Source organism: Johannesbaptistia floridana (assembly GCF_057440575.1).
This window is the reverse complement of record NZ_JALKVM010000418.1, coordinates 1-40472: the sequence shown is the minus strand read 5'-3', so window position 1 is coordinate 40472 and position 40472 is coordinate 1. Positions and strand designations below refer to the sequence as shown.

At 37.5% G+C, this 40472-nt stretch carries 35 protein-coding genes and 2 tRNA genes; 17 read left to right on the top strand and 20 right to left on the bottom strand.

The features are described from left to right. The first annotated feature begins 88 nt into the window (after positions 1-88). A complete protein-coding gene (locus MW688_RS23985; RefSeq protein WP_486738533.1) occupies positions 89-853 on the top strand; it encodes a hypothetical protein in 765 nt (254 codons plus the stop codon). 77 nt (positions 854-930) lie between these two features. Then, positions 931-1095 (top strand): hypothetical protein, encoded by a 165-nt coding sequence (locus MW688_RS23980; RefSeq protein WP_486738532.1) that lies wholly within the window; start codon positions 931-933, stop codon positions 1093-1095. A gap of 86 nt (positions 1096-1181) precedes the next feature. On the opposite strand, the gene MW688_RS23975 is transcribed toward MW688_RS23980, so the two are convergent. From MW688_RS23975 to MW688_RS23965, 3 genes are all read right to left on the bottom strand, one after another. Continuing rightward, a complete protein-coding gene (locus MW688_RS23975; RefSeq protein ID WP_486738531.1) occupies positions 1182-1913 on the bottom strand; it encodes a response regulator transcription factor in 732 nt (243 codons plus the stop codon). An 89-nt stretch (positions 1914-2002) separates the two neighbouring features. Then, a complete protein-coding gene (locus tag MW688_RS23970; RefSeq protein ID WP_486738530.1) occupies positions 2003-2887 on the bottom strand; it encodes a M56 family metallopeptidase in 885 nt (294 codons plus the stop codon). 4 nt (positions 2888-2891) lie between these two features. After that, positions 2892-3308, bottom strand: coding sequence for a BlaI/MecI/CopY family transcriptional regulator (locus MW688_RS23965; RefSeq protein ID WP_486738529.1), 417 nt, complete (start codon positions 3306-3308; stop codon positions 2892-2894). A gap of 355 nt (positions 3309-3663) precedes the next feature. On the opposite strand from MW688_RS23965, the gene MW688_RS23960 reads away from it, so the two are divergent. From MW688_RS23960 to MW688_RS23935, 6 genes are all read left to right on the top strand, one after another. Continuing rightward, positions 3664-4455 carry a hypothetical protein gene (locus MW688_RS23960; RefSeq protein WP_486738528.1) on the top strand — a complete coding sequence of 264 codons (792 nt, stop codon included), beginning with the start codon at positions 3664-3666 and terminating at the stop codon, positions 4453-4455. A 157-nt stretch (positions 4456-4612) separates the two neighbouring features. After that, the gene (locus tag MW688_RS23955; RefSeq protein ID WP_486738527.1) at positions 4613-4795 is read left to right on the top strand and encodes a hypothetical protein; all 183 of its coding nucleotides are present in this window, start codon (positions 4613-4615) and stop codon (positions 4793-4795) included. 88 nt (positions 4796-4883) lie between these two features. Then, a complete protein-coding gene (locus tag MW688_RS23950) occupies positions 4884-5174 on the top strand; it encodes a hypothetical protein (protein WP_486738526.1) in 291 nt (96 codons plus the stop codon). A gap of 330 nt (positions 5175-5504) precedes the next feature. Further along, positions 5505-6629 (top strand): WD40 repeat domain-containing protein, encoded by a 1125-nt coding sequence (locus tag MW688_RS23945; RefSeq protein WP_486738525.1) that lies wholly within the window; start codon positions 5505-5507, stop codon positions 6627-6629. Positions 6630-6637: 8 nt separating this feature from the next. Next, positions 6638-6919, top strand: a complete 282-nt coding sequence (locus tag MW688_RS23940) for a DUF3288 family protein (protein ID WP_486738524.1) — start codon at positions 6638-6640, stop codon at positions 6917-6919. Positions 6920-7096: 177 nt separating this feature from the next. Beyond that, positions 7097-8281 (top strand): HEAT repeat domain-containing protein, encoded by a 1185-nt coding sequence (locus MW688_RS23935; protein WP_486738523.1) that lies wholly within the window; start codon positions 7097-7099, stop codon positions 8279-8281. Here the strand turns inward: MW688_RS23935 and MW688_RS23930 are convergent. The 6 genes from MW688_RS23930 to MW688_RS23905 form a co-directional block, all read right to left on the bottom strand. Further along, positions 8261-9484: a molybdopterin molybdotransferase MoeA gene (locus tag MW688_RS23930; RefSeq protein ID WP_486738522.1), complete on the bottom strand. Its 1224-nt coding sequence runs from the start codon at positions 9482-9484 to the stop codon at positions 8261-8263. The two genes, MW688_RS23935 and MW688_RS23930, sit on opposite strands and share 21 nt — an antisense overlap. 93 nt (positions 9485-9577) lie before the next feature. Then, the gene (rplT, locus tag MW688_RS23925; RefSeq protein WP_486738521.1) at positions 9578-9928 is read right to left on the bottom strand and encodes a 50S ribosomal protein L20; all 351 of its coding nucleotides are present in this window, start codon (positions 9926-9928) and stop codon (positions 9578-9580) included. 61 nt (positions 9929-9989) lie between these two features. After that, a complete protein-coding gene (rpmI, locus tag MW688_RS23920; protein WP_486738536.1) occupies positions 9990-10187 on the bottom strand; it encodes a 50S ribosomal protein L35 in 198 nt (65 codons plus the stop codon). Between the two features lie 377 nt (positions 10188-10564). After that, positions 10565-12310 carry an SUMF1/EgtB/PvdO family nonheme iron enzyme gene (locus MW688_RS23915; RefSeq protein ID WP_486738520.1) on the bottom strand — a complete coding sequence of 582 codons (1746 nt, stop codon included), beginning with the start codon at positions 12308-12310 and terminating at the stop codon, positions 10565-10567. Positions 12311-12318: 8 nt separating this feature from the next. Beyond that, positions 12319-15792, bottom strand: a complete 3474-nt coding sequence (locus MW688_RS23910; protein ID WP_486738519.1) for an alpha-2-macroglobulin family protein — start codon at positions 15790-15792, stop codon at positions 12319-12321. Positions 15793-15853: 61 nt separating this feature from the next. Further along, a tRNA-Ala gene (locus tag MW688_RS23905) sits at positions 15854-15926 on the bottom strand. A gap of 90 nt (positions 15927-16016) precedes the next feature. Here MW688_RS23905 and trhO point away from each other — a divergent pair. The 5 genes from trhO (at position 16017) to fba (ending at position 21596) form a co-directional block, all read left to right on the top strand. Further along, complete coding sequence (gene trhO, locus MW688_RS23900) at positions 16017-16754, top strand: oxygen-dependent tRNA uridine(34) hydroxylase TrhO (protein WP_486738518.1); 738 nt, start codon at positions 16017-16019, stop codon at positions 16752-16754. 291 nt (positions 16755-17045) lie between these two features. Next, the gene (locus tag MW688_RS23895; protein ID WP_486738535.1) at positions 17046-17933 is read left to right on the top strand and encodes an undecaprenyl-diphosphate phosphatase; all 888 of its coding nucleotides are present in this window, start codon (positions 17046-17048) and stop codon (positions 17931-17933) included. Positions 17934-17952: 19 nt separating this feature from the next. Then, the gene (locus MW688_RS23890; RefSeq protein WP_486738517.1) at positions 17953-19326 is read left to right on the top strand and encodes a TIGR03279 family radical SAM protein; all 1374 of its coding nucleotides are present in this window, start codon (positions 17953-17955) and stop codon (positions 19324-19326) included. 438 nt (positions 19327-19764) lie between these two features. Further along, on the top strand, positions 19765-20403 hold the full coding sequence (locus tag MW688_RS23885; protein WP_486738516.1) for a histidine phosphatase family protein: 639 nt from the start codon (positions 19765-19767) through the stop codon (positions 20401-20403). 119 nt (positions 20404-20522) lie between these two features. Further along, positions 20523-21596, top strand: a complete 1074-nt coding sequence (gene fba / locus MW688_RS23880; protein ID WP_486738515.1) for a class II fructose-bisphosphate aldolase — start codon at positions 20523-20525, stop codon at positions 21594-21596. Positions 21597-22039: 443 nt separating this feature from the next. Here fba and MW688_RS23875 read toward each other — a convergent pair. Continuing rightward, positions 22040-22113, bottom strand: a tRNA-Leu gene (locus tag MW688_RS23875). Between the two features lie 166 nt (positions 22114-22279). After that, the gene (locus MW688_RS23870; RefSeq protein ID WP_486738514.1) at positions 22280-22576 is read right to left on the bottom strand and encodes a hypothetical protein; all 297 of its coding nucleotides are present in this window, start codon (positions 22574-22576) and stop codon (positions 22280-22282) included. Between the two features lie 196 nt (positions 22577-22772). Here MW688_RS23870 and MW688_RS23865 point away from each other — a divergent pair, with 196 nt between their 5' ends. Next, positions 22773-24839 carry a DNA phosphorothioation-associated putative methyltransferase gene (locus MW688_RS23865; RefSeq protein WP_486738513.1) on the top strand — a complete coding sequence of 689 codons (2067 nt, stop codon included), beginning with the start codon at positions 22773-22775 and terminating at the stop codon, positions 24837-24839. A gap of 143 nt (positions 24840-24982) precedes the next feature. Here MW688_RS23865 and MW688_RS23860 read toward each other — a convergent pair whose 3' ends face one another. The 8 genes from MW688_RS23860 to MW688_RS23825 all read right to left on the bottom strand — a co-directional run bounded on the left by MW688_RS23860 (position 24983) and on the right by MW688_RS23825 (position 31616). After that, on the bottom strand, positions 24983-26590 hold the full coding sequence (locus MW688_RS23860) for a mechanosensitive ion channel family protein (RefSeq protein WP_486738512.1): 1608 nt from the start codon (positions 26588-26590) through the stop codon (positions 24983-24985). Positions 26591-26862: 272 nt separating this feature from the next. Further along, the gene (gene nuoK, locus MW688_RS23855) at positions 26863-27168 is read right to left on the bottom strand and encodes an NADH-quinone oxidoreductase subunit NuoK (RefSeq protein ID WP_486738534.1); all 306 of its coding nucleotides are present in this window, start codon (positions 27166-27168) and stop codon (positions 26863-26865) included. A gap of 8 nt (positions 27169-27176) precedes the next feature. Beyond that, positions 27177-27791: an NADH-quinone oxidoreductase subunit J gene (locus tag MW688_RS23850; protein WP_486738511.1), complete on the bottom strand. Its 615-nt coding sequence runs from the start codon at positions 27789-27791 to the stop codon at positions 27177-27179. A 150-nt stretch (positions 27792-27941) separates the two neighbouring features. Then, the gene (ndhI, locus tag MW688_RS23845; protein ID WP_486738510.1) at positions 27942-28541 is read right to left on the bottom strand and encodes an NAD(P)H-quinone oxidoreductase subunit I; all 600 of its coding nucleotides are present in this window, start codon (positions 28539-28541) and stop codon (positions 27942-27944) included. 5 nt (positions 28542-28546) lie between these two features. Continuing rightward, positions 28547-29665, bottom strand: coding sequence for an NADH-quinone oxidoreductase subunit NuoH (nuoH, locus tag MW688_RS23840; RefSeq protein WP_486738509.1), 1119 nt, complete (start codon positions 29663-29665; stop codon positions 28547-28549). Between the two features lie 107 nt (positions 29666-29772). Beyond that, complete coding sequence (hemE, locus tag MW688_RS23835; protein WP_486738508.1) at positions 29773-30834, bottom strand: uroporphyrinogen decarboxylase; 1062 nt, start codon at positions 30832-30834, stop codon at positions 29773-29775. Positions 30835-30946: 112 nt separating this feature from the next. Then, positions 30947-31075 carry a Photosystem I reaction center subunit IX gene (locus MW688_RS23830; RefSeq protein WP_486738507.1) on the bottom strand — a complete coding sequence of 43 codons (129 nt, stop codon included), beginning with the start codon at positions 31073-31075 and terminating at the stop codon, positions 30947-30949. 43 nt (positions 31076-31118) lie between these two features. After that, positions 31119-31616, bottom strand: coding sequence for a Photosystem I reaction center subunit III (locus tag MW688_RS23825; RefSeq protein WP_486738506.1), 498 nt, complete (start codon positions 31614-31616; stop codon positions 31119-31121). Between the two features lie 171 nt (positions 31617-31787). On the opposite strand from MW688_RS23825, the gene tsaD reads away from it, so the two are divergent. The 3 genes from tsaD (at position 31788) to MW688_RS23810 (ending at position 35258) form a co-directional block, all read left to right on the top strand. After that, positions 31788-32831 carry a tRNA (adenosine(37)-N6)-threonylcarbamoyltransferase complex transferase subunit TsaD gene (gene tsaD, locus MW688_RS23820; RefSeq protein WP_486738505.1) on the top strand — a complete coding sequence of 348 codons (1044 nt, stop codon included), beginning with the start codon at positions 31788-31790 and terminating at the stop codon, positions 32829-32831. Positions 32832-32945: 114 nt separating this feature from the next. Beyond that, positions 32946-34901: a mechanosensitive ion channel family protein gene (locus MW688_RS23815; RefSeq protein WP_486738504.1), complete on the top strand. Its 1956-nt coding sequence runs from the start codon at positions 32946-32948 to the stop codon at positions 34899-34901. Positions 34902-35114: 213 nt separating this feature from the next. Further along, complete coding sequence (locus MW688_RS23810) at positions 35115-35258, top strand: hypothetical protein (protein WP_486738503.1); 144 nt, start codon at positions 35115-35117, stop codon at positions 35256-35258. A 28-nt stretch (positions 35259-35286) separates the two neighbouring features. On the opposite strand, the gene MW688_RS23805 is transcribed toward MW688_RS23810, so the two are convergent. Next, a complete protein-coding gene (locus MW688_RS23805) occupies positions 35287-39213 on the bottom strand; it encodes an nSTAND1 domain-containing NTPase (protein ID WP_486738502.1) in 3927 nt (1308 codons plus the stop codon). Between the last annotated feature and the right edge of the window lie 1259 nt (positions 39214-40472).

Genomic DNA, 40472 nt, shown 5'->3' with positions numbered 1-40472 from the left:
TTCTGTCTTATTTTGCTGTTTGAGTAAATTTGAGTAGATTTTTAGAAGCGGTGAAAAATGGTTAAGTATCTAAAGATGAGGCATGATTATGAAGATTTATGTACAAAGTAGAGGAGTAGATCCTGAAGATGACTACCGTTGGCTATTGATTGACCAGGAAAATCAAGTTCAAGAAACTCCCAGTTTTCTCAATCAGGCGATCGCCTCTGGTTACCCTAGTTTAGTCTCTCTAATTGATAGTCATAAGTTTTCTCTGGTTTTAGCTCGTATACAAAAGAATCTAGTTTTACTAGTTACTGGCTTAGCCGCTACTAATGCTCAACTAGATTTTATGGGGCGTAAAATTCGTAATTCTTTAGTTTGGATCGCTTCAGAAGAAGAAGAGGAGGATATGGTTAGAGCTATTACTGTAGCTGCTTTACAAGCTAGATTAGCTGAACTAGTGGAAGAGGTAATTGATAGAAATGAGAGTTGTGATTATGGTTTTACCATTGATAATCATAAGTTACTCAAAATACCTGATTCTATTTATCTTAGCCATCATCATAACTTGGATCCTAATTGTCAAATAGGTCATAATTGCGAAAATCTCCGCCAAGAAATTGCTTTAGAAATGCAAGCTAACCAGCTTCTGAAACAACATCAGTTACTAGTAGTAGTCACTACGATTAAGTCTGACGTTGATTTACAAAAAATGCACGTTTGGCGCGGTTTATCTAATCGTGTTCAATCAAGTCAATTAATTCCTACTAATTCAGGGTCTCTAGTGCAAGTTGAGCAAAAAAAAACCCTCGCGACGACAGCAGTTATCGCTACAGTAATCCTGGTTTTGACGGTATTCTTGATTCTATAGAAGATGGTATTTTAGAAGTAGCTGATAGTTTTCAATCTCTAACTCAAGAGTTAGAAAGTAGTGAAATAGTCAAGATTTTGGAACTAATCAGACAAAAATCTAAATTAGAAAGACTGGCTAAAAAAAATCAGCTTTCACAGCAAGATTTATTTTTTCTCAAGGAAGCAGAAGATATTCTTCAAAAGTATCTAACTTTTATTGAGCGTTTGAGAGAGTTGAATCGTCAAGATTTCCGACTATGATACTAAATTAGCACCGGGAGCAAGGGAGCTTTCCAATGCAGTCAAAAAAAAGAGGCGTGGAAACCGTATTTAGTATAATTCCGAATTCACTGGGCTGGAGATAATTGTTGTTCTAGTGTTATTTCTTGCAAGTTTATCGCTTCGGGGTTGAATCTATAGCCCACATTGCGTACTGTTTGAATTAAACTCGGTTGTCTGGGATCTATTTCTATTTTCTTTCTTAGAGACAGTACGTGAGTATCTATTGTCCGGGGATTATCTATGGCATCTGGCCAGGCTCTTTGTAGTAATTCTGAGCGAGTTAGGGGATTTCCCTGAGCTTGAGCTAAGACATATAGTAAGCTAAACTCCTGAGGTGTTAACTCTACTAATTCTCCTTGGAATTCTACACAACGATGAACTACATCTATTTTCAATAATCCATAATCGAGAGCCAGAGGAGCTGCATTGACTCTTTGACGTCTTATCAATGCTTCTACTCTAGCTTTTAATTCTTGCATTCCAAAGGGTTTTGTCAAGTAGTCGTCTGCCCCTGCCCTTAGCCCTCTTACTATATCTTTTTCAGTATTTCGAGCTGAGAGTATTAAAATCAACGATTGTCCTTGATTATAAAGCCATTCACAAAATTCGATTCCATCCCCATCTGGTAAATCAGAATCTATAATCACTAATGTGTACTGACGATTTTGATTTAATAGTAAACTTCTCGCTTGCTGAATGTTAGCACGGTTTTCTACTATATATGATGCCTCTTGCAAATGCCATCCTAAAAGCGATCGCAAGTGGGGATTCCCTTCTACTATTAATATTGACACCAAGTTTTACTCAGCCTTATTAATTATAATTTTTACTTGTCTTTACATTATCAAAGACAATGTCAAGATTATGTAACAATTGCTACTGATGATTAACTATGTAACAAAATTGTTAACAAGGGCAGTAAACTCAAACTCAACCAACGCCACTTATACTCTTGAGGATATTTGCACTCTGTTAACAAGGCTTCCACTCTTTGGGTTAAACGTTGGCTATTTCCATCGCTTAATTCTATGGCAAAATTCCAATCTGGTTGTTTGTTTAAATAACTATTCACTTGTGTGGCTAAGTTTAATAAAGCTTGGGCTAAAATTAACTTATCTACTCTTTGAGCGCTCCAATAGTCTGCTCTCAACTCCCGAATTGTTAACATGTGTTGCCAAAGTTTAGATGTATAGGGTAACCAACTGCTACAAGTTCGTAACCAGCCTAACCCAAAGAAGCACAAATTATCTAAATAGTAGGCGTGAGCTTCTTCGTGAGCGATAACAGCCCTTAACTCTTCTTCATTGAGACTTTTGAGTAAACCACGACTCATGATAATTTTAGATTGCCACAGGCCAATTTGAGCACAATAGGGAAAATCAGTTTCGATGAGGTAAACTGATTTATCTAAGACTATTTCTTGAGTGTAATTAGCCATATTTTTTGATTGTACATACACTTGATGTGTATGATTCAGTAGAATCAAAAAGCTACCAACTAGATAACTCCAAGCTAGTAAATAACTAATCCAACTTGCCTGTAATCCAAACATTTGACCTTCTGGTCCCATACATACTATAGCTATAGCTGTACTAAGCAATAGTAAAGGAGGTAACAGAAAATAACAAAATACACTGCTTTGATGAAAATTATCCGGTGTAACTGGTTCCCCGGATTTAAAATCCGCGGCTTGGGGGTTACCGCCTGAGGCGGTCAATAAACGAATAAATCCCGCTATTGCTAATATAAGTAAGATCATTACTAGGTGCATGGTTTTATTGCTCCTTTTTTTTGCGTACTTCTTCTAGGCGCTTGGCGATCGCTTCTAACTGTTTCACACTCGCTACATCTAAACTATCTGCAAAACTTGCTATTACATCAGGATTTCCCACATTGAGAAAGTTTTGTAATTTTTCGTAGGCCGTAATTGCCTTTGCCTCTTCTTTAGATACTAATGCTTCCCAGGAAAAAGACCGTTTTTCTTTTGAGCACTTTAGCCAGCCTTTTTTTGTTAATCTTTGCATTATCGTCGTAACAGAAGCATAAGCTAGTTCGCGATCAGGATCACTTAAAATTTTTTCATGAACATCTCTAACTGTTACCTTGCCCAAGTCCCAGATAATTTCTAAAATTTCTGTTTCCAAAGGACCGAGAGAGGTTTTTGCTGGACGATATTCTGGTAAAGGAGACATAGGCTAAAAAACATAGATGATTGTTTGCATTCTTAATTTTAATATGATAATATCCAATTTAGTAAAGGGGCATATTATAGTATTTAAAAAAATGAATTATGAATTTTTATAATTGTTTTGTAGAAAAAAAATAAAAAATTTATATAGTTAATAATTTAGTAAGTTAAGTATAATCTAAATAAGAATTTGTAAGATGAAAATTTCATCTAAATTTGACATAACATTAGTAAACAAAAGATAACCTAGGTTAAAATGCAAAATAAAGCTCTTTAAAAGCACATTATTGGATCAGAGCTTCTCTCTCATCCCAAGTTAAAATTCCTTGTCAAAATTAGGGTGTACAAAAATTAATAATATGACTACTTTTTCCATGTCTAATATAAAAAAAGCCGAATCTATCGCTGAGACAACTCCCAGTAATCCAGTAGAAGGGTTAACAGATGAGAAAAGAACTAATCTGTTAGATGATCATTCTGAGGAAGATAATCAGGAAGAGAAAAAGCCAGAAAACTCATCATTTTTTCAGGCAATCACTACTCTCTATGGAGAAGTCAAACAAGATAGTGAGCTTGGTTTCTATATCAAAATAGGTGGGAATAAATATCGCCTATTTGTTTTTCCTGCTAAGTATAGAGGTTGGCTCAAACAAGTAGAGAACCAACCGGATAAACCTTTATATCTTAGAGTATACCCAAAATACCAAATTATTGCTCGTAAACCACCACAGATTTATTTTCAGGTAGTTGCCTGGGCTGAAGAAAATCAATGGTCTGAACCAAATATCTATATTTTTCGAGGAATTTGGCAATTTGTTCCCCAAGTTAGAACCCCGGTTATTTCGGTTTATCGCAATCGTGGTAGCAATGATTATACAGATAAATACAAAGCCTCTCATTTACCCGTGTTAATGCGTCGAGAGGACGAAGCTAGTCCTTTTCGATTTAATCCCAAGATAGCTAAGGAGGATTTACCACCTAAATGGTTTATTCAAGCCAAATTCAAGTTTATTCCCTCAAAAAATTGCTGGGGTTGGATAGAGGACATAGAACCTCCTACTCAGGAAATTCCTGGTTATAAACGACCGAAAAAACAAGACCTTTCTAAAAAGAAAGAGGATGATTTAAACTCACCAATAGTCAAACAATGACACTAGGTGTCAGGTGTCAGGAGTCAAAGGAATTCGGAATTCTTTTGACTTCACTCAAAATTTTAGAAAAATTCTCTCTTAGCTCAAGCATTTTCCGTAACTTATCTGTTACTATATGAGTGATGACAAAATCTTACTTTTGAGAGTAAAAATATCTATGACAGAATCACAAACAGAACAGCAACCAACCAATCAACCTAAGTTAGAAGAACCAAAATTTGGTTTCAATGAATATGCAGAACGGTTGAATGGGAGAGCAGCAATGATTGGCTTCCTACTAACTATAATTATCGAGTATACGACAAAGCAAGGTTTATTAGCGTGGCTAGGTTTACAATAGTTAGTCTAAAGTTAGTCTAAAATAGAAGAAGAAACCTAGAAGCAACTAAATAAAGTTGAGATCTAAATCGATTAGCAATAAATAACTAATGATTAACAATATATTACCTCGCTTTTTAAAAACAACTTATCGCAAAGAACCTATCTCTAGCTTTATTGTGATTGTGGGAGCAGTAGATGCAGTGATAGGAGGTGTAGGTGAGCGCTGGACATTACTTTCTTTCGGAGTGGTAATGATTCTTTTAGCTGCCGCCATGAGATGGTTGCAAGGACAGAAAAATAACGCTGAAATAACTAGTCAAGTATCCCGACAAATGTTACCGCCTAGTTCAGTACCTACTCCATTACCTACTTTAAAACACCCAAGTAAGTATAAGTAGCAAGTATAAGTAGCAAGTATAAGTAGTAAGTATAAGTAGTAAGTATAAGTAGAGGAATGACTAAAATTTAATTACTAAAATTGTAGATTAATACCAGATAAAGAGTAAACTACCCACACTGACCTTCGGTACAGATGTGGGCTTTTAGATGAATAGTTTTCAAGATTTTGTAAACTATCTCCAGTCCATGGACAATCCTGATTACTGCACTCAAAAGATGTGTGGCTTCTTAGCCCAATATGTGATTTTGCTTAACAATTATTCATCTATTGTAAAAAAAAAGGATTTATCATATTCTATAGGGAAAAACCTGGGGAAAAATCTAAAAAAATGAAATTAAATAAATTAAAATTGGCTATATTAACTAGTTTAGCTATTATTACTATTCCTATTAATCCAGCTAAAGCACAACCTATTGTCGAAGAAAACGTATTAATACCGATAGAAAATGTTAGCCTCTGGAAAACACCAAGATTATTATATACTTTTAGAGGTCATAATGCAGTTATAGAGGCATTGGCCTTTAGCCCTGATGGCGAGACTTTAGTTAGTGGAGGAAGTTACAACGATCCAACTCTGAGATTTTGGTCTATAGAAACAGGAGAAAAAGTAGAGGAAATTCGTGCCCAACGCACAGGAGTATATGATATCGTCTTTAGTCCTAACGGAGAACGGATGATTACTACAGGAGAAGACGCAGGTATTAATATTTGGAATTGGCCAACAGGAGAATTTTTATCAACCTTTTTTGAACACCGAAACAATATTTTAGATATAGATGTATCTCCTGATAGTCGCGTCATGGTAACAGGAGGTTTAGATGGTATTCGGGTCTGGAATCTGACCCCACAACGCCCAGCATATATCTTAGATGGTGTAGGAGATCCAACCTATGCTGTTAGTATACATCCCAATGGCTATATTATCGCTACAGGACATAAAAATGGGAAAGTAAAAATATGGAATGTCAGACAAAGAAGAGAAATAGCAGAGATAGAACCCCACAGGGAAACTGTTAATGGCTTGATTTTTACCCCAGATGGAGAAAAATTAATTACATGTAGTCATGATGGCATTATCAAAGTATGGAATTTACAAAATAGACAGTTACTATACACCTTAACTGGTCACAGAGGTAGAATTAGAGCCATGACTCTCAATCCTGATGGTAAAACCTTAGCAAGTGCTGCTAATGATGGTGTACGTATATGGGATATAGAAAGGGGAGAATTTATTACCCGTATATCAGGACATACAGATTGGGTAGAGTCTTTAGCATTTAGTAATGATGGCAGAAAACTAGCTACAGGAAGTTATGATCGCCTGATTAGAGTGTGGGAAATACCAGAAGTGGTGGTAACTTCCCCAGAAGAATTAACAGAAGAAGGATTAGAAGAAGAATTAATAGAAGAAGAGTTAATAGAAGAAGAATTACAAGAAGAGTTAATAGAATAAAGATATTAATGAAAGAACCACAACATCCTCAGGAAAATAGAGATCGCCAAATCCTAACTAGAATTCTTCAAGAAGAAGCCACCTCAGAAAATCTGACAGAGGTAGCCAGATTACTAATTCGCTATCAAAACTTTCCTGGTGCCCGAGGTGTACATCAAGATTTACAGACAATTTTGCAAACCTGGGGATTAACACCAGAAACTCTCTACGAAAAAACTCGTCAAATCTACGCCAGTGGAAAATTAGGACATGAAAAACTTAATTTAGAAGAAATTCAAGATTGGAGTTAGTTGTAGGGGCGCTCATACTTGCGCCCTATTCCAAGGCTTGCGCCCTTACCCTACGGCTTGCGCCCTATTCCAAGGCTTGCGCCCTTACCCTACGGCTTGCCCCCTATTCCAAGGCTTGCCCCATAAGGGCGCTGATTCTTGTTAAAGTAATAAGTAGCAACTAATATAGTTATATATATGTCTAAACTTTTAAAAGAACTAGAATTAATAAGTCAACAACAAGACTGGTCTACAATGGCACACCATCTGCGTCAATTGCTTGACCACACAGAGGAGTTAACAGAAGATGACTTAGAGTATATAGCAGAATTAGCGCTAGTTATCCTAGCAGAAGGAGATTTTCAAGAACGTTGGGAGATTACTAAGGTATTAATCAAACTAGAAACAAGAGTAGTCAAGCCTTTGCAACTAATTTGGGAAGACAAGGAGCAAGAAATAGAGCACAGATGGTTCGCCGGGAAAATATTAGGTAATTTCAAACAACCAGAAGTAATTATCAGTTTAGTGAAAGTTTTTAGTGAAACTAAAATAGAAGACTTACAAGAGATTGCAGCAGAGTCTCTCAGTCAGATAGATAGAGAAGCCATTGAGCCTTTAGTAGAATTATTAAATCAACCAGAATTAAGAATATTAGCAGCAAAATCTTTAGCCCAAATTCGCCGCCCAGAAGTAATTGAACCTCTGCTACCCCTAGTAAAAGACAGAGATTCCACCGTGCGTAAAATAGCCGTGGAGACCTTAAGTAGTTTCCACGATTCACGTATCCCCCCTCTCTTAATTGAAGCTTTGGGAGATTTAAAAGCAGATGTACGCCGCGAAGCAGTAATTGGTCTAGGTTCTAGGTCAGATTTAGCAGGAGAATTAAATTTGTGTAACCATTTGGCACCTTTGCTTCAGGATTTATCTTTAGATGTGTGTCAGCAAACAGCAATAGCATTGAGTAAACTTAAACAGGAAGAATCAGCACAGATTTTATTTGAGACCTTGAAAGCTCCTCATACTCCTATTCCCTTACAAGTTACTCTGATTCAAGCTCTAGCTTGGCTAGAAACATCGATAAGTTTAGAATATCTCTTTCAATCTATATATATAGTTAGTGAAACTAGTGTTATAGAAATTATTCGTGTCTTTGGCAGAATTGAAAATCAAGAACTACAAAAACAGGCAGGTAGCTATCTTATAGACTTTTTCTTTTCTGGACACCCCTTGTTACAAGTACCCTTAGTTAAACAAAATTTGGTTTATACTTGGGGAAAATTGCGTACTATCTCAGCACAACCGATTTTAGAGAAGTTGGCTACAGATTCTAATCAAGCAGTAAAATTACACGCTCTCAATGCTTTAGCTAATCTTCATAACTAAGACATCGGCACCCGCTTGAATAACTGTTTCTCCCACAGGTAATACTGCTAAAGCATTAGTTTCTGCTAGGTTGATTAAATTACCAGAGCTACGACTACCAGATGCTAAAGTAAACTGAAAGACTCCTGAATTTAACTCCAGTTTACCCCAAAGATAAGTTTCTCTTTTTCCACCACTAGTTAGTCTGTCTTTAGTTTTTGCCTGCACCCATTCAGGAGACCAATTATTTTTGTATCCAGAAAGCTTGCGTAAAGCTGGCATCACAAAGCGCCAACAACTAACTAAGGCAGAAACAGGATTGCCGGGGATACCGAAATAAATAGCACCTGAATTAAATTTGGCTACCGTTAGGGGTTTACCGGGTTTAACGGCAACAGAGCGAATTTGAATATCTCCTCCTAACTCTTCGATAATTTCCTCAACATAGTCATAACTACCCACAGAAACCCCTCCGGTAGAGAGGACTATATCCCCTGTTTCTAGGGATTGAGCAATTTTTTCTCTCAGTTTTTGCCGATTATCTGAGACTATACCTAATGGGTGGGGAATTGCACCCTGACTTGATACAAAGGCGGTGAGGGCATATTGATTTGAATCAACGATTTTTCCCGGTTGTAAATTTTGCTCGGGAGTGATTAATTCATCTCCCGTAGAGAAAATAGCTACTCGTGGCAGACGATAAACGGGGATTTGGGTAGCTTGAATAGTGGCTAAAACAGCAATTTCTGGTGCTTTTATGGGTATTCCGGCACCTAGTAAAGGGGCACCGCCTTGATAGTATTCTCCCTGGCGTCTCACAAAAGCTCCCAATTCCTCTGGCGCCTGTAAAATGGTAACGCGATCGCCCTGTTGTTGACTATTTTCTTGTATTATTATGGTATCGGCCCCTGGTGGTAACATGGATCCCGTAAAGATGCGAGCTGCTTCACCTGGTTTAATTGTGGTGCTGGGAACTTTGCCCGCAGGAATTTCACTCACTACTTTTAATTCTACTGGTTGTTGAGGGTTGATGGAGGCTACATCTTGATAGTTAACTGCATAGCCATCCATAGCTGAGTTATCCCAGTAGGGAAAATCCAGATTACTGCTTACTGATGCTGCTAAAATGCGACCAAATGCTCTGTTTAAGTCTACAGTTTCTGTTTCCTTAAGAGGTTGCACTAAATCTAGGATTATTTTGGTCGCTTCTGCTGCTGGTAACATAGAAAAATCTCCTTTGAAAAGCCCTAGATAGTAAATTGAGAGCCGCTGTATAAGCTGCTCTCTAATTGCAAATTCAAGGGGCTATTTATCATCCTAAGCTTGATTAGCTAATTCTACCACTTTGGTGAAAGCTTCTGGGTTTAGTACTGCTAATTGAGCTAACATTTTACGATTAATTTCGATATTAGCCTTTTTTAGTTGTCCTGTTAGTTTACTGTAACTTGTGCCATGTTGTCTAGCGGCGGCGTTGATTCTAGTAATCCACAGACGACGAAAATCACGTTTACGCTTCCGGCGATCGCGGTAAGCGTTGCGTAAGGCTTTCATTACCTGTTGATTGGCGGTCCGAAATAGTTTTGAATGAGATCCTCTATAACCTTTTGCTAATTTAAGAATCTTTTTACGGCGTTTTCGGGCTACATTCCCTCTTTTTACTCTAGTCATAGTTGCTGTTATTTTTTCCTATAACAATACTGTTTTTGCTTTTTTTTTACTTGGGGGTTTTTTAAGAATATGGAAGCATTAGGCGTACATTTTTTTCATCACTTTCGTCTACAAGAGTTAGCTTCCATAAACGGCGTTTGCGTTCGGTACTTTTATGCTGTAGTAAGTGGTTACGATTTGCACTACGGCGAATTATTTTCCCGGTTGCTGTCATGCGAAAGCGTTTCGCCGCAGCTTTGCGAGTTTTTAATTTAGGCATTTTTCTTATTTCACTTTTACACAAACATTTATTATAATATTTTTTTATCTAATTAAGCAAGGGAATTTTAGTTTTCTCTAGAGATATAGCCATATTTTACTCCCATCTCTTCTCTGTTCCCTGTTCCCTTATCTTCACAGTTCAATTTATAGCAATTCGAGAAGCAAGTGAGGTAGATTTTCCGTATCATACTTTCCAATCTTACCAATAAAATCCAATCTTTTCTGCGCCTTTTGGACTAAAGTCCAACTACGAACCTTGTTTTTAACTGGGGTATATAAAATGAAGATATTTATCTTACAAAAACCTGGATGGGGGTGACCAAAGTAACAAAAAAGATTCTTCGCTTACTACATTTTGATAACCGGATGTGCGTATCATATCATACTAGAAGCCAGACGAAAACCAATAAAATTTCGAGAAGAACCTCTTCCCGTACTCAAACGACTAGCAGAACGACAACTTAGGGGATAGTCAAACCAAGAACCTCCCCGTAGCACAGCAAGGGAGTTAAATTGTAGATTACTCGTTATCCAGGGATTACTATTAGTAGGAGCATAGTAATAATTATCATGCCAATCATCGGCACACCATTCCCAGACATTTCCGTGCATATCGTATAATCCGAAGGGATTAGCTGGAAATTCGCCTACAGGGGTAGTCTGTCTAATTTCTTGTTCTTCTGATTCAGATGTTTTAGTTGTAGAAATATCATAGTTAGCTAATTCTGGGGTAATTATCTCTCCAAAGTAGTAGGGGGTAGTAGTTCCAGCGCGACAGGCATATTCCCATTCTGCCTCACTGGGTAATCTAAACTCTCTATTAGTTAATTGAGATAGACGCTGACAAAATTCTACAGCATCTAACCAGTTTACTTGTTCTACAGGTTTATGGGGATGTTTGAAATAGGCGGGATTGACTTTTAGTTTTTTATCTACTTGTAAATCATCCCGAGAAGCAATAAGATTCCATTGGACTTGGGTTACAGGATATTTTCCCAGGAGGAAACCAGAAACTCTAACTTGATGTGGAGGACGTTCATTATTACGTCCCTTAGCAGAAGATGAACCAATGAGAAAACTCCCGGATGGTATCTCAACTAAATCGATACTAACTTCTCTATCTAAATCCAGACGCTGATAGGGGACTGTTTGCTGACGGCTTTGAATTAACCCCATTTTGTCCACAGTAACTACTTCAAAGCTAAATTGAGCAGATAGTAGTGATGAGTTTTTGAGAAGAATTTGCTGAGAATTCAATTCTGCTAATACTTCCTTTGCCTGAGAGTAACGTTTTCTCGTCCCTGGTTGAATCAATTTATCAATAATTTGCCCTAAATTTTCACTAATTTTGTTTTCCCCTAGAAAGTCTCGCCAACACCAGGAAAAATCTACTGTATCGAATAAATCAAAGGGACTTTTTTTTGTTAATAAATGAATACAGGTTACTCCTAAACCGTATAAATCGCTACTAGGTTCCGGCCTACCTCTTGCTTGCTCTGGTGCTACATACTCCGCAGACCCAATAATTGTACCAGTGACGTTAACGGGATTGAGATGAATATATTTAGCGGCACCAAAGTCTACTAAGATGGGTTTTTGGTCACTACTTCTTTTGATGATATTTTCCGGTTTAACATCACGATGAATTACTCCTTTTTCATGGGCAAATTGTAAAACTGGTAACAAGTCTTGGAGTAAGGCACGAATACTATCTTCGGTAAATGCGCCTTGTTGGGCTAATTCTTCACTAAGATTTCTTCCTTCTATATATACTTGGACTAAATACTGTCTTTCTGCGTGGGTAAAATAGGCTAGAAGTTTTGGTATTTGTTCATGACTACCGAGTTGTTCTAATAGTACTGCTTCTTGAGCAAACATTTGCTCAGCTTTTTCTATTGTCTCAGTTCCTTGGTTATCGGGAAAAAACTGTTTAATGACACAATAGGGTTGAGAGGGTTTACCTTCGTCTATGGTGAGAAATGTTTTGGCAAACCCTCCTCTACCAATCAGTTTAAGGGGGCGGTATCTTTCTTGTAATAAAATTGTATCGCCACATTTTAGGCAAAATTTAGCCTCAGGAAGATTAGTGGCTAAACATTGGGGGTTGATACACTGACTCATATTTCCATCTATTTAGTCTGAAATTTTAATAACCCAGGGTTTCCAGCATCTTCTTCTTTAAACATATTGCGAACTAGGATGGCCCAATGTTCTCCCTCAGGTAAAGTAGACTGAGTTACCTGTAGAGGTATCTTTAACTGTTTTTCTCCAGCAAAGTCTACAGAAAAACGTTTTACTTCTCCTCCTCCCTGGAGATAGGATAAGCAAGAGGGTAAACATACATGGAGGAGTAAGCCTGGTTGATATTCTCGTAAAGTTACTGTTAGTTCAAAAGTATCTCCTGGTTGATAAGTTGGAGTTAGGGTAAAACTGCGGTGTGGGGGGAGAAATTCTGCTTTGACTGGAATATTATAGCTAAACTGATTCCAATCTTCCGTAATCTCATAGGTTACTTCGGCCACTGCGCACCCGGAGACCACTTCTATTGTTTGTATATTTTCTCTCTCTGTGTCTATATCAACTACTTGATTATTTATTTTGACTGTTGCTTTTCCTGAGGTGATATTGTTGGCTTTTAATTCACTCATCAAGGCAATCATTGCCACAGAATCAACGGTAGAATAGAGACGACCGTTTTCATCGAGAGAGTTGGCTAATTCATTGGCTGTAGCTATGATTAAATCCATATCTGATGGGTTATTCCCTACTAATAGGGTTGCGGCACAATAAGCCTTTTCTTGACGATTTAACACCTTGCCTCGCTGATTATTGGGAGAATTAGCTAAGGTTTTTAGGGATTTGCGGGCATAGTTTATCGCTGAAGATTCCTCCCCTTGATTAACTTTAATACTCCTATAGGCTTCTTGACCAGTTTTAATAGTTTCTGGTGTTAGAGAGAGTTGATAAATTTGGGCAGTTTCTTTAGCTATAGTTAAAATATCAATTAAACTATCTTTTAATTGTTGATTGTTTTGATCGATAAAACTATCTCTAATTGTAGTTAAGTTTAACAGATATTCTGCTGCCATTCTTCCCCAGTACTGGTTAGGATTTGTTTGTCCTGGATACATAGCAAAACCTTTGTTAGGAAGATACATAGACATTTGTCGCTCAATTCCCGCTATAATCACTGGTATCAGCTTGTCTGAATCTCCTCCCCCAATTAAAGATGCGATCGCGCTTATCACTTTAGCTGCTGTTTGTTCACAACATAAGTGTTTATAATTAGTTGTGGCATCACACAGAAGATTAAATGGTTTATCTATAGATGGCAATACCCGTAACTGTAAAGCTTCTATCTCAGCACGATTTATTGTTTCCCCCTCTCTTAGTAACTGAAAACTTCTAGCAATTGATTTAAAACTCCCCATAGGAGAGATTATTTTCTCTGTAATGTCTATGTATCCACTTGTGTTGTCTTCTACTTCAGCACGCCATTTCCCTGGTTTAGCGATAAACTCAACTTTTACTAAACTGCCATGAATAACATCTTGATTTGATTGCTGTTTACCTGATACTTTATAGGGAATAGCTTGTTCATCACAGTATAATTTCAGTTTAAATTCTTTATTTACACATCCAATGTAAACAACTCCTATACTTTCATCTGTGGGATAAATATAGGGAGGCAGTTTTAATTCTCCCCAAAGGGGTTTAGATGCCAGGATAGTGGTTTTTTTACTGCACCATTCTTGATGATTCTCGTCAATGGCAAAGGCTTCAATACTATAGGTGGTAATAGTATCAGGTAAAGTGATACTTACAGATGTTTCTCCATTTTCGTCAATTTCTACCACATCGCAGTATACCACATCAGTAAAGTCGCGGCGAATACGCTTATTAGGAATATACTCAGGGTTAGTTGACTCTTCTCTTAATTCTTCTGTATCTATTACTTCTTCTGCGCCAAAAATATCATCGATATTAGCGTATTCCAATTCTGATATCTCTTCAGATATCTCTTCATCTAGATTAAAACTACCACGTTCTTCTTCTATAAATAGATCAAATTCATCCTCCTCTTTCCTTGATAAGCGTCTCTCTAAGGGAAAGTATGATGAACTTCTTAGCATAGATTTAGCCAAATTTGTATTATCATAATTCTTGGGTTTATTTATTTTTAAAGATGGGTCAATATCAAATAATGTCTTTTTCACCAATCCCTCTGTTGCCCAATTTTTTATCCCGGCAAACTCTGCCTTTAAACTTGCTGCCATGCGAGTTTCCGGGTAATTTCCCATCAAACGACTATCTTTTACACTTAGATATATAGCACCAGGATAAGTAGATTTTAGTTTAATCGTTACTTCTTCTCCAGGAGAAACATTTTCTGGGGTATCTATTTCTAAATCTTCTTTGTCTGATGCTAATAAAATTGACCATCCTTCCCAGGCTTTTTCATCTATCCAAGCGCCAACCATTAAAATACAAGCTGGGGGAATTACGTCTATTTCAGTGGTTTCTCCCGAGTTTTTCATTCCTAAATTTATCTCTTGGAGTAAATTACCCGCTAAATCCAAGATTAATAATTTAGTTTGCTGGCAATTTCTGCGCCAAGATAGTTCTACTTTACGATTTTCTGGAGCGATATCTAGTATAGCAACAGGACTATTATTCACACTGCTATTATCTCTTACATACAAGCCTCGCACCATCTTCCCTTGATTATGAGGCATGAGACTCACATTAAACTCTTTAGTTAAAGAGCAAATAGTAGTTTCATTTCTTTCTACTTTACGAGACCCAGGAATTAAAACCGAGGCGCTTAAGTCTTTGTATGTAACTTTTAATTCCAATTTTTTAGTTACTTCTTTTTTTAACTCAAACTCACTTTGATAAACACCTGGATTTGTTGGGTTAACAGAGTTTACCCCTATAGTTTTATGCCCACTTACTAATTCTACTTTTACGGGTTTATTAAAGGCTTTTTGGTACTGTTCGATAGTTAGTCTACAATTTAACTTATTATCTTCTAGTTTAAATTCCTTGAGTTGAACATTAAAAGGCGATAAACTGTATTGTAGAACCCTAAAACTACATTCCCCCTCTTCTTCATTGATAGAAACCCGATAGTTTCCTTCTGGTAAGTCTGTTAACTTAACTAGGGTTAAACCTTTTGTCGCTAATGTAACAATTTGGTTGCGATAAGTTAACCCATTATTTTCTATAGTTAATTTAACTGAGGTTTGAGAATTAATAGAACTCCATTTTGGTGTCACTAATAGTAAATAAATAGTATCTTCTGCGGCGCGGTATATTTCTTTATCTGAGATGATGATTGGTTTAGCTTGGAAACTATCCCGTTTTGGTTGAATAGTGAATCCGGGTAGAGTTAAACCGTCAGGGAATAGAGAAATAATTCTTTTCTCATCACTATTCTCATCAATCTCATAATATTTAGCACCATAATATTTAGCCAATCCTGTGATTAACTGATTATCTGTCTTTTCATTAACGAAGGCAAAGGCACTTCCTATGAGGATGTTAGGAATATATTCTTTTGCTAAGGTTATATCTTCAACGGAATATTCTATTTTTTTCATGATTCATTTCTTCTATATGTTATAATAGTATAACATGTCTTGATTTTTTTATTAAATAAAATGGAGGTAAGCGGACTCGAACCGCTGACATCCTGCGTGCAAAGCAGGCGCTCTACCAACTGAGCCATACCCCCTTAATCCTAAGTTAAAAAATATCTAAAAAAGCACTTTTTAACTTACCTTTGCTATTATACACAGTATCAATAAAAATTGCAAGGATAAAAATGAAATTTGTTATCGCAGCATTTTACAAATTCGTCAATCTACCAGACTACGCGGAGAAAAAACCAGCCTTATTAACTAAATGCGCCGCTGAGGGCATTATAGGCAGTATTTTACTAGCTGAAGAAGGAATTAATGGAACCATAGCTGGATCTAGACAAGCAATCACTACTATATTTGATTTTCTGCGCCAAGACCCACGCTTACAAGATTTAGACTATCAAGAATCTTATTCGGATTTAATCCCCTTTAGATATTTGAAGGTAAGATTAAAAAAAGAAATCGTAACTATAGGTATTCGAGATATAAATCCACAAGCAAAAGTTGGTACCTACGTAACTCCCCAAGAATGGAATAGTTTAATTAGGGATCCAGATGTATTAATAATTGATACTCGTAATAACTATGAGTATGAAATAGGTACATTCCAAAGGGCAGAAAATCCTGATACAGATTCTTTTAGTCAATTTCCTGAATATGTAGAGGAGAAATTGAGTAAAGTTGATACTAATCAACCTATAGCTATGTTTTGTACTGGGGGAATTCGATGTGAAAAAGCCACATCACTTCTTCTAGAAAAAGGATTTAAACAAGTTTACCATCTCCAAGGAGGTATTCTCAGATATTTAGCAGAAATACCACCAGAGACAAGTTTATGGGAGGGTGAGTGTTTTGTTTTTGACCAGAGAATTACCGTCTCCCACGGCTTAAACCTCGGTAAAAATCGCCAATGGGTTTAACTGAGATCTTGCACCAAAGCCCAAAAGTTGCTGGTTGTGTTTGAGTAATGAGTAATGAGTAATGAGTAATAAGTAAGGAGCTAGTTGATACGGGAATTCTAGTGTAGCTTTGTATAGAACTTGTATAATTACCAAATCAAAAGAAGCAAATGGTATATTCTAAAGAATACTAATTGTTAAGAGATTTTAAGACCTGTGAACAATAGGAAAATTAATCAAGCAAATCTAGCCAAAGTAAGCAAAAAGCGATTAAATTATCTAACTAGTTTTATTCTAGGCATCAGTTTAACTATATTGCCTAAATTAGCAGTCGCTGAATCTACCGTTACTACTTCTACTCAATCAATGAATTGGTTTCAAGCCATTGTCCTAGGAGCGGTTCAAGGATTAACAGAATTTATTCCTATAAGTAGCACAGCACATCTCAAGGCGGTACCAGTGGCATTAGGATGGGGGGATCCTGGAGTAAATTTTACAGCAATAATTCAACTAGGAAGCATTGCCGCAGTATTATCCTACTTTTGGAAAGATTTAGTAGAAATTACCACAGGAATGGTTACAGCTATCAAAAAATCAGACTATGAATCCTACCATTTTCGACTAGCCTTAGGAATTGCGATAGGCACCATTCCCATTGTAATTTGTGGTTTACTATTAAAAGTATTAGTACCAAACTTAGATAATTCACCAATTAGAAGTATGGGTGCGATCGCCATAGCCTCAATTGTCATGGCTTTATTACTAGGATTAGCCGAATATATAGGCAGTCAAAAACGCAGTTTTGAAGATTTATCAGTGAGAGATGGCGTATTAATGGGATTAGCCCAAACCTTAGCCTTAATACCCGGTGTATCTCGTTCAGGATCTACCATAACCGCAGGATTATTTACGAATCTCCAAAGGGCAACAGCGGCGCGTTTTTCCTTTTTACTAGGAATTCCCGCAATTACCCTAGCAGGTTTAGTAGAATTAAAAGAGATATTGAGCCAAGGTATAGCCGGAAGTGAAATAACGTCAGTGATAATCGGGTTGATTTCCTCAGCAGTTTTTTCTTACCTAGCTATCGCCTGGTTAATACGTTACCTGCAAACTCAAAATACTTGGGTGTTTGTTTGGTATCGTTTAATATTTGGAGTGGCTATCTTAATTGGAATCGCCACTAACTTTATCCCTACCTAATCTGTTTGATTAGAAAATTATGAGCAAAACAGCTACTAAACCTGCACGTATTAGTAAAGTTATCCCTAATTCTATCGCCGAAGAATTAGGGTTTGAAATTGGCGATGGAATAGTTGCTATCAATGGTAATCGTCCACGAGACCTAATTGACTATCAATATCTATGCGCTGATGAATTTCTGACTCTAGAAGTCATCGATGCCCAAGGCAATACCCACATAGTAGAATTAGAAAAAGACTATGATGATGATTTAGGTTTAGAGTTTGAAACAGCGCTATTTGATGGTTTAATCCAGTGTAATAATCATTGTCCCTTCTGTTTTATCGACCAACAACCCCCAGGTAAAAGAGATACCCTCTATCTCAAAGACGATGATTACCGTCTAAGCTTCCTCTACGGTAGTTATTTAACTCTAACTAATCTCAGTCAAAAAGAATGGCAACGTATTGAACAAATGCGTTTATCTCCCCTATACGTATCTGTACACGCCACAGAAGCACCTGTAAGGATACGTCTATTAAAAAACGAACGGGCAGGCCAAATTATGGACCAAATAGCCTGGTTTGCCCAAAAGCGCCTTTCAATTCATGCCCAAGTAGTTGTATGTCCAGGAATTAACGACGGTAAACATTTAGAGAAAACTTTATTAGATTTAAGTCGCTTTCACTCGGGAGAAGTTCCTGCGGTGTTATCGGCAGCAGTAGTGCCTGTGGGATTAACTAAATTTCGTCCCTCACAAGAAGACGAACTTATTCCCGTAACTAGAGAAAAAGCTAGAGAAGTTATTGACCAAGTACAAAGTTTACAAAAAATATTCCTAGAAAAATATAATAGTCGTTTTGCTTGGTTAGCTGATGAATGGTTTTTAATTGGTCAAAGGGAATTACCCAAAGAATCAGAATACGAAGACTATCCCCAAATAGGAAACGGCGTAGGTTCAATTCAAAAATTTATGGGGGAATTTCTACAACTAGCTGATGAGATGCTCCCACAAAAGCTAAATATTCCCCGTCGCTTCACTTGGGTAGTAGGTAACGCCGTAGAAACTGCCTTTTTACCTTTAGTAGAAAGATTAAATCAAGTAGAGAACTTAGAGATAATTTTTGCTCCTCTCCGTAGCGATTATTGGGGTCAAGCAATTACTGTAACTGGTTTACTCACAGGACATGATTTATTGTTGGGATTACAGGAAAAAGACTTGGGAGATGGTATTTTACTCCCTAGCTTGATGTTAAAGCATGATACGGAGATTTTTTTAGATGATTTAACAGTTACTCAAGTGTCTCAAAAGTTAGGTATACCTATTTTGGTGGTTAATGGTACAGAAGATTTATTAGACTTTTTGCAAAAATCAGGACATAGCTCATATCTTCCACCAGAACTTATGTACTAAATTAACCTCAGAAAAAGTTCATTTCTCTTTCGCCTAAGATCTTGCACTCGGTCAACCAATTTTTAAGCGTTGAGCATTAATTCTTTAACTCATTACTCACTATTCATCCACCACAAGTAAATGAGTGATAAAGATGCAAGATCTAAGTTGTTGGGTTTCGTCACCTCAACCCAACCTACTGGCTACTTCAAAACTTCAAGACTTCTTACTTCAAAACTCATTACTCATTACTCATTACTCATTACTCATTACTCAACCCCCACCAGTAACATTAGGTAAAGATGCAAGATCTGAGATAGGGAGCAGTTCTAGAAATCTTTTGTATTTTTACTTTGGCAACAGATTTATGAGAATTTATGTCTAAGAAAATACCTAGCCATAAGCCTAGAAGATTTTTTCTGATAAAGTTAGAGAGATATTATCAAAAAGTCATCAATTATGAGCTTAACTCTCTATTTTTTAAGACACGGCGAAACTGAATACAGTCTAACTGGTAGTTATTGTGGCATCACCGATGCTGAATTGACTTCCCATGGTGAAGAAATGGCTAAAGAATTTGCTAACGCCTATAAATCTATTCCCTGGAAAGCGGTTTATGTAAGTCCTATGAAAAGAACCATAGCCACGGCAAAACCTCTCTGTGACGCCCTAGGCTTAACTATGGAGATTAGAGAAGGTCTTAAGGAAATGAATTATGGAAAATGGGAAGATAAAAGCCGCGATTGGGTAAAAGTTAATTATCTGGAGAATTATATTAACTGGATGACTGAACCTGCCTGGAATCGACCCTTTGAAGGAGAAACAGCTATAGAAATAGCTAGTCGGGCTTCTTTAGTTATTTCTGAAATCCAAGAAAAGTATACAGAAGGAAATGTTTTAGTAGTAGCTCACAAGGCTACTATTAGAATTATAATATGTAGCTTATTAGGAATTGATTTGGGACGTTATCGCGATCGCATAGATATGCCAGCAGGATCAGTAAGTCAGATAAAATTTGATGTACATGGACCATTATTACAGGTATTGGGAGATCGCTCATACATGAATGAAGCTTTACAAAAAAGAATTGGCACATAAAAACAAAAAATAGTTAGTCAAAATGTAAAATTTATCTTAAGATTAACAAATAAGAGAATTAACTTTCTTGACAAGTAAAAAGTAAAACAAAAGAAAAATAAAGATATAGGAGGAAACCTATGGCGCTCGTACCAATGCGATTGCTTTTAGATCACGCAGCAGAAAACGGCTACGGCATCCCTGCTTACAATGTGAACAATATGGAACAAGTCCAAGCAATCATGCAGGCAGCAGACGAATCCGATAGCCCAGTAATTTTACAAGCTTCTCGTGGTGCTCGCAAATATGCAGGCGAAAACTTCCTCCGCCACTTGATTGTTGCTGCGGTAGAAACTTACCCCCATATACCCATCGCTATGCACCAAGACCATGGTAATAGCCCCGCAACTTGCTATTCAGCGATTCGTAATGGCTTTACCAGTGTAATGATGGATGGTTCTCTAGAAGCTGACGCTAAAACTCCTGCTAGTTTTGAGTATAACGTTAACGTAACAGCAGAAGTAGTAAAAGTAGCTCATTCTATTGGTGTTAGTGTAGAAGGTGAACTAGGCTGCCTAGGTTCTCTAGAAACTGGAAAAGGAGAGAAAGAAGACGGACACGGTGCAGAAGGTGTTCTCACCAAAGAGCAACTATTAACAGACCCTGATGAAGCTGTTCAGTTTGTAGAACAAACTCAAGTAGATGCCCTTGCTGTAGCAATTGGAACTAGCCACGGCGCTTACAAATTTACTCGTAAACCTACTGGTGAAATCTTAGCGATTAGTCGTATTGAAGAAATCAATCGCCGTCTACCCAACACTCACCTAGTAATGCACGGTTCTTCTTCAGTGCCTCAAAAATGGATTGATTTAATCAATGAGTATGGCGGAAAAATTCCTGAAACTTACGGTGTACCTATCGAAGAAATTCAAAAAGGTATTAAGAGTGGTGTACGCAAAGTTAATATTGACACTGACAACCGTTTAGCGATTACAGCAGCTATTCGTGAAGCAGCTTTTAAAGATCCTTCTAACTTTGACCCCCGTCACTTCCTCAAACCTTCTATCACATATATGAAAGAAGTTTGCTTGAAGCGTTATGAAGCTTTCTGGACAGCAGGTAATGCTAGTAGCATCAAACAAATTCCTTTAGATGAATTTGCTGCTAAATATGCTAGTGGTGAACTTTCTGTGAAAAAAGCTGTAACTGCTTAATTTCTAACTTATAAAAGTGAATTACCCCACCCTTGACTCATAGGGTGGGGTTTTATGCAAATTTTGCTTCCTTGTCCACTTTCCTTCCTTGTCTGCCTTGTCTTACCTTGTGAGAGGACAGCCCCTCACTAAAAATTTCGGCGCCAGTCATGGCGACTGCTATGATTTGCATATCTGTTTTATTGGATTCAAAAATACTTCATGTCTGGCCAAATTGGCAACATGCTCAGAAAAAGGTTACACTTATTACTGTTAAGTCAAAGTACAACATTGGCAAGATTATGAAAGAGAAAACAAAAGAATCATATCTCCCTGTTTTTCAATCGGAAACGGAGAAGACTAATTTAATACTTTTAGAAAATTTATTAGAAAAAGCCCATCCTATTTTATACTTTATATAAATAATACAAAAATCGCGCAAGTTAAGAAAGCTGTGATTCATAGGTGGGATTCGAACCCACGTGACTTTCAAATAAGCCTACTTTATTTTGAATAAAGCGCCTTAAACCACTCGGCCAGTATGTAAGCTTTCTTCGTTAGGGCGCGACTATTTTTAGTATTACACAAATCTGAGAAAATAGCAAAAAGATTCTTTCACAAAGTTCTAAGAACTATTATTTTCGCCGTCCTGACAAATACTATTAAGTTTTATAACTAGTTGTATATATTTTATTTAACTTATACTATTGATCAACTTGTTCTCTATTAAGTTGATTAAAGGGATTAGGACCGTCATCTGTGAGACCAAATTCATTTAATAACACAACTATTCCAACTGATACTATTGCCCCTAAACAGAGTCCTATAATCAAGAGAATTATAAACAGTTTTTGCATCTTCTTTTTCTTAGCAGTCAGACTCGGTGAAAAAGTTTTTATCTCTGTGACTTCTGAATTTTGGGATTCAGGAGAATGTTGATTATCTGAAAATGAATTTTGAGAAGAGTTGTTGTTAAAATTATTAAAGGGTTGATTATTCACAATTTACTTAAATTTTGTATTTTAATGTTTCCAGAGCTATCTAAAAGCAAATATAAACTTGATTTACTACTATATATAATTTCTATAATATCTTTCTAATACTATTATGCCAAATGTTTTCCAGGAAAAACAATTTTTAGTAAAAATCAACTAAAAAATACTTCTAGAAGATGAGATCCTCAATATTTTTTGGGAAATGAGTTACGAAATAGAAGCGATCGCCACTCACTGTCAAAATAGTAATATAGGTAAACTCTTACCTAATGCTTTGTATATACATATTTATTCTCTATCATCTCTATCCCAGTTATTACAAGACTATGAAAGTACAGCTAAACAGGTAATTCCCGAGAATATACAATATACCCTAATAAAATTTAGTACAGATAAACTGAAGATATCATACTTATATTATCCTGAATTTGACCAGAATCCCCATCCACCCTTAGCCTATAGCCTAGTTGTTGACGTAGCCACATTAACAGTTAGATTTTGGGATTATCGCCAAAGTAATAACCCGCCTATTCTACATCGTAAAGAAACCTTTGTCAGTGGTGATTATCCCCTCTATTCAGAATTTGCCCATCTTACTCAAACAGAAGAGAAGCTAGATTTACTAAAAAATTCCCATTTAATTGGCACAAGTCAACAATGGCAACAACGCCTACAGGCACATCATTTAGATTTTATGGGACATTATTTAGTTTGCCCCCTCAATAGTCAAAGTAACCAAAAAATAGCAATTGAACGCCATAAAGCAGCAATTTATCGGAAAAATCTATCTCTTCCTGTACGAATAGCTTTAGAAGCCGAATTATTTACCCCAGAAACTACTTTTTTTGACTATGGTTGCGGTCACGGAGCAGATGTAGTAGAAATTCAAGAACGAGGGTATAATAGTAATGGTTGGGATCCATATTATTGTGGCGATCTCCCTTTAGTTGAGAGTGATCTTGTTAATCTAGGCTACGTAATTAACGTCATAGAAAATCTTAACGAAAGACGTCAAGCCTTACTCAAAGCCTGGGAATTGAGCAAAAAAATACTGATAGTCGCCGCCCAAGTTTTAATCGATGATACTGCTAAAGGTTGGTTAGCTTATGGAGATGGAGTGGTAACTACCCGCAACACCTTTCAGAAATATTATCAACAGGAAGAATTAAAAAGCTATATTGATCAAGTTTTAGGAGTAGATGCGATTCCCGTAGCTTTGGGTATATATTTTGTTTTCCGCGATCCAACTCAAGGAGAAATTTTCCGTGCTTCTCGTTTTCACCGCAGTTTACGCACCCCGAGACTTCGTCAACCAGTCAAAAGTTATCAAGACTATCAAGAATTATTAGCACCTCTAGCAGATTTTATCACCAGAAGAGGACGTTTACCTATCAAAGGAGAGTTAAGCAATGAGACAGAAGTAAAAGCCGAATTAGGCAGCATTCGTAAAGCGTTTAAACTAATTTTACAAGCTACTGATACCCAAGAGTGGGAAGCGATCGCCGAACAACGCCGTGAAGATTTATTATTATATTTAGCCTTAAGTAATTTTAGAGTGCGCCCTACTTTTCAGCAACTTTCTCCCCTAGTTAAACAAGATATCAAAGGGTTATTTGGCAGTTATAAACAAGCTTGTCTCCTAGCAGATATGATGTTAATCACAGTATCTGACTTAGAAAATTTAGCGGACATTGCCAAAACTAGTACAGTAGGATATAAATCTGCACAATATTTCTTAATTCATATTAGTGCTTTAGATAGTTTAGATGTGATGTTACGTCTTTACGAAGGTTGCGCTAGTCGTACTTTTGGACGTTTAGAAACAGCTAACTTAATCAGATTTTCTTGGAAAAAACCACAAATTACCTATTTATGCGCCCCTGATTTTGATCAACTTCCTCATCCTCTAGTTACCAATACTATGACAATTACCTTAGATACACTGCATATTAGTTATCGAGATTACCAAGAAGAGGACAATCCTCCGATTATTCACCGTAAAGATAGTTTAGTAGAATCTAACTATCCCAACTATGACAAATTCTGTAAACTCACTCGTCAAGAAGAAGACTGGGGTGTGTTGAGTAATCTTAGTAAGATTAGTCGTCTCCAGGGTTGGTTAAATTGTTTAGAGGAAAATGGTGCTAATTTACAAGGTTATCGTTTAGTTTGGCGCAAAGATTTAGATCCATATCGCTTAAAATTGTTAAAAGCACAGGTACAAGAGAGAAAGCGTCACAGAAATTTAGAAACACCAGATTTTAGTTAGCTTCTACCTACCTCGGATTTTGTCTAATTCTTTCAATACAAAGAAAAAATAATTAATAAAGTTTAAAGCCATGGAAAAACATAGCTTCTCTCTATATCTTAACATTTTTATTAAAAACACTAGAAACAATTCTTTACAAAAAACTAGGATATCTTATCATCAAAATTAATCTGATTCCACTGTTGTTGTTTTTCTGAACCATCGCCATTATTTACATAGGGAGTTTTAATAGGAAAAGGAATGACAATACCTTCTTGCTGGTAACGCTTATAAAGCTTTTTAATAAATTTATGTTTAATAATTAACTGGTCAAAATAATCTTCTACCTTAAGAAAAACTGTGAAGTTTATACTATAGTAATCGAACTTGCTATAGCATAAAAAAGGCTCATCCTTTGGAGATTTCAATGCCAACTCCTCTTGAGGCGTAGTTTGGGAGATCGCCTTTTGACTTGAGTTAGATAAAATCTCTGTAATCACTTCTCTCGCTACTTCTAGAGTAACCTCTTCTACTTTTTCTAAATCACTATCGTAGCTAACACCCAACTCCACAGGTACTAATATTTTCCTTTCAGGAAGTCCGTAGTTAGTAAAACTTGAACCGATTAATTGTGCATTAGGAATTACCTGTAAGTTTCCGGTTATTCTTCTAATCACCGTATACTTTAGTTCTACATCAGTAACATAACCTTCTTCACCGCTACTTAATTTAATGTAATCACCTGGTCTAACTTTTTTAGAAGAAATTATCGTAATACCGGAAGTAAGGTTTTCCAAAGGTCCTTTTAAGGCTAAACCAATAGATACACCTCCAACCCCTAAAGCAGTAATCAAAGGAGTTATACTAATCCCAATTGATTGTAGAATTACTAAAAATCCAAGGCTAAAAACCACCAATTTAGTAATAACTTCAAACAAAGAAGTGATTGTCGGACTACTATCTTCTCCTCTATTTGTATATAATTGAATAAAATTAATAGCTAAGCGATAAACAACTATAGTAGCTGAAGCTAGAAAAACAACAATTATTACTTTGATAATAACTACTTGTACAGAATTGGGCAAAGGGAACATATTAACAGCAATAAATATCCCGCCCAAGATTGGCCAAAAAATAGTTACCTTATCAAAAGACTGTATAATTAAATCATCAAATTCCCATTCAGTTCTTCTGGTTAAATCTTGTAATAATGGGAATCCTTTTTGATCTATAATAAATGCTAACACCACACTAGCAATAACAATTGCAAAGGGTAAAATAAATCGATAAATTTCTTCTGTAGAAAACCCCGCAATATTAACAATAGCAATGACACCTAAACTATAAATAACTAAAGAAGTAAATCTGTCAAAGGCACGACTTACAGGAAAATTTCCCTGGTCTCGATAATAGTTAATAAAAGCACTAGCTAGTCTAGCGATAGTAAAGGTAATTGATGCTACTACCAAAGCTGTTAATACTTTTCTAATAACAGTAAGGAGAGGAAAGTAATTAAATTCTAATTCTCCTAAATAAAAATTAACTAGGCCATCATTTAAAGAGATATAAACTCCCCCAATGAAACACCAAATTACAATTAAATGTCGAAAATATTTAATAATAATCTCATCCCCTCGCCATTGAGTTTCAGCCGCAAGCCTCCTCAAGAATTTAATTGCTAATTTTTCCAGGACAACTCCTAATACTACACTAAGTACAACAATTGCTACAGGAATGACTAATCGCCAATAAACGAAAGGATCTTCAATCATGTTGATAAGCTGTTTTTGTATCTAAATTGAACTGTTAAGAGGAAGAAAATAGGGAAGACTATCATTTGTTTTAGTTTATTTGATAATATTCAGTTTTAATGCGTCTAATCATCTAATACTCAAAAATCGTAATAATTACCCAGAAAACGTAGTTTATCCCACCGAAGGGGTGCAATAAACTTACTCAAAATTGCCACTTGAGTAAGTTTATTGCACCCCTCACCAAAAAAAGCCGTACATCACAGGTGAGGGATTACGAACAAAACTTTAAATTACCACTTGAGTAAGTTAAACTGTTCCATATCTATAGTATCGCGATTCCGATAGATTGCTAAAACAATAGCCAAGCCTACGGCAGCTTCTGCGGCGGCAATGGTAATCACGAACACAGTAAATACTTGGCCTTTGATTCCGGTGGAGTCTAAAAAATTAGAAAACCCCATCAGATTGAGATTTACCGCATTCAGTAGTAACTCAATAGACATAAGCACTCTAACCGCATTGCGACTGGTAATCAGACCATAAATTCCAATACAGAACAAAGCTGCTGCTAATATTAAAAAGTATTCCAGTTGTATTTGCATAATTATTCTTCAGGGGTTTGACTAGAGATTGTGGTTGCTAATTCCCGAGGACGTTCTGGTAAAGTCAAGGCTGATTGGCGACTGTCTGTAGTTATATCAGGAAGTAAGTCACGACGCGCCAACACAATCGCCCCTACCATCGCCATCAGTAGTAATACCGAGGCCAATTCAAAGGGAAGTAAAAAGTCGCTAAAAAAATGTTTTCCGATAGTAACAATAGTACTCTCAAGGGCAACAGGAGAACCAGTCTCTAAATCCCAAGGAGTAATAAATACCATTGTAGTTAACAAGGCAAATAGACCCACACAGACTAAAGCTGTGGCGCCTTTGCGAATCCAACGTTTTGGTATATTAGCATAATCTTCCTGCTTATTTACTAGCATAATCGCGAATAAAATCAGCACATTGACTGCACCCACATAAATCAAAATTTGAGCTGCGGCCACAAAATCAGCGTTAAGGAGAATATATAAACCAGAAATACTGATAAAAACTCCTCCCAACAAAAAGGCAGAATAGACAATATTAGATAGTAAAACTACTCCCAAAGCTGCCCCAATCATCATCGCAGCTAGTATAAAAAAAGAGACTAATTGAACTCCTTCGGCTAAATTCACTTGTTGATGTACTCCTCAAATTGCGTTTAAATATGAAAACCCGGGTTAAGGGTTTAGTTTTATAGTTCTAGAGGATATGTAAATCAAGCATCACTATAAGTCTAGAAGCATCAAATCTACTTAACCCGGTTATTAGGATAATTTACATCCTTAGCTATCTTCATTGTTAGCTTGGTTTTCTGCCATAATATCTTCTGGATGTTTGCCTGCTCTTTTGCTACCTTTGGGTAAATCATGGGGTGATATTACTCCTTTAGGTAGGTAACCTAATTCGCGCAGGGGAGTGACCATAGGATCTTGGGTGACTTTGGAGGGGAGTCTACCTAAAGCCACGTTATCATAGTTTAGTTCATGGCGGTCATAGGCAGCTAATTCGTATTCTTCGGTCATTGATAGGCAATTGGTAGGGCAATATTCTACACAATTTCCACAGAAGATACAAACTCCAAAATCGATACTATAGTGTTTTAATTCTTTTTTCTTGGCTTCTTTGTTAAATTCCCAATCTACTACGGGTAGATTAATGGGGCAAACTCTCACACAGACTTCGCAGGAGATACATTTATCAAACTCAAAGTGAATTCTACCGCGATAACGTTCTGAGGGAATTAATTTTTCGTAAGGGTATTGAACTGTCACGGGACGACGCTGCATGTGGTCAAAAGTTACTGATAATCCTTGACCGATATATTTTGCTGCTTCAACACTGCTTTTTGCGTAGTCACCGACTTGTTTAAGAATATTGAACATAGTTATTATCCACCAAAAGCTACAGGAAAAGCGAGTTTCAATGCTGCTGTAATTAACAGGTTAGCTAGGGAAACGGGTAAAAGAAATTTCCAGCCCAAGTCTAAAAGTTGATCGATACGTACCCGAGGTACTGTCCAACGCAATAACACAGCTAAGAATATGAGAAAATAGGCTTTTAAAACCGTCATGGTAATTCCTAGAGATGCTGTGATAATTTGCAACCACGGAGTTGTTTCACTTACCCCTAACCATCCAGCTAGAAGATCTACAGGAAGTATAAATTCCCAACCTCCTAAGTAGAGGACAGAAAAAACTAGGGCTGATAGTACTAGGTTAACGTATGAACCCACATAAAAGAGGCCAAATTTCATGCCTGCGTATTCTGTTTGATAACCGGCTACTAATTCTTCTTCTGCTTCGGGTAAGTCAAAGGGTAATCTTTCGCATTCGGCTAAGGCGGCGATCCAAAATACTAAGAAACCTACTGGTTGGCGCCAAATATTCCAGCCGAGAATTCCATATCCTGATTGTTGTCCTACAATGTCAATGGTGCTTAGGCTATTAGATAGCATGGCGATCGCCAATACTGATAAGGCTAGAGGTATTTCATAACTAATTGATTGTGCCGCAGCCCTTAACCCTCCCAATAGGGAATACTTATTATTAGATGCGTATCCAGACATAAGTAATCCAATCGGTGTGATACTTGATAGGGCAATCCACAGGAAAATTCCCACATTTAAATCTGTGATTACCAAATTCTGACCGAAGGGAACAATTAGGTATGATAAAAATACCGGAATTACCACAATAATCGGACCAAATGTAAATAACCAGCGATCTGCTTTTGCTGGGACTACGTCTTCTTTGAATACTAATTTTAGTCCGTCTGCTACTGGCTGTAATACCCCTAAAGGTCCTGCGTATTCTGGGCCAATTCTTTGTTGAGCTGCGGCGGAGATTTTACGTTCTAGCCACACAACTACTAATACCCCTACTGTAGCGCCAATAATCATTAAAATCATTGGTAATGGTAGCCAAATTGTTTTAGCTAAACCTTGGGGTAGTCCTAATTCTGTTAGGGATTGAATAAAACTTCCTTTGAGATCGATTCCTGAGTTCATTTGTTTTTCAGTATACAGATTTTGTAAAGATTGTTTACAAACTTTAGTCTACAGTATAGCTCACTGGCGAACACTCATTTTTGTCAGTTCTACCAGTGAAAATGGGTTTAAGCTTCAATCAAGAGTTTATCTGCTTGTTTTGCTGTTTCAAAGAAGAATCTGACATTATCTTCAGGAGTGCCTACTAATACTCCGTGACCTAAATTCAAAATATGTCCGCGATTTCCTGCTTTTTTAATCGTATCTAAAATGCGATCGCGAATAAATGCTTGAGAACCAAATAAAACTCCTGGATCTATATTCCCCTGGACTTTCATTTCATTTCCTAATCTTTGTCGCGCTACGGCCATATCTACTGTCCAATCTACACTTACTATATCTACTCCCGATTCTCCCATTTTTTCTAAAATCCCTCCACTACCACTGATATAGAGAATCAATGGTGTATCTGGGTGAGTTTGTTTAACTAAATTTACTACCTTTTGTTGATAGGGTAGGGCAAAGGTTTGATAGTCTTGGGGACTTAGTTCTCCCGCCCAGGAATCGAACATCTGTACTACTTGGGCTCCACAGTCAATTTGATAGCGCACATAAACAGCGATCTCCTCTGCTAACTTATGCAAAAACTGGTGCAACATATCACTTTCTGAAAAAGCCATAGTCTTAATTACTGAATAGGTTTTAGAGCTTTTTCCTTCAATTGCATATGCAGCTAAAGTCCAGGGAGCACCCACAAACCCTAGTACAGTTGATTTATTTCCCACTTCTTGACGGAGAGAATTTAAAATGGTCTTAATAAAGGGCAGAGATGCTGCTGGGTTTAGAGGAGTGAGATTGTCTATTTGCTCTTGAGTGCGAATTGGTTGTTCAATAATTGGGCCTTTTTGCTCGATTATTTCAAAGGGAATCCCCATTCCCGGTAGAGGAGTAAGAATATCAGAGAACATAATTACCCCATCTGGTTGAAAAGCCCGCCATGGTTGTAAAGATATCTCAATAGCTAATTCAGGATTTTCAGAGCGTTCGCGAAAACTAGGGTATTTATCTCGTAAATCTCGATAAACCTTCATATAACGTCCTGCTTGCCGCATCATCCATACAGGAGGACGTTCAAGGACTTCACCACGGGCAGCTCGTAACAAAAGGGGTATTTGGGGGGAGTTGGTCATTTTTTTTATTTTCTCTCTCTTCAATATTTATTTTCTCACAATAAGAAAGGGAACTGGATTGGGTTCCCTTTCTTCAAAATTATTTTGCTGTTGTTTAATCCTTAATCACTTTTTATGGAAGGGGGTGAAACAGTAAATCAGGAAACACGTAATTAAATACAATCAGCAAAACCGCTGTAAAACTTAACAATGCAGTAATTAAAACTGGTGCTGTAGATAAGAAAGCATTTAAATCTTTCATAAGCTTCTCCTTAGAATTATTTAAGTGATGTGAAAAACAAAAGTTAACGAGGTGAAATTGGTACTTTGTTATCGGGAACTGTTAATTCACCAGAAAGCAGTTCTTTCACAGCCGCTAGAGGCCAAGCAAAACCTGATAACATGTATTTAATTGCTAAAGGCACATCAATGATGATTTCTTTTTGTTCAGGTTTTTTCTCTGATTGAATGTCAATTAGATAAGCACGGCCTACCCAACCAATCCAACCAGCAATGTACAAAAATAGAACACTGGGAATCAAGAAATCTCCAGCGTGACTATAGCGACCATCTACGATGAGATGGGGTAGGCCCTCAGGTCCACATAGTGCTTGGGAATAGCGCTCAGCACGTTTTGCCCCAGACATTGGATCGCTTGTAGTGTTGCGAAAGTTTTTCGCCCTTTCTTGATAAGCAGAAGATTCACTACATGGTACCAATCCCGCCACATCATCGGCAGCAGCCGGGGGTACAAAGTTTAAGCACAACATTATGGCCAAAATTAAAGCAAAAAATCGTCCCATAGATTTGTTTCCTGTTTTTGAAATCGATTAATCACTATAATTTTAAGGGATAGAGCTTTATCTCGATATGTTGCTTAATCTATCTTAATCGTTCTTAATTATCTCAACAATGCGATCGCCTCTATTCATCTTCTACTAGAATATAAATTAAATAGATTTGCAAAAAAACCAATGGCAACGATTTTAGCAGTAGAAACCAGTTGTGATGAAACTGCGGTGGCAATTGTTAGAAACCGTGAGATATGCAGTAATGTAGTAGCTTCACAGATTTCTTTACACAGTAATTATGGTGGGGTAGTACCAGAAATCGCCTCTCGCCAACATCTAATGACAATTAATCCCCTAATTACCGCCGCACTCGAACAAGCAGAATTAGCCTGGAGTGAGATAGAGGCGATCGCCGCTACCTGCGCCCCTGGTTTAGTTGGTGCCCTGTTAATTGGTTTAAGTGCCGCTAAAACCTTGGCGATGGTTCACTCTAAACCTTTTTTAGGGGTACATCATCTCGAAGGACATATCTATGCAACCTATTTAAGTCAACCTAAACTACAACCCCCTTTTATCTCTTTACTAGTTTCCGGTGGACATACTAGTATGATTTTAGTCAAAGAATGTGGTAACTATCAAAGTTTGGGAAGTACCCGCGATGACGCCGCAGGAGAAGCTTTTGACAAGGTAGCACGATTATTACACTTAGGTTATCCAGGGGGACCAGCTATTGACCGCCTCGCCAAACAGGGTAACCCACAAGCTTTCTCTCTCCCAGAGGGGAAAATATCCCTACCAGAAGGAGGTTATCACCCCTATGACTATAGTTTTAGTGGTTTAAAAACCGCAGTTATGCGCCTAGTCAAACAGCTAGAAGCAGAAACCCCTCAATCTCTACCTCAAGCCGATATCGCCGCTAGTTTTCAAGCTACAGTAGCTAAAACTTTGACTCAAAAAACTATAGCTTGTGCTTTGGACTATGGTATTAAAACTATTGCTGTTGGGGGTGGAGTCGCCGCTAATAGTGCTTTGAGAGAATATTTACAAGCTGCTGCTGCGACTCATAATCTTACGGTTTACTTTCCTCCCCTAAAACTATGTACTGACAATGCGGCAATGATAGCTTGTGCTGCGGCAGAACATTTTCAGTTAGGGCATATTTCTCCTCTAACTCTCGGTGTACAATCTCGTTTGGAAATTACTGAGGTGATGCAGTTATATTCTTAACTGATGTTACGGAAACATAGAATTATAGAATTTCTGAGAAATGCGGGGTAAAACGGAAGATGAATATAGAATATAAAATATAGCAATTTATTTATTTTTGTTATTTATTAAAATATGCCAATATTGCCTTCATCAAAGATATATTCCCTAAACTCACCTCTACTCAAAGTCTATAGATTAATTAAGTTTCTGGCCTTATTGGTTTCTATCGGCTTACTGTCCTTGACTCTAGCTTTAGGTTGGTCATTGCCTAGTGCAACACAAATATTTCCTGATTTAAGCTCATCTGGAAATGAGATAGCTAGAGAATCCTTCATTCCCACCTTTACTGTGGGAAATTTAGAGGTAGCTCCAGTGTTTCTTGATGGAAAAGTAATTGCAACTGTGGAATCATTCATTGAATTGAGTCTGGATCAAGATGGCAGTAGAGAGAGTTCCTATGGTGCCCATATTCGTTCTCAATTAATTAACTCCAAACTGCAAAAAATTCTTGATAATATGAACCGATACTCTCGACGAGTTCTTCTTCAGAAAGGAATATCCCAACCAGACGAACAAGAAAGAGAACTCACAAAGCAGTTAGTTACCAGTATTTCTGACCGAGAAGGGAATATAGTTGTTTCAATTACATTTCCTGAAGACGACGTACCAGAAATAGTTTACACAGTTACCTCAGCAGAAATAGAAAGACCTCGATTAGGAGGTTCACAACCGTTAAAAATTGCCGAAAGGGCGGCTAATCTTCTAGAAAATGCCTTGATTGAAGCGTGGAAAGAACGACAAACTCCTTACTTAGCCTTGCAAGTTCGCAGAGGTCTATTAATCTTAGTTGCTTTAGCAATTACCAGCCTTATTATAGGGTTGATACAAAAACATCTAGACTTAAAAAAAAGAAGACTTAATAATAGTTTATCTAAAGCGGAAACTCTTCAACCTCAAAATGATGATGTTTTTAATTCAACAATGATCGCCGAGGAGTCAGAAGCAATCAACTCTCTGATAGATCGGAAATTTTCCCTCAATCAACATTATAGTCTTAATGCTTTATATAGAACTGCATTGTTTTGGACTCAATTGCTGATGTGGATGTTGGGAATTGGCTATTTGACGAGCTTGTTTTACTGGACTCGCCCACTGAGTAATTGGATTATGGGGGTGAGCATCAATGGTGTTTGGTATCGAGAAGAATTGACTAATTTGCCTCCACTGGATTGGCTAACTACTTTCGGGCGACAAGCTACCCTAGGAATCCCATTATTTATCTTACTGCTGTTCCTTATAGCTCGATTGATTATTAGAGGCGGAGATGCTCTTAGCGACTTTTTGATTGGGCAGTGGAGAGAAAAACAATCACTCAAACGCTATACTGTACGTGCTCCCACTTTGATGAGAGCCGTCAAAAGTTGGCTGAGAGTCCTAGTTTACCTATTGCTGGGGGTAATTATTCTCTATCATTTGCATCGGTTAGGTACTATTACTCAAGTTGTGGCAGTCTTTCTCGGCTTTTTCAGTTTTGCTATTTCCCTAGCTTCTCAGGACTTGCTCAAAGATCTAATCGCAGGGTTGCTCATTCTATGGGAAGATCAGTATGCGGTGGGAGATGTTGTGGTTATTGGAAATCAAGATGGGTTAGTAGAAAGGATTACCCTGAGAGTTACTCAATTGCGAAATCTTGATGGCGAGTTAATTACTATTCCTAATCGCTCAATTGAAATAGTGCGAAATCTCTCTAGTGATTGGTCACGGGTGAATTATGCTATTGAGGTAGGCTATGATGCTGACGTGGATGTTGCTTTGAAAGTCATTGAAGCAGTGGCTCAACAAATTTATGAAGATCCCCAATGGGAAGAACTGATCTTAGAAGCACCAGAAATATTGGGAGTAGAGAATATTTCCCACACGGGTCTTTTAATCCGATTGCTTATTAAAACATTACCACTACAACAATGGTCTGTAGCTAGGGAATTTCGCCGCCGTCTGAAGAAGGCTTTTGATGAGCAGGGTATTAATGTAGGTGTTCCACAACAAATGATGTATATTAATCAATACGCCGAAAAGAGTTTTAAGTAAAATTACTTAATTTCCCAAATAATGTATTTTTTTAGACATTATAGCATCGAGTAACTTATAGTAATCTCAAGTAATAAAAGAGTTTGAAACCCCTATTTTCTCATTACCCCCCTGAATGCTTACCTTTATTTTGAAACTGATAAAGGTATCCAAGACTTAGAAATCAACCTCAATTCTGTAATTATTCTCCCAGAAGATGACGGTATTGATGAGATGGGAATTCTTCCCGAGAGAGTCAGTCAACAACTTGACCAAACCCAACAATTAATTAGAGAATGTGCCGAATATACCCTCAATTCCTTTAAAAATTTTGCCTCTGCTGAAGTAAAGATTCATCCACCACAAGTAAATGAGTGATAAAGATGCGAGGGTCTCTTGCTGCTGCTTAACTAGGTAAATTCCCTTCTAACCACTCACCTCCCCAGGCGACTAATTTTTCTAGGGTATGCACTTTCCACACCCTAGCGGTTTTATCGGCTGAAGCCGTGAGAATCTGGCTACCATCGGGGCTAAATTGAGCATTAATTACCTGGTCTTGATGACCAGAAAGAGTAGCTAACAGGTCCCCAGATTGAGACCACACTTTGGCGGTTTTATCGGCTGAAGCCGTAACAATCAGGCTGCCATCGGGGCTAAATTGGGCATTATATACCTGGTCTTGATGACCAGAAAGAGTAGCTAACAGGTCCCCCGATTGTGACCACACTTTGGCGGTTTTATCGGCTGAAGCCGTAACAATCAGGCTGCCATCGGGGCTAAATTGGGCATTATATACCGGGGATTGATGACCAGAAAGAGTAGTTAACAGGTCCTCGGATTGTGACCACACCTTGGCGGTTTTATCTCTTGAAGCCGTAACAATCAGGCTGCCATCGGGGCTAAATTGGGCATTATATACCCAGTCTTGATGACCAGAAAGATTAGCTAACAGGTCCCCCGATTGTGACCACACCCTAGCGGTTTTATCGGCTGAAGCCGTAAGAATCTGGGTGCCATCGGGGCTAAATTGGGCATTATCTACCCGGTCTTGATGACCAGATAGAGTAGTTAACAGGTCCCCCAATTGAGACCAGACCTTGGCGGTTTTATCGGCTGAAGCCGTAACAATCAGGCGGCCATCGGGGCTAAATTGGGCATTTCTTACCCAGTCTTGATGACCAGAAAGAGTAGTTAACAGGTTCCCGGATTGTGACCACACCCTAGCGGTATTATCGGCTGAAGCCGTAACAATCAGGCGGCCATCGGGGCTAAATTGGGCATTATTTACCCGGTCTTGATGACCAGATAGAGTAGTTAACAAATCCCCGGATTGAGACCACACCTTGGCGGTTTTATCTCTTGAAGCCGTGAGAATCAGGCGGCCATCGGGGCTAAATTGGGCATTATTTACATAGTCTTGATGACCTGAAAGAGTAGCTAACAGGTCCCCCGATTGAGACCACACTTTGGCGGTTTTATCGGCTGAAGCCGTAACAATCAGGCTGCCATCGGGGCTAAATTGGGCATTATTTACCCAGTCTTGATGACCCGAGAGAGTAGCTAACAGGTCTCCCTCTCTTGACCACACTTTGGCGGTATTATCTCCTGAAGCCGTAACAATCAGGCGGCCATCGGGGCTAAATTGGGCATTTCTTACCCAGGATTGATGACCGGAAAGAGTAGCTAACAAATCCCCGGATTGTGACCAGACCTTGGCGGTATTATCTCCTGAAGCCGTAACAATCAGGCTGCCATCGGGGCTAAATTGGGCATTAATTACCCGGTCTTGATGACCTTTTAGAGTTTTAACCTTTTTAGGTAAATTGTCATAAATACTATTAAGTGCCAGAATCGGACTAGCCGCAGGATAAGTTCCATTTTTTTGTTGAAGAGGAAGTAATTCTTTTCCTGCTTTAACTGCCGTTAATAATGCTTGTGTTGGTTGATGATTATTGAGATGATTTAAAGCTTTTACTCCTAAACGTTCAAGTTTAGTGGCAGTTTGTGCATTTTTCAGGTCTTGCTTAGCTATAGCGATATTCTGATTTAATTTTTCTAATTCTCGAATCTTTCCTTTCTCATACTCATCACTTCTGTGATAAAAGTCTTCTGCTTCTTGGGGATAGCGTAAAAAAGGACGTAACTTCTCCCATTCCCTTCTCACTTGCGCTAATAACCCTCCCATGATTAAATTATTCTCATCAGGATTATTTAACCATTCTTGCCTTTGTTCTTCTAATCTTTCCTCTAAACGTCGTAATTCTCGGTTTTCTTCTCGCCACTTAGTAAAAGTATTCCACCCTTCTATTAAGGCTTCATGAACTAAATCCACCCAACCCCCTTGATGATTAATGGCTGTGGTCTCATCTTTGGAGTTAGACTTGGTGTATACATCGCTGTCTGTGACTAATAATCTTGCAGACACTAGGCCATATTTACCATCAATAAGTTTATTTAACTCTTTTTGCTGTTCGGAGTCATTCTCCAGGATATTTAATAATATCTCTTTGGGGACTCTTTCTCTAGTATCTTTTTCTTGGTTGGCAGTACGAATTAAACGCAGAAAAATTAACTTTATCCATTGTTTTTCTAATTCTGTGCGTTGTGTTTGGGGTGAATCTTGATAATAATCCCTATACTGATATACTTTTTCTGCATATAGATTCAAGACTTGGTTTAAACCTGTTTTTTTTGGCTGTGTATCTTTTTCTTCTACAGTTCCCAATTTTTGGTAAGCTTCTTTGGTTAACTTCTGGTTATTTTTATCCCGCTTTTCCCACAATAGGGTTAAGGCAAACTCTAATAACGGTAAAAAGTTCTCTTCCTCACTCACATCTTCTAATAATTGCGCTAATAAACTCGCTTCAATATCAAATCCTTGTTTTTCTGCTGGTTTAACAATAATCTCTTCTATATCCTCAGTCTCTAAGGGTGGCATATAAATCCCTTGATTTTGAATAAGATAATGCCATGACTGATATTTTAAACATCGGTGGATAAAATCAGCCCGCATAGTGGTTACAATCACTAATGATGATTTATCTTGCCTATCTATTTGAGTAATTAAATCTAGAAATCGCTTTCTATCTTTTTCACTCCTGCAAACTGTAAAGATTTCCTCAAATTGGTCAATAAATAAGAAGTAACGCTGAGAATTAGGTAAAGCAGCAATAATATCTCCTATTCCCTTGTTTTCATTCTCAATAATCTCGTTTAATTCTTCTTCATCTAGACTTACTCTCTCCCTAAATACTCCTCTTAATCCCTCTAGCGGTTTCATCCCTGGCTTGAGGGTAGGTAAAATACACCAAGTTTGACTTTCTTTCTCTAACCATGTCATTACTCCTGCATAAATTACCGAAGATTTACCACTTCCCGAAGGTCCAATAAGGGGAATAATGTTATATTCATCCAAGGCTTGTTTAATATCTTCTGTTAATCCCTTTCTCCCATAGAAAAATACCTCACTCTCTCGGGTAAATACATTTAATCCCTGATAAGGACAAATTATATTTCCCTGGTTATCTCTGATTGGTTCAATTTCTAAAACTTCTTCTGCTTTCTCAAGGGGATGTTTAACTAAAACTATGGCCTCTCCTATCCCCATTCTTAATGGGGTTGGCAATTTTCCTCCAATTTGACTACTAACAAACTCAAAAAGGCGATCGCCACTTATCTCCCCTTTACTATTAACATTATCTTGGGATAAACCGTCAATAATTGCCCCTGAAAAAACACTATGTTCATCTTTTCTGATGCTTTTTGCTGTTTCCGTTGAACGACAAGCGGTTATTAGATAATAATTCTTTCTGTGGTTAAATGTTGTTAAACTCTCTCTCATTAATTGAGATTCAAGATGAGATTCAAGATATTCACCACTATGACAACAATCTAATAACACCACCAATTCACTTAAATTGGCTTTGTCAATCAAATAATCTAAATCTTTGAGAGGAAACCCATTTTTTTGTTCAATAATCTGATTCTTCTCAACTTTCACCTGACAATCGGAAGTGGCTAAATATCCTATTGGTCTTTCTAGGCGATCGCTTAGAATAAACCCATGTCCTGTCAAATAGATTAAGCTTGGCCTTCCCTCAGCTATTTCTAAAAATTCCTCTATTTGCTTATACAATTCATCTACTGTTACCTTTGCTGCTTTCATTTCATAATCTGCTGTCTCAGGATTTCCCTGATGAGGTAATCTGGTTATCTGATAATCCCCATATTTGTGTAGCAATTGAGCAATATGCTCTGCATCCTGAGTCGTTTTAGGAAGGGGAGGAAAACAATCATATTCAGGAATGGCAATAATGAGAGCAAACTTTGTCATAGTAGACTAGATGTTAGTTTACAAACAGAGCTATAAATTCACCTATATTTTAACACCATACCACAAACTTTCACTGAACAGACAAGACATACAATTACTATGACTAGGCAAGAACTTTATTTTGAAACTGATAACACTTGGTAATTGTGGGAAAAAAGATACTTTTTTTCCTTGACAATTATTTAGTCATTTAGCTATAATATTCGTAACGGGGAGCTCGGCCATAACGTAGTATAAAATAATAATAAAATACTAAAAATGAGGGCGATCGCATTAATTCTTGAACTCATTACTTCAAAACTTCTTTCACTTCAAGACTTCAAGACTCCAAAACCCATTACTCCAAAACTCCAAGACTTCAAGACTTCTTACTTCAAGACGTCTTACTCATTACTCATTACTTCAAGACTCATTACTCATTACTTCAAGATTCATCCACCACCAGTAACATTAGGTATAGATGCAAGATCTGAGTAAGGGGGGCTAGGGGCAGGGCTGTTTTGTTCTTGACAAAGAAAATGGCGAGGAGAAGCACCGGAGCACGGGAGCACCGGAGCAGGGAGAGGGGGTGCAATAAACTTACTCAAAATTGCCAGCGAAAGCGGAGAGCGCCAAGAGAGGCTGTTTTGTGGTCAATAATCTTGAGTTATTGGGAGGCGCTCTCCGCCACTTCACAAGTTATTTGTGACCCCAAACCATTAACTGGTAAAGGCTGGCAATTTTGAGCAGGTTTTCTCTCGCGGATTTTTTACTAATAATAAATCACCTTTTTTCTAATAATAGAAAAATTTTGTTAGCTGCAAACTAACCCGTTCACCCAATCACCCTACACCCTAACCCCCTCCATTTTCTTTTGGGAGAAGTCATATTGAGATTGAAATTAAGTGTAAATTTTAGGATTTATTATTCTTAGCGATCGCCTATGATAAGTTTTTTAACTATATAGTTATTAATTGAGTATACTAAGTAAACTATAATTAGATTAATGTTCATTTTGATTGTGCATCAAGTAACTACTCAAAGATATTAACAAAACGGAAAAAGAAATATAAACAATATCTAAATTATGCTTAATCTCTAAGGTAATCATTTTCTTAAATAGACTAACAATAAGGGGCATATTTCTCCTCTAACTCTCGGTGTACGATCTCGCTTAGAAATTACTGAGGTGATGGAGTTATATTCTTAACTGATGTTACTTTATCTACCGCTTCTAAAAATCTACTCAAATTTACTCAAACAGCAAAATAAGACAGAAA

Bases quoted from the DNA above. Each gene is read 5' to 3' on its own strand.
- MW688_RS23985 (WP_486738533.1), top strand. From the start codon at position 89: ATGAAGATTTATGTACAAAGTAGAGGAGTAGATCCTGAAGATGACTAC.
- MW688_RS23970 (WP_486738530.1), bottom strand. From the start codon at position 2,887: ATGCACCTAGTAATGATCTTACTTATATTAGCAATAGCGGGATTTATT.
- MW688_RS23965 (WP_486738529.1), bottom strand. From the start codon at position 3,308: ATGTCTCCTTTACCAGAATATCGTCCAGCAAAAACCTCTCTCGGTCCT.
- MW688_RS23960 (WP_486738528.1), top strand. From the start codon at position 3,664: ATGACTACTTTTTCCATGTCTAATATAAAAAAAGCCGAATCTATCGCT.
- MW688_RS23955 (WP_486738527.1), top strand. From the start codon at position 4,613: ATGACAGAATCACAAACAGAACAGCAACCAACCAATCAACCTAAGTTA.
- MW688_RS23950 (WP_486738526.1), top strand. From the start codon at position 4,884: ATGATTAACAATATATTACCTCGCTTTTTAAAAACAACTTATCGCAAA.
- MW688_RS23945 (WP_486738525.1), top strand. From the start codon at position 5,505: ATGAAATTAAATAAATTAAAATTGGCTATATTAACTAGTTTAGCTATT.
- MW688_RS23940 (WP_486738524.1), top strand. From the start codon at position 6,638: ATGAAAGAACCACAACATCCTCAGGAAAATAGAGATCGCCAAATCCTA.
- MW688_RS23935 (WP_486738523.1), top strand. From the start codon at position 7,097: ATGTCTAAACTTTTAAAAGAACTAGAATTAATAAGTCAACAACAAGAC.
- MW688_RS23930 (WP_486738522.1), bottom strand. From the start codon at position 9,484: ATGTTACCAGCAGCAGAAGCGACCAAAATAATCCTAGATTTAGTGCAA.
- rplT (WP_486738521.1), bottom strand. From the start codon at position 9,928: ATGACTAGAGTAAAAAGAGGGAATGTAGCCCGAAAACGCCGTAAAAAG.
- rpmI (WP_486738536.1), bottom strand. From the start codon at position 10,187: ATGCCTAAATTAAAAACTCGCAAAGCTGCGGCGAAACGCTTTCGCATG.
- MW688_RS23915 (WP_486738520.1), bottom strand. From the start codon at position 12,310: ATGAGTCAGTGTATCAACCCCCAATGTTTAGCCACTAATCTTCCTGAG.
- MW688_RS23910 (WP_486738519.1), bottom strand. From the start codon at position 15,792: ATGAAAAAAATAGAATATTCCGTTGAAGATATAACCTTAGCAAAAGAA.
- trhO (WP_486738518.1), top strand. From the start codon at position 16,017: ATGAAATTTGTTATCGCAGCATTTTACAAATTCGTCAATCTACCAGAC.
- MW688_RS23890 (WP_486738517.1), top strand. From the start codon at position 17,953: ATGAGCAAAACAGCTACTAAACCTGCACGTATTAGTAAAGTTATCCCT.
- MW688_RS23885 (WP_486738516.1), top strand. From the start codon at position 19,765: ATGAGCTTAACTCTCTATTTTTTAAGACACGGCGAAACTGAATACAGT.
- fba (WP_486738515.1), top strand. From the start codon at position 20,523: ATGGCGCTCGTACCAATGCGATTGCTTTTAGATCACGCAGCAGAAAAC.
- MW688_RS23865 (WP_486738513.1), top strand. From the start codon at position 22,773: ATGAGTTACGAAATAGAAGCGATCGCCACTCACTGTCAAAATAGTAAT.
- MW688_RS23860 (WP_486738512.1), bottom strand. From the start codon at position 26,590: ATGATTGAAGATCCTTTCGTTTATTGGCGATTAGTCATTCCTGTAGCA.
- ndhI (WP_486738510.1), bottom strand. From the start codon at position 28,541: ATGTTCAATATTCTTAAACAAGTCGGTGACTACGCAAAAAGCAGTGTT.
- nuoH (WP_486738509.1), bottom strand. From the start codon at position 29,665: ATGAACTCAGGAATCGATCTCAAAGGAAGTTTTATTCAATCCCTAACA.
- hemE (WP_486738508.1), bottom strand. From the start codon at position 30,834: ATGACCAACTCCCCCCAAATACCCCTTTTGTTACGAGCTGCCCGTGGT.
- MW688_RS23830 (WP_486738507.1), bottom strand. From the start codon at position 31,075: ATGAAAGATTTAAATGCTTTCTTATCTACAGCACCAGTTTTAATTACT.
- MW688_RS23825 (WP_486738506.1), bottom strand. From the start codon at position 31,616: ATGGGACGATTTTTTGCTTTAATTTTGGCCATAATGTTGTGCTTAAAC.
- tsaD (WP_486738505.1), top strand. From the start codon at position 31,788: ATGGCAACGATTTTAGCAGTAGAAACCAGTTGTGATGAAACTGCGGTG.
- MW688_RS23815 (WP_486738504.1), top strand. From the start codon at position 32,946: ATGCCAATATTGCCTTCATCAAAGATATATTCCCTAAACTCACCTCTA.
- MW688_RS23810 (WP_486738503.1), top strand. From the start codon at position 35,115: ATGGGAATTCTTCCCGAGAGAGTCAGTCAACAACTTGACCAAACCCAA.
- MW688_RS23805 (WP_486738502.1), bottom strand. From the start codon at position 39,213: ATGACAAAGTTTGCTCTCATTATTGCCATTCCTGAATATGATTGTTTT.